Below are 53,979 nucleotides of genomic sequence, written 5' to 3'. Positions count from 1 at the left end.
GCGGCCAGTGCCAAGATCTTTGTCGCCTTCATCGCTTTGACGGGGGTCGCGCCAAAACTGGTCAGCTTTGTTTCTGATGCCGAGCTTTCGGTTTTCGCCCTTATGGCGGCAATTGCGGTCATTTACCTGCTGCTGGGCATGTTCCTTGATCCGATTGGCATCATGGTCCTGACCCTGCCGCTGATGGTGCCGCTGGTCGAAGGTTACGGGTTGGATCTGATCTGGTTTGGTGTTGTCATCATCAAATTGCTGGAGATCGGATTGATCACTCCGCCTGTCGGGCTCAATGTCTTTGTCATCGCGGGTGTGGTTGGCAAGGACGCACCGCTGGATCGCATTTTTGCCGGGATTGCGCGTTTTCTGTCCGTCGACTTGATCGTGCTTTTGCTCATCATGGCCTTCCCGGTTATCTCTTTGTTGATACCAACGAGTATGTGAGGAGGCCCCATGACCGATCGAAAATTTGCCAACACTCTGGCGCGGGGGCTTTCCGTTTTGCGGGCGTTTCGTATCAGCGATGATGGATTGAGCCATAGTCAGATTGTCGAGCGCACAGGTTTGTCGCCTGCGACCATCACCCGGCTGACCTATACCTTGAAGGAGTTGGGCTATCTCAGCCAAAACGGCAATCTGTTGCGGCTTGGGCCGGCGGCTTTGGCCTTGGCCAGTGTTGCGCAGATGTCGGCCAGTTTTCTGGATTTGGCCAATGGTCCGATGCAGGAATTGGCCAATACCAGTCAGACGCTTGTGTTGATGGCGGTGCGAGATGGGCATTCCATGACCCTTGTGCGCACCTGGCGGCCACGCAATGCCAGCTCGATCTGGCTTGAGACCGGGAACCGTGTGCCCATGTCGCGGTCATCGACCGGGCAGGCCTTTTTGGCGGCGCTGAATGCCGAGCGGTTTCAGGCGCTGGATCCGGATGCCGAATTGCACGCCCAACGCGAGGAAGCCCAACAGCAATTGGCGGCGCGTGGCTTTGTCTTTGTGCAGGGCGAGGCGCGTTACTCCAAAACGGTCAATGCCGTGTCGCGCCCGTTTTACGCTTCGGACCTTGGGGAACCGGTGGTGTTTGGCTGCGGGGCCACCCCCGAAGAGCTGACAGATAATCGCATTCTGACCGAGGTTGGGCCGATGCTGCGCAATGCGATGCAGGATTTGGAAAACAAAACCGGGGGCCCGCGGGCCTTGGATCAATTGAGAGCATAGAAAAGAGTGACATGACCATTCACTATGAAAGACAAGGGGATATCGCGGTTCTTAAGGCCGATAACCCGCCCGTGAATGCCCTGGGACAGACGGTGCGCCAAGGTCTGGTTGACGGGGTTGCCCGCGCAAACGAAGACGGTGCCAAAGCCATCGTGATCTATGGCGAGGGGCGCACATGGTTTGCTGGCGCCGATATCCGGGAATTCGGGAAAACGCCGCTCGAGCCTTACCTGCCAGACGTTTGCAATATTGTCGAAGCCAGCGCCGTTCCTGTCATCGCAGCCATGCACGGTACCGCCTTGGGGGGGGGATTGGAGGTCGCGCTGGGATGCCATTACCGCGTTGCGGTGCCGACGGCAAAAATGGGTCTGCCCGAAGTGCATTTGGGGCTGATCCCGGGGGCAGGGGCCACGCAGCGATTGCCGCGTTTGATTGGTCATGCGGCCGCTATTGACATGATGACCTCCGGCCGACCCATCGGGGCCGATAAGGCGCTGACCCTTGGCATTATCGACAAGATCGAAACCGGCGATCCGCTTGAGATCGGCTTGGCCTATGCGCAGGAATTGATCGGGCAAAACGCCCAAGTGCGCCCCGTAAGCGCGCTGCCCGTTCCCGATGCCATTGATTTTGACGCAGCACGTGACGCGGTTCGCAAGAAATCACGCGGGCAGATATCACCCGTTGTGGCGGTGGACGCGGTCGAGGCGGCAACCCGCATGGACTTCTCAGAGGGGCTGGCCGAAGAGCGTCGCCTGTTTATGGAGTTGATGAAAACCGATCAGCGCCAAGGCATGATCCACGCCTTTTTTGGCGAACGTCAAGTCAGCAAGCTGCCCGAGCTTCAGGGCGTCGCGCCGCGTGACGTTGCCGAAATTGGCGTCATTGGCGGGGGCACAATGGGCGCGGGCATTGCCACGGCGGCGCTGCTGTCAGGCCTGCATGTCGTCTTGATCGAAATGACAGCCGAGGCTGCCGAGGCCGCCAAGGGGCGCATTGCGGGCAATCTGTCTGGTGCGTTGAAACGCGGTAAGATTGAACAAGACAAACATGACCACATCCTCAACGACGCCCTGACCTGCGCAACCGACTACGTGGCATTGTCCAATGCGGATCTGATCATCGAGGCCGTGTTTGAAAACATGGACGTCAAGAAAGAGGTGTTTGGCAAGCTTGATACCGTCGCCAAAGCCGGGGCGATCCTGGCCTCTAACACGTCTTATCTGAACGTGGATGAAATCGCTGCCAGCACTTCGCGCCCGGCAGATGTGATCGGGCTGCACTTCTTTAGCCCCGCCCATGTGATGAAGCTGCTTGAGGTCGTGGTTGGCAAGGAAACCGCGCCGGATGTGGTGGCTACAGGCTTTGCGCTGGGCAAGCGGCTAGGCAAGATCTCGGTACGGTCCGGCGTCTGTGACGGCTTCATCGGCAACCGAATTCTCAACACCTATCGCAGTTGTGCAGACCACCTGATCCTGGACGGGGCCAGCCCCTATCAGATTGATAAGGTCATGGAGGGCTTTGGTTTTGCTATGGGGCCCTTTGCGGTTTCGGATTTGGCAGGGCTAGACATTGGCTGGGCCAACCGCAAACGCCTGGCCCCCACGCGTGACGCGCGCGAAAGGGTGCCGACCTATGCGGACAAGCTGTGTGAGGATGGGCATTTCGGCCAGAAAACCGGGCGGGGCTATTACGTCTATGACGGACGCGCCAAATCGCCCAACCCTGACGTGATGCCTCTGATCCAGGCCGAACGCGCCGAATTGGGCCTGACCGACAAAGGCTATAGCGACGACCAGATCTTGCGCCGTTATATGGCCGCCATGGTTAATGAGGCCGCCAAGATCCTGGGCGAAGGTATTGCCCGCCGCCCGCTGGATGTCGATATGGTTCTGCTCTTTGGCTATGGTTTTCCGCGCTATAATGGTGGCCCGCTGAAATGGGCAGACTTGCAAGGGCTTCCGGCGTTGCTGGAAGACATCAGAAGCTTTGCCCAAGAGGACGCCTATTTCTGGCAACCGGCCCCGTTGTTGGAACAACTGGTGGCCGAGGGACGTAATTTCGAAGATCTGAACAAGGAGGCCGCAGCATGAGAGAAGCGGTGATCGTCGCAGCTGGACGGACCGGATTGGCAAAATCCTTCCGCGGCTCATTCAACCAGACACATGGGGCCACGATGACGGCGCATGTGATCGAAAGCCTGATGGCGCGCACTGGCCTTGAGGCGGATGCCATCGAAGATGTGGTGATCGGTTGCGGCTACCCTGAATCCGAGACCGGCGGCAATGTCGCCCGTCAGGCAGGGTTGCTGGCCGGGCTCGACAAAAGCTCGGCCGGGCAAACGGTCAGCCGCTTTTGTGCCTCGGGGCTGCAGGCGGTGGCCACAGCGGCCAGCGCCATTCGCGAAGGCTCGGGCCCTCAGATCGCGGGCGGTGTCGAAAGCATCAGCCTGATCCAGGCCAAGATCCGCCGCGTGCCGGAACCGACCCTGATGCAGCGCATGCCCGAGACATATCACACCATGATCGAAACCGCTGATCTGGTTGGGGAACGTTACAGTGTCAGCCGCGAAGATCAGGATGCCTTTAGCCTTGTGTCGCAGCAACGCATTGCTGCCGCGCAAGAGGCCGGAAAATTCGCCGACGAAATCATTCCGATGCAGACGGTCATGGCAGTGAAAGATCGTGAAACCGGCGACGTTTCTCAGAAAGAGGTCACGGTTGATCGGGACGAATGCAACCGCCCCGGCACCACATTGGACGGTCTGGCTGGGCTGAACACAGTTCGCGAAGGCGGTTGTGTGACTGCCGGTAACGCATCGCAACTGTCGGATGGGGCGGCGGGTTTGATCCTGATGGAAGCCGGTGAAGCTGAACGTCGCGGGCTTGAACCACTGGGCGCGTTCAAAGGTTTTGCCGTGGCGGGCTGTGGCCCCGATGAAATGGGTATCGGCCCGGTCTTTGCTGTGCCGCGTCTGTTGGAGCGTCACGGGCTGTCTGTCGATGATATCGACCTTTGGGAAATCAACGAGGCCTTTGCCAGCCAAGCGCTGTACTGCCAGCGCAAGCTGGGCATTGACCCCGAGAAACTGAATGTGAACGGCGGGTCCATCGCGATTGGGCACCCCTTTGGCATGACAGGGGCCCGACTGGCCGGACATCTGTTGTTCGAAGGCAAGCGGCGTGGTGCCAAAACCGGGGTTGTCAGCATGTGCATTGCTGGCGGCATGGGCGCAGCCGGGCTGTTTGAGATCTACTAAGAGAGGCAAACATGGATCTGAGTTTTAACGAAGAAGACCTCGCCTTTCGGGCCGAGGTCCAGGATTTTATTGCCCAAAAACTGCCGGCTGAGCTGGCAGATAAGGTGCGGTTGAACAAAGGATTGAGCAAAGCCGACCATGATTTTTGGCACGCTCAGCTGAACGAAAAAGGCTGGCTTGCGCCCAATTGGCCCAAACGGTTTGGCGGCGCAGAATGGGGCGCGGTGCGCCGGCATATCTTTGAGGAAGAATGCGCCTTGGCCTTTGCGCCGCGCATTGTGCCCTTTGGTTTGGCCATGCTGGGGCCGGTTTTGCAGAAATTCGGCTCGCAAGAGCAACAGGATTACTGGCTGCCCCGCATCCTGAATGGTGATGATTGGTGGTGTCAGGGCTATTCCGAACCCGGCGCTGGTAGCGACCTTGCTGCATTGAAAACCCGCGCGGTGCGCGATGGCGATCACTATGTTGTCAACGGACAAAAGACGTGGACCACCCTGGGCCAGCACGCGAATATGATCTTTTGCCTCGTGCGCACCGACGTCGAAGCGAAAAAGCAGGAAGGCATTTCTTTTCTGTTGATCGACATGGACAGCCCTGGTGTCGAAGTGCGCCCAATCACCTTGATCGATGGCGGGGTCGAGGTGAATGAGGTCTGGCTGACCGATGTGCGCGTGCCGGTAGAAAACCTGGTGGGTGAGGAAAACAAAGGCTGGACCTATGCCAAATATCTGCTGACCCATGAGCGTACCAATATTGCCGGTGTCGGCTATAGCCGCGCCGGGCTGGACAATGTCAAACGCATTGCGGGGCGGGCCATGTCCGGCGGCCGCCCTCTGATCGAAAACCCGCATTTCGCGGCGCGGGTGGCACAGGTGGAAATTGACCTTATGGCCATGTCCACGACAAATCTGCGCATCATCTCCAAAGCGGCGGCAGGGCAGGCTCCGGGTATTGAAAGCTCGCTGCTCAAGATCAAGGGCACGCAGATCCGGCAGGAGATCACCGATCTTACCCGTCGAGCGGTCGGCCCGCAGGCCTTGCCCTTTGTGTCAGAAGAGGTGGAGAGCAACACACCTCTGCCGGATGCCTTTGATGCCGGGGCCGTGGCGGCCAGCTATTTCAACAATCGCAAATTGTCGATCTTTGGTGGATCCAATGAAATTCAGCGTGAAATCTACGCCAAGCAAATGATGAGGGATGCAAAATGAATTTTGAGCTGACCGAAGAGCGGCAAATGCTGCAAGACAGCCTGCGCCGCTATCTGGCCGGGGCCGAAGGCGACATTTGGGCAGGCTTGGCCGAGTTGGGCGTCATCGGTGCCTTGTTCTCAGAAGAGCAGGGCGGGTTCGGCGGCGCTGGCTTTGACATGGCCGTGGTGTTCGAAGAGCTGGGGCGCGCGGATCTGACCATCCCCTTGATTGACAATGCTTTGCTGCCTGGCTTGCTCATGGTTGCTGGTGGACAGGATGTCGAAGGCCTGATTGGCGGGGCGCAAAGATTGGCGCTGGCCCATGGTGAAACGGCGGCTCGCTATGATCTGAATTGGGTGGAAACCCGCGCCGAAGGCAACCGTCTGACCGGTGAGAAAACCGTTGTTGTCGGGGCCGAGGATGCGGATAGCCTGATCGTGTCTGCGCGCCATTCCGGGGTGGCATGTGATGAACAGGGCATCGGCCTGTGGTTGGTCGCAAAAGACGCGCCGGGGCTGCAAATTCGCGGCTATGACATAGCGCAAGGGGGACGTGCGGCTGAGGTGTCACTGACGGATGTCGAGGCGAAACCCTTGATCGCTGAGGCCGGTTCTGAATTGGCCAAAGCCTTTGCCGCGGCGACCTTGGCGGAAATGGCGCAATGCTTGGGTGCGATGGATATCTGCGTTGCCATGACCCAGGAATACCTGACCACGCGCAAGCAATTTGGTCGCCCGATTGGCACTTTCCAGGCTTTGACACACCGGCTGGTGGATGTGGTCGTCGCGGTGGAACAGGCCCGTTCCATGGTTATTCTGGCCGCTGGGCATCTGGAGGCAGATGCCAAGACGCGCGATTTGCATATTGCGGCTGCGAAGAACCTGTTTGGGCGTTCCGGGCGTTTGGTGTCTGAAGAATGCATTCAGATGCATGGCGGCATTGGCATGACCGAGGAATACGCCCTGGGGCGCTATGCCAAACGTATTACTATGTCCGATCATCGGTTCGGCGACACAGACCACCACCTTGAGCGGTTTATCGACCTGGGGGCGGCATGAATGTCCGTCTGGAACAGGTCGGTTCTTGTCTGATTCTGCATAACAGGTCGGAAAAGCGCGGTGCGATCTCGGTCGAGTTGTACCAAGCCATACAAGAGGCTTGTGCCCGTGCAGATGACGGTTCCGTCCGCTCGATTATCCTGGCGGGTGGCGCGTTTTTCTGCGCGGGGGGGGATCTTGATCTATTGGCCAAGCGCGCTGAGCTCCCCTTGGACGAGCGGCGCGCGCTGATTGAGCGCTTGCATGACACGATCCGCGCCATGATGGCCTGCCCTGTGCCGATCATCGCTGCCGTCGAAGGCGGGGCTGCGGGGGCAGGGCTGTCGATCACCCTCGCTTGCGATTTTGTTGTGGCTGCCGAACAGGCGCAATTCACCGCAGCCTATATCAAAGCGGGGCTGACTCCGGATGGTGGTTTAACGCATTTCCTGTCGCTGGCGCTGCCGCGTCAATTGGTGATGGAGCTTTGCCTGCTGGCGCAGCCGATATCGGCGGAAAGACTGGCCAATTTCGGTGTCGTGACCACGCTTGTGCCCAAGGGGCAGGCCTTTGATCAGGCTCAGGCCTTGGCTGCGGAACTGGCCCAAGGCCCGGCACAGGCGCAATCGCGTATTCGCAACTTGCTCAACGCCGCCCCCAATCAAACGCTGTCGCAGCAACTGGATTGCGAGGCTGATTTTATGGCCGAAGCCCAAGGCGGGGCTGAGGCGGCCTGTGGCATCCGTGCCTTTTTAGAAAAACGCCAACCGGAGTTCCCGACATGACCCTGATGCATACGGAATTGACGCAAAGATTTGGTCTGCGCCTGCCGGTTCTGGCGGGCGGTTTGATGTGGCTGGCCGACGCGGATTACGTTGCTGCCGCCGCTCATGCTGGCGCTTTGGGTTTCCTGACCGCCGCCAGCTTTCCCGAAGACGCGCAATTGCGCGCCGAGATTGCGCGGGCGCAAGAGCTGTGTCAGGGCAAACCCTTTGGTGTGAATGTCTCGATGTTGCCCAAGCTGGTTCCGGGCGAGCGCACCGAACAGGTGTTTCGCATCGCGGCCGAAATGGGCGTCGAAGTGGTTGAAACCTCTGGCCGCAACCCCGAGCCTTACCTGCCTTTGCTGCGCGAATTGGGGCTGGTGGTGATCCACAAGGTGCCCGCCGTCAGATATGCAATCAAGGCGCAACAGGTCGGTGTCGACATGGTCTCGATCGTCGGGGCAGAATGTGGTGGCCATCCGGGGATGGACATGATTGGCAGCTTTGTGAATGCCGCAATGGCGGGCCGCGATCTGGATATTCCATTTATGATTGGCGGCGGTGTCGGCCACGGCGCGCAAATCGTTTCGGCCTTGGCCATGGGGGCGGCTGGCGTGGTGATGGGAACCAGGCTTTTGGTGGCGCAAGAGCTGAACGCCCATCCCGATTACAAACGTGCCATAGCAGAGGCGAGCGAACGTGACACCGTGCTGACCATGTCCAGCGTGCGCAATACCGTGCGGACCTTGGCCAATGAAACGACAGAGGCTGTGACGCGGATGGAAACCGATAATCCGAATGTCACCATCGCGGATCTGATGCCTTTGGTCTCCGGGCAAATCGGGCGCAAAGCCTATGAGACCGGCGATGTCTCGCGCGGCTTGCTTTCGGCTGGGCATGCTCTGGGGCTGACCAGCGCAGTGCAACCGATGGCCGAAATTTTTGATCAGCTCGAACAAGAAGCGTGCCAGGCCCTGGCGCGCATAGATGCCCTTCGCGCCCCACTGACCGAGGTAGCCTGACCATGCGCATTCACGACATATTGGAGCAGAAAGTTGCGAAGCAGCCCGTTGCGCCGGCTTTGACAGACAGCCTCGGGTTTGACTGGTGCTACGAGATTTTGGGCCATGTGGTTGATGAGCTGGCCCAGAAACTGGTTGATCTGGGGGTGAAACCGACGGACCGGGTTTTGCTGGTCATGGAAAACTGCGCCCCTGCGGTCGCGACCTTGCTGGCGGTATCCAAGGTCGGCGCGGTGTTGATCCCCTTTAACGCGCGCCAAACCGACAAGGATCTGCAACGCGTTATCGACCACGCAACCCCGGCTGCAGTCTTGTTCACCGTGAGCGTGTCAAAAGAGGCCAAGGTACATGCCGAATGGGCCGGCGCGCAGGACATGTGTCTTGCTGGTTTGAACGGAGCGCTTTTCGCCACGTCGCGAGCGACGGATCCTGTGGAAGAGCTGAGCGATGTTGGTGCCATTCTTTACACCACTGGCACAACTGGCGTGCCCAAGGGCGTTATGCTGACCCATGACAACCTGATCTTTGGCGGTCGCGTCTCTTGCGATGTCCGCAAGATCACGGCTGAGGATGTGCTATACGGCGTGCTTCCGATGAGCCATGTTTTTGGGCTTGCCTCGGTCGTTGTGGCTGCGCTTTTGGGCGGTGCTTCTATCCGGATTGAACCCAGGTTTGCACCGGCCAATCTCTACAATGCTTTGTTGAAAGGGGTCACGCTGCTCTCCTCTGTGCCGCAGATGCTGGCGCAACTGATGCATTACACCCGCGAACAGGGGCATGAGCACCTGCCAATTGACAGCCTGCGCTATGTGTCATCCGGCGCGGCCCCGTTGGATATCGACTGGAAAAGCAAAGCCGAAGCCTTTTTCGGCCAGCCCTTGCAGAACGGTTATGGCATGACCGAAGCCAGTGCCGGGGTCTGCGTCACGCGCCATATGGGCAGCAATGATGACATCTCAGTTGGTCAACCTTTTCCCGGTGTGCAGCTGAAACTTGATGTGCAGGCCCCAGGCGGAGGTGGCGAAGTCGGGGAAATCCTGATCGCCGGTGGGGGCGTGATGAAAGGGTATTTCCGCAATCAAGAGGCGACAGCGGCGGCCTTTACCCCGGATGGCTGGTTGCGGTCAGGGGATCTGGGGCGGCTGGACGCGCAGGGCAATTTGCACATCATGGGACGGTCCAAGGAGTTGATTATTCACGGCGGCTTCAATGTCTACCCGCCCGAGGTCGAGGCGGCACTGAATGAGCATCCTCAGGTGATCCAATGCGCTGTAGTTGGCGTCACACGCGACGGGGATGAGAAGGTTTGCGCCTTTGTCGAAGCCTCGCCCAATGATTGGCCCAACGAAGAGGATTTGCACGCCTATGCGCAAACGCAATTGACTGGCTACAAACGCCCTTGGCGCATTGTGGTCATGGAAAAGCTTCCGGCGGCGGCGACGGGCAAGATCCTGAAAAAGGACCTGCCAGCTCTGATCAAGGAGTGATCCATCCTCAAAGGTTATGAGGCGAAAACGGCCTCCATGTCGGCAAACCCCTTGACTTCAATGGGGTTCCCGCTTGGGTCGTAAAAGAACATGGTCGCCTGTTCGCCCGGCTCTCCGGCAAACCGGATGGTTGGTTCGATGACAAATGCGATTTGCGCTTCGGTCAATCTCGCGGCCAGTGCTTTCCAATCTGGCATGTGCAAAACGACGCCGAGATGTGGCATGGGAACCATGTGGTCACCAACCTTGCCGGTTGCCTGGATTTTGAAAGGTTCACCCAGATGGAGTGAGATCTGGTGCCCGAAAAAACTGAAATCGACCCATGAGTCGGTTGAACGTCCTTCCTTGCAGCCCAGCGTTTCTCCGTAAAACTGCCGTGCCGCGTCGAGATCCGTGACATTATAGGCGAGGTGGAAAGGTGTCAGCATGTCAGCTCCGAGCTTTGGGTCTCTCCTGCAAATAGCGCGAGTTTGGACGGGAGAAAAGCATCACTGTTTGGCAACCAGTTGCCCCAGGTTAAGGACAGGGGAAAAGTCATCCAGGGGGCACCGCGACGTTACAGCCGGACGCAAATGGCCCGCCTCTGATGTCTCGACAGAAAGGGTGCGACTCTTAACTTGCCTCTTTCAACTCATGCTCTTGTTCAGGCGCGGTTTGCGGTGGCTCCACCTGAAATTTCTCACCTGTCCCCAAGAGGTCGCTGGTCAACTCATTCAATGATTGAATGGACGCGGCGGTTTGTTCAAACATCGACGCATTTTGCTGGGTCACCCCTTCAAGCTCGGAAATGGCTTTGTTGACCTGGTTCAGTCGCGTGGCCTGATCCCCGGTCGAGCTGGCCACCGCTTCGATGGCTTGGTCCAATTCCCGAACATAGCCTGAGATCCCCTTGATCGAATTCCCGGCTTCGGCGATGCGCCCGGCACCATCTTCGATTTCCAATTCACTGGAACTGATGAGATCGTTGATCTCTTGAACGGCGTCCGACGCGCGATGTGCCAAGGCTAGAACTTCGGAGGCGACAACGGCAAAGCCGCGACCACTTTCGCCAGCCCGAGCGGCCTCAACACCGGCATTCAAAGCCAAGAGATTGGTTTGAAATGCAATTTCTTCGATCAACTCAGTGACTTTGGAAATCTTTTTTGAGGTATCGACGATCTTGTCCATCGCGCTAATGGCTTCTTCGACCACGGTGGCCCCGTTCTGCGCGATCTCATTTGCGGCTTCAGCTGTACCGCGCGCGGCGGAGACGCGGGTACTGATTTCATCGACAGAGCTTGTGAGCTCTCCCAATGTAGCGGCACTTGTTTCGAGGTTGTAAGATTGGGTTTCAGTGCGACGGGCAAGGTCAGAGGCCGCCGATGAAATATTGGCGGTGTAGTCCGAAATCTCCGACGAACTGCCCAAGACGGCACGGATGGAATCTGACATGGAGGTCACCGCTTCGTTCATCGACAGTTGCAGCCGCGCGAAGGCACCGTCAAAGTCTCCGTCCATGCGTTGGGTCAAGTCTCCTCGCGCCAGCGCGTGGCTGACCTGAACCACGGCGTTAAGACCGCCTTCGATCTTGTCCAGCAACTGATCCAGATGCGACGCGACCTCGGCCAAGGTGTCGTCGCCATAATCGCGGTTGATACGTTTGCTGAAATCACCTGCACTTGCGGCAGCTGCCAGTTGTGACACCTGCATCTGAAAATCTTCACGTTCCTGTTGCAAGGTCGCAGCCATTTCGTCTGCCTTGTCTTGTTTGGAAACAACGCCGCGGCGCAGAATTTCACGTGCACCAAGCGCAGTGAGCAAAGAGAGGACTGCGATAATCCCACCGACAATTGTCACAAGTGTTTGCGTGGCCGCCAGATTGTCGTGAACAGTTTGCGAAATCTGCCGCCCTTCTGCAACGACAGCGGCATCGAGGACGCGCAGACCATCCAGAGCTGGGCCATCCGATATTTTGACAACGGAATCCATCTCTTCGGCAGATTTACCCGCGTCGATCATGGCCGAAACATCCGTCAAGGCAGCCGCATATTTCCCAATGGTTTGTTCAATATCAGCAATGGCTTGGCCCTCTTCAGGGGAATGCGACATTGCCCGGTACCTTGCCAAGGCAGCTTGGGCTGCAGCGGCGGCTGCTTCGACTTTAGCAATGCGCGGTTTGTCGCCGCGCAGCACCAGGTTCTTGAACTGGTGAATCATACCGCCATAGCCAATATGGCCACGTAACTCTGCCAAAATGCTGGCCTTGCTTTCGGTTTCGGTTTCCGCACGAGAAGCCGACAGGGATGTGATCGCATTCAGGGCCGGAGAATCATCGATTTTGACGACACTGTCTGTTTCTGCGGCGGATTTACCTGCGCCATACTGGTTTTCAACAGTCTCTAGCGCTGCGACATAGGATTGGATTGTTTGCCCCACGGCATCTAGTTCTTCCGCCTTTTCAGGATTGAGATTCTTGAGCTGCTCCAACGCGGCCATGGCGGCCCCGGCGTTTTGACCGGCAGCGTGGTAATATTTTTCATCCCCCCGCAGCACGTAGTTTTTGAATTGATGGATCATTCCACCATATCCAAGGGCTTGAACCAGTTCATTTTGCGCACGTTCGCTTGGATTGGCGCGCCGTTCATATTCGGACATAAGGTTGGCCGCGTCGCCGGTTCTGTTGAACGACCAAAACGACATGCCCGCAATCATGATGGCGGTGAACAGAATGGAGCCAACAATCGCTCTGCCAAGTGTGCGAACAGGTAGGGAAAAGATCGCTTGCATAAATGAGCCTCCACCGCTCTGCGAAGGCCAGAAGTCAGGCCAGTAAGTGAATCGCGCGCAAGCTTTGTGCCTGAAGGGCTCTTAAGACCGATTTTATAGCAGTGGATTTGAATGTGTTCTTTTAGCCAAAAAAGGTTCAATTTTATGGAACATGATCATGCGACGCTCGGGAAAAGCCGCTGCACATACAGTTTCGACAGAAACTGCGCACTATCTTCAGCTAGGCGGTTAAACAAGGTTGGAAGATGGTGCTGCTGGAGAGAATTGAACTCTCGACCTCTCCCTTACCAAGGGAGTGCTCTACCTCTGAGCTACAGCAGCAGCGTGAGCGGGCTTCTAGACCCGGTTTTGCGAGGGTGCAAGAGGGAAATTGAAAAAAGTGTGCCTTCGTTCGATTTTCTTCGCCAAGGCTGTTCGCCTGGGATCAGCGCCCCACTGGACCCGTGTCAAAGGCTGGGGTAAAGCAGGGCATGGAACAAAACAAACAACCCCGTAAAAAGCACAAGGATGCCGGACGCGAAAAGCGTCTGAAAGCTGCGCTCAAGGCCAATATGGGGCGGCGCAAGGCGCAGGCCCGGGCTCGCAGTGCGACGGCGCAGGATGTGCCGGAAAACGGGGATGAGGCGGTACAGGACAAGGACTGACAGGTATGGATTCGATTATTGTTAAGGGCAATGGCCCGCTGAATGGTGACATTCCGATTGCAGGTGCCAAGAATGCCTGCCTGACCCTGATGCCCGCCACCTTGCTCAGCGAAGAGCCGTTGACGCTGACCAACGCGCCGCGCCTGTCTGATATCCGCACGATGACGCAACTGCTTCAATCGCTCGGGGCAGAGGTCACCAGCCTGCAAGACGGGCAGGTTTTGGCCATGTCGAGCCACGATTTGACCAGCCAGCGCGCCGAATATGACATCGTGCGCAAGATGCGTGCCTCGATCCTGGTGTTGGGGCCGTTGCTGGCGCGTTATGGATATGCCGAAGTCTCGCTGCCCGGTGGTTGTGCAATTGGCGCACGTCCGGTTGATTTGCACCTCAAAGCCCTTGAGGCGATGGGGGCCGAACTGGACCTGCGCGACGGCTATGTGCACGCCAAAGCCCCGTCTGGCGGGTTGCGTGGCGGTGTGGTCGATTTTGCCTTTGCTTCGGTTGGGGCGACTGAGAACGCGTTGCTCGCGGCGACTCTGGCCAAGGGAACTACCGTTCTGAACAACGCCGCGCGCGAACCTGAGATTGTCGATCTGGCTGATTGCCTGCGCAAGATGGGCGCGCAAATCGACGGGGACGGCACCAGCACGATCACCATTCAAGGTGTCGATCGTCTTGGCGGTGCAACCCATCGCGTGGTGACGGACCGGATCGAGCTAGGCACTTATATGCTGGCCCCGGCGATTTGCGGCGGTGAAGTGACTTGCCTGGGCGGTCGCCTGTCCTTGGTCGAATCCTTTGTTGAAAAGCTGGAGCTGGCCGGTGTTTCGGTGACCGAAACCGACAAAGGTCTGACCGTGGCGCGCAAGAATGGCCGGATCAAGGCTGTGGACGTAACCACAGAGCCTTTCCCGGGCTTCCCAACCGATTTGCAGGCCCAGATGATGGCGCTGCTTTGCACCGCCGAAGGAACTTCGGTTCTCGAAGAGAAGATCTTTGAGAACCGCTTTATGCACGCGCCGGAATTGATGCGCATGGGGGCGCAGATTGATGTGAGCGGCGGGACCGCCAAAGTCACCGGCGTGGAAAAACTGCGCGGTGCACCGGTTATGGCGACTGACCTGCGTGCCTCGGTTTCCTTGATCCTGGCGGGGCTGGCTGCTGAGGGTGAAACCAAGGTCAGCCGTGTCTATCACCTGGATCGCGGTTACGAACATGTTGTGCGCAAGCTGCGCAATGTCGGTGCAGAGATCGAAAGGGTCAAAGGCGAATGAGCGAAGACGCACGTTTCGAAGATGGCGGTGAACGTCCCCTGAACCTGGGGGCGGTGGATGCTGAGGATTTGCAGGTCGTATCGGCTTTGGTGCAGGATTCTGTGCTGCCCGTCACCGAAATCGCTTTTCAGAAACGTCACCATCGTCTGTGCCTCTTGCTCAATCGCGTGCGCCGCGAGGATCTGGATGCTGCCGCCCAACGCGGGCGTCCTGTGGAACGGGTGCAGTCGCTCTTGACCATCGAAACCGCTTTGGGCGTTGGCGCACAAGGGATTGATAAATCTGACCAAGAGATGATCCTGTCGCTTTTATCTGTGTCCTTTGAACCGGGGGAAGAGGGCGGCGGGCATGTTTTGCTGACTTTCGCCGGTGACGGGGCCCTGCGCGCCGAGGTCGAGGCATTGGAAGTGACGCTCAAAGACGTAACGCGCCCTTATATTGCCCCATCGGGCAAAGCCCCCTCGCACCCCGAATGATCCGCGCACTGACTGGTGCTGACCTGTCGGCCTATCGCGCCATGTGGCTTGATGGGTTGCGCCGAACGCCCGACGCATTTCTCCTGACCGAAGCCGAAGCTGTGGGCATGACAGATGCGCAATTGATTGCGCGGTTGGAACAGGGCACGATTTTTGGCGCATTTGTACAAGACCAGCTGGTTGGCATGATTGCCTTGTCGCGTGGCGGGCCGGAACGGTTGCGCCATATGGGCGATCTTGGGCCGCTATACGTGCATCCCAGCGCGCAGGGCAGGGGGCTTGGCCGGGCTTTGATGCAAGTGGCCGAACAGGCGGCGCGCGACATGGGTCTGTTGCAGGTTGAGCTTTGCGTGGATGCGACAAATCACGGGGCGATTGGCCTCTATAAATCCTGTGGTTTTGTTCAAATCGGGCTGCGGCCGCGGTCGGTGATCGTCAATGGCACGCCGCGCGACGATTTGCTGATGCTAAAGCAGCTTGATCACGCTTGAGACCCGCTGCCACAAGGGCTATTCAGCCGGGGTAATTCCGGAGAAGCTCATGCCCGTCTTTCTTGACAGCACCGACACTGATTTCGAAGCCGCCTTTGGGGCCCTGTTGAACGCCAAGCGCGAAGACAGCCCGGATGTCGACGCTGTTGTCGCCGAAATCATCGCAGATGTGCGGGCGCGGGGCGATGCGGCTGTGCTGGAGCTGACTGAAAAATTTGACCGTCTGCCTTTGGACGCGGCAGGCATGCGGTTTAGCGCGGAAGAGATTGACGGCTATTGCGCGCAAGTCTCTGACGAGGAACGTCAGGCGCTGGAAACGGCCGCGGCGCGCATCCGCGCCTATCACGAAAAGCAATTGCCGCGGGATGAGCGGTGGACCGATGACAGCGGGGCCGAGCTGGGCTGGCGTTGGACGGCTGTTTCAGCGGCGGGGTTATATGTGCCGGGTGGGCTGGCATCATATCCCTCTTCTGTGCTGATGAACGCAATCCCCGCCAAGGTGGCTGGGGTCGAACGGCTGGCTATCACTGTGCCAACACCGGATGGCGTGGTGAACCCGTTGGTTATGCTGGCGGCGAAACTGTCAGGCGTGGATGAGGTCTACCGCATTGGTGGGGCTCAGGCGATTGCGGCCCTGGCTTATGGTACAGAAACCATTGCCCCTGTTGATAAAATCACCGGTCCCGGCAATGCCTTTGTTGCTGCGGCCAAACGGCGGGTATTTGGCAAGGTTGGCATCGACATGATTGCTGGCCCGTCTGAAATTCTGGTGATCGCCGATGGTGACAACGACCCGGATTGGATCGCCCTGGACCTGATGAGCCAGGCCGAACATGATGAAAGCGCGCAATCGCTGTTGATCACCACCGATGCAGGTTTTGGCCGCGCTGTTGCTGAAGCCGTTGAAAAACGTCTGGAAACGCTGGAGCGCAGCGCGATTGCAGGGGGCAGCTGGCGTGATTACGGCGCGGTGATCACCGTGCGTGATCTGGACGAAGCGGCGGCGCTGTCCAACCGCATTGCCCCGGAACACCTAGAGCTCTGCGTCGCGGATCCCGATGCATTGGCTGAAAAATGCACCCATGCGGGCGCGATTTTCCTTGGCCAATGGACGCCCGAAGCGATTGGCGATTATGTCGGTGGCCCAAACCACGTTTTGCCCACCGCCCGCTCGGCGCGTTTTAGCTCGGGTCTGTCGGTGATGGATTTTGTCAAACGCACAACACTTGCCCGCATGACACCGGCCGCGCTCAAAGCGATTGGTCCCGCAGCCGAAATCCTCGCGACGTCGGAAAGCCTTGAGGCACATGGCCTGTCGGTCACTGCACGGTTGAAGAAACTTAATGGCTGAGCGGTCGGCCGGGCGTCGTTGTAGACATGGCGACTACCCGGCCAGTTTGCGCATGACCGCTTCGATTGGACCACGTTTAAAGACGTGTTTCCATATCCAAGCATAGGTCATGGCGGCCAGAACAAAGAGTATCGCAGCGCTGAAAGCAGCCTCGATGCTTTGTCCGCCCAGCATGCCCAACGCCTCTAACGTGCCCATGCCAATCAGGATATGCGCGATATAGAGCGTTAGGGTTTGTCGCCCGGCGGGGGTGAATAATTGCATAAGCCGCCATTTTTGCAGGGTAGGGGCCAGTAGCAGGCTTGCGCCGACAACGAGACAGGCGGCGGAAATGCCCGCGACTGTGTAAAGCGGCATAGGTGGCACGGGGGCAGTGCCAAGCAAAACCGCAAGCTCGGGGTCGTTCGGGACCAAACTTATCATGAATCCGCTGACCAATTCGGTCGCGATCAGGCCAACGATCCCGCCCAAGAACAGCCGCCATTGTGTGCTGCGTTCTGCCAAAGTCAGACGGCTTAGAATAATCCCGACCACAAGGAAACCCAACCATGGGACTACCGGGTGCCAGCCATTGAAAAACAGGTTGCGAATGAACCCTTGGGGTGTCCAGAAGCCGCTATAGGTCAATGTGACCCAATCCCAGCCAGCGTCATAGTTGAACACCATCAACATCGCGACAAAGGCGAGGTTCAGCGCCACCACAATAGCGATCAAAACCCCGGTCCCAAACGGCAACAACAGCGCGCCAAAGGCAAAGTAAAAGGCGTAGTAGTGCAGGATATCAGCCTCAAAGATGAGCATATTGGCGAGGCCCAGTACCAAGAGAAACAGCGCGCGTTTCAGAGCTGTGACCAGCGTGTTTTGAAAAGCTCCGCGATAGGCCAAGCCCAAACCAATTCCTGCCAGGACCACAAAACTGGCAGCAGCCCGACCCTCCAGAGCGCCAGAGAGTTGTCCAAGGATTCCGGTTGCCTGTTCAACGCCCATGGCGATCTTGAAATTGACGATGACCATGCCGAACAGCGCCAGAAACCGGGCTAGATCCAGCCCTTCCAAACGGGGCCTGCTCTTCTCTGCCTTGTTTTTCATCACTTTTCCCAAATGCCTTTGTACAGACAGGTGGGGGCTTGGGGCAAAATGTCCAGCTTTGGAACTTATGAATAGGTCTCATTGCCCCTTTGTTATGGCCACGCTACACATTTGTGTAACAGGATAAGTGACTGACCCATGACTCGTATTGCACATATCGCGCTTGATGACGCCAATCTGCCACCGCCGACACCTGAAATCGAACAAGAGCGCCGCGTCGCCATGTTTGATTTGATGGAGGAAAACTCCTTTACTCTGCCGTCGCGTGATGATCGCGACGTGCCTGAGGGGCCGTATGATGTGGGCCTGTCGATCCGGGACAAACGGTTGGTCTTTGAGGTCAATACAGAAAGCGGCGACAAGGCCGGGGATTTCCATTTGTCTTTGTCGCCGTTTCGGCAGGTGGTGAAGGATTATTTCCAGATCTGCAAAAGCTATTTCGACGCGGTTAAAACCCTGCCACCCAGCCAGATCGAAACCATCGATATGGCCCGACGTGGCATCCATAACGAAGGCGCACGCATTTTGCAGGAACGTCTTGATGGCAAGGTCGAGATTGATGACGCCACCGCGCGCCGTCTCTTTACCTTGGTCTGCGTCTTGCATTTCGGAGGCTGATGCGTGGGGGGCTTGCCGCAATCAGTTCTTTTTTGCTGCGATCATAATGCCGTGCGTTCTCCCATGGCCGAAGGCATCATGAAAAAGCTTTTCGGGACAGAGACCTATGTTCAGTCGGTGGGCGTGGTCAATGATCTGGAAATTGACGGCTTTGCCATTTCGGTTTGTTCGGAAATAGACGTTGAATTGTCGCGTCACCGCTCGCGCTCCTTTGAGGAAATGGAAGAAAACGGAGAGGCCTTGTCAGGCTTTGATGTGATCGTGACCTTGTCCCCGGCCTCGCAACGCCGGGCGTTGGAATTGACCCGGTTCTACCATCTTACAGTGGAATATTGGCCCATCATGGACCCGACAGGCATTGGGGAAACCCGTGAACAGAAATTGAATGCCTATCGTCAGACCCGCGAACAATTGACGGATCGGATGCAGGGCAAATGGGGACAAGAATGAGCCGCGACACGATCCAGACCTATTTTGACGCTTTCAATGCGGGTGATACGCCTGCAATGCTGGATTGCCTGACCGAAGATGTCGCGCATCACGTCAACGAGGGGCAGGTGCGCATCGGCAAAGAAAAGTTTGGTGATTTTTGCGACCATATGAGCCGCTGCTATGCCGAAAATCTGACCGATATGGTGATTTTCCTGTCCGAGGACGGCACCCGTGCCGCCGCGGAATACACGGTCAACGGCACCTATAAAGCCACAGATGCGGGCCTACCCGAGGCCACGGGGCAAACCTATAAACTGCCCGCCGGATCGTTCTTTTCCTTGCAGGATGGCAAGATCTCCCGCGTGGTCACCTACTACAATCTGGCTGATTGGGTGCGTCAGGTCTCATGACCCTGACCGTAGAAGCCTTGACCGGAGACGCGTTTGACGCGGCTCTGGATGATTTGGCGCAGCTGCGTATCGAAGTGTTCCGCGCCTTTCCCTATCTCTATGATGGCGACATGGATTATGAGCGTCATTACCTGCGTTCGTACCGCAATAACCCGCACGCCATTCTTGTGGCCGCTCGCGATGGGGACAAGATTGTCGGTGCCGCCACAGGCATGCCCTTTGTCGATCATGCGGATGCGACCCAGATCATTGGGGCTTTGCCCCATGCAGAACAGACATTCTATTGCGCCGAATCCGTGCTTTTGCCGGGTTATCGCGGGCATGGCATTGGTCATCGATTCTTTGACCTGCGAGAGGAGCAGGCGCGAAAACTAGGGCTAACCCATTGCGCCTTCTGTGCCGTTATCCGACCCGAGGATCACGCGCTGCGCCACAAAGGTTACGCGTCCCTTGATCCGTTTTGGCGCAAACGTGGGTATGCGCCGGTTCCTGATGTGATGGCCGAGTTCACCTGGACGGATGTAGATCAGCATAGCGAGAGCAAGAAGCGCCTTCAGTTTTGGCAAAGACAGATTTGAAACGCTGAGGCAGATAATGGATTGGTTGACAACATGAAAATCGCAACTGCCGCCTATCCGATGGAGGTCTTGGCCGATTGGGAGGCCTATACCGAAAAACTCACGGCCTGGGTGCGTGAGGCAGCGGATAACGGGGCTGACTTGCTGGTCTTTCCTGAGTATGGAGCGATGGAATTGGCGACTTTGTCCGGGGCTGAGATTGCAGCGGATTTGGAGGCGTCTTTGAAGGCGGTCGCCGGGTACCTACCAGCCGCAGACCGTCTGCATGCCGCGTTGGCGCAGCGGTTCAAGGTGCATATCCTGGCGGCGTCCGCACCGGTCTTTGCCGATGATGAGGCACGTCCCGTCAACCGCGCCCGCCTCTTTGCGCCGTCCGGCGAGATGGTTGCGCAGGACAAACAAATCATGACCCGGTTTGAGCGCGAGATCTGGCATGTTGATGCCGGTGAGCAACTGCAGGTGTTCGACACGGCCCTGGGCAAGATCGGTATTCTCATCTGTTATGACAGCGAATTTCCCTTGCTGGGTCGCGCCTTGTCCGAGGCGGATATTCTGCTGGTTCCCAGTTGCACGGACACATTGGCTGGCTATTGGCGGGTGCGGATCGGGGCGATGGCGCGGGCTTTGGAAAACCAATGCGTTTGCGTGATGGCCTCGACGGTCGGTGATTGCGATTGGTCGCCCGCGGTCGATGAGAATGTCGGGGCGGGTGGTGTCTTTGGCCCACCTGATGCCGGTTTCCCGGATACCGGTATTCTGGCGCTTGGAGAGTTGAACACGCCCGGATGGACCTATGCTGAGGTTTCGTTAACCAATGTGCGTCAGGCGCGTGAAACCGGCGCTCAATTCAATCGGCGGCACTGGATTGACCAGGAAACCCGCTGCAAAGCAGCGCAAATAACGCAGTTGCGCTGATATGGTGGCTTGAAATACCAGCAAAAAAGGCTCATATCGCAGGGGTCCCGCGTCTGGCGGGATGGCAAATGATGGAGAAAACATGGCCAAGGAAGATACGCTCGAATTTCCTGGTGTCGTGAAGGAACTCCTGCCGAATGCGACATTCCGGGTCGAGCTTGAAAACGGCCATGAAATCATCGCACATACGGCAGGCAAGATGCGCAAGAACCGCATCCGTGTTCTGGCTGGCGACAAAGTCCAGGTTGAAATGACCCCCTATGACCTGACCAAGGGGCGCATCAACTACCGCTTCAAATAAGCGATGCGTTGAAGACCGCCGGGGACCACCCCGGCGTTTTTCGTCCAAGACCTCACTTCTATGCGCCAAAATTCCGTGCACGGAATTTGCAAAAGTTTTGAAAAACTTTTCAGCACCCGGCCTGACTGGCCAATCCCACTTCAAACCTATGCGGATGTTGTGATGACAGACAAAACCCGCCTCATTCTTGGGTCCGGCAGCCCGCGCCGCCGTGAGTTGCTGGCCCAGCTTGGTATTGTGGCCGATGACATTCGCCCGCCTGACATCAACGAAGATCCGTTGAAGGGCGAGGCAGCGCGCCCCTATTGTGTGCGTCTTGCGCGGGAAAAGGCGCTGGCCATCCCGGCAGAACCTTCCGAGATCGTTCTGTCTGCGGATACCACTGTGGCGCTGGGGCGTCGCATTCTTGGCAAACCGGCTGATGCGGCAGAAGCGGCAGAGTTTCTGACCATGCTGTCGGGGCGGCGCCACCGCGTCATCACAGCTGTGGCGGTTCGTAAGGGGGATCAGGTTTGGGAACGCGATGTGGTCACCCAGGTCAAGATGAAGAACCTTTCGAACGAAGAGCTGAACGCCTATCTCGCCAGCAATGACTGGCAGGGCAAGGCTGGCGGCTATGCCATTCAGGGCCCAGCAGGGGCCTTTGTCCCTTGGATCAACGGGTCATTTACAGCCGTCGTTGGCCTTCCGCTGGCGGAGACGGCGAATTTGCTTCTGTCTGCGGGCTATCCGCTTTACAAGCCTGCCTCATGAAGGGAACTCTTATCGCATTGGACCATTGGCAAGGGCGCGAGGCCGCGGCTTTGATCAAGGATGGTCAGTTGGATGATTTGCTGATCGACACCGATCTGCCGCGTCCGGGAACGATTTACCGCGCCATTGCCGACCGGCCCGTGAAAGGGCAGGGGGGCATGTTTCTGCGCACGCCTGACGGCATGGCGTTTCTGCGTCAGGTCAAAGGGTTAAAGCCCGGTCAGCCATTGATGGTGCAAGTGACGGGTTATGCCGATCCGGGCAAAGCCATTCCAGTCACCCAGCGCCTGCTGTTCAAATCCCGCTACGCCATTGTCACGCCGGATGCACCGGGCATCAATGTCTCGCGCGCGATCAAGGATGATGAGTTGCGAGAGGCCGCGTTGGAAGCTGCGCATGAGGCCTTGGCCGACTGCGCCTTGCCAGAAAATGCCGGTTTGATCCTGCGGTCGTCTTGTGCCGATGCAGATCCGGAAGACATCAGCGATGATGTACTGGCCATGGCGGAATTGGCGACGGCCGTTCTGGGCGACACAGGCACCGAGGCGGAATTGCTATCCGAGGGCGACGGCCCCCATGCGATGGCCTGGCGCGAATGGACGGACCCGGCTCAGATTGCCAATGAGCCGGGCAGTTTTGAACATCACGATGTGCTGGACCAAATCGATCGCGCCCTAGAGCCGCATGTGGCTTTGCCCGGCGGGTATTCCATGATCATCGAGCCGACCTCGGCTTTGGTGGCTGTTGATATCAATACGGGCGGTGACACGTCGTTCTCGGCAGGGCTCAAGGCCAACTTGGCGGCGCTCAAGGACCTTCCACGCCAGCTGCGCCTGCGTGGCCTTGGCGGGCAGATCATTGTCGACCCGGCCCCGTGCCCCAAGAAAGAGCGTAAGCAGCTTGAGGGCGTTTTGCGGGCGTCCTTGAAACGTGAAGCGACCGAAACCATTCTGGCCGGGTGGACGCAGCTTGGGTTGATGGAAATTCAGCGCAAACGCGACCGACTGGCCTTGAAAAGCCTGAGGGCCAAATCATGAGCTGCCCGATTTGCGCAAAAGACACCGATGTCAAATACCGCCCGTTTTGCTCCAAACGCTGCGCGGATATTGATTTGGCCAAGTGGCTTTCGGGGTCCTATTCGACCCCATCGCAAGATCCGGAAGATATGGAAGAAGCGGCGATTGCCGCCGCTGAGGCGCAGCGCAAGCCACATTAGAAAACGTGCGTAACCGTTTTCTTTGCGCGTGAAACGCCGGTTCAAAAAAGAAAACCCCGCCTTGATCACCAAGGCGGGGTTTCGATTTCTATACGTAGCGGCGCAGTTATTCTGCCACACAATCCGCAATGCGTTGCGCCGTGTCTTCGATCAAGGCCGGGTAGAGGCCTGCACCAAGTTCAAGATACCGACCTTGTGGGTCGAGGCGGGCAATTGGCTCTTTACCGCTGTCATTGTTGAGCAGTTCCGCCCAGCCGACAGACAAGATCAGACGCGCGTTTGCGCCAGGTTCCATGAAAAAGCACTTGGGCTGAAGCTCGGCAAACTCGTCGCGCAATGTGCCGATCCGCTTGGCACCGGGGGCAACATCGTCACTATCGGTAATCGCGCCCAGAACGTTCAGATCAAACGCTTCTTCGTAATACTGATACGCGTCGTGATAGGCCGCTAGTGGGGCATCTTTGACCGGTTCCAGGATCGCCTTTGCGCGGGTCTCTGCCGCTTTGATTTCTTCGATCGCTTTGGTCGCGTTGTAGAAATAGGTGTCACGATTGTCCTGATCGACTTTGCCAAGCTCTTCGGCAATCACGCCCAGCCAGAAGATGGCGTTGTCCGGTGACAGCCAGACATGCGGGTCGTTTTCGCCATGGTGGTGATCATGGTGCCCAGCCTCTTCATGACCGTCTTCCTTGTGATCATCATGGGCGTGGTCGTCATGATCATCGTGATGCTCTTCGCCTTCATGGGCGTGATCATGTTGGTCACCATGGTCGTGACCGTCATCATGTTCTTCTTTGTGATCATGCTCGGCATGGTCATCTTCATGCGCATGTTCTGCATGATCATCGTGATCTGCATGGTCGTCATGCCCGTGATCATGATCGTCGTGATCGTGTTCAGCGTGCTCCTCATGAGCGTCATGATCATCATGCCCGCCAAAAATCGCGTTTTCGCGGAACGGCAAGATGTGTGTGCCTTCGACTTCCATCAACTCAATATGCAACGCATTGGGGGCCAGTGTCTCGATATGGTTCCCGGCGGCCGGATTCAACTCGGGGCCAACCCAGATCACAACATTCGCATCGCTCAGCATTTGCGCCTGGCTCGGCTTCAACACGAGATCATGGGCGGATGTGCCCGGTTCAATCAGCATGTCCGGTTCGCCCGTTTGACCCATCACCATGGAGACTAGGCTGTGGATTGGGGCGATATCTGTGACAACATTTGGGGCTTCGGCCAAAACGGCGCTTGAGGTCATCATCAGAGCAAAGGCAGAATATTGCAGTTTCATTGGGTCTCTCTTCAGGCAGGGCGGATGTTATGATATAACAGTCACAGCTTGTAGAAGGTTAGAACATAACATATCAACCCCAAAACGATCCCCTCAAAGGACAAGTTCGCATGACCGCCAATGGTTTTGAGTCTCACGATCACACGCAATGTATCTCGAACACGTTGCAGGTGGCCGAAGAGACCTGTCGTGAGAAAGGCCTGCAATTGACGCCGGTTCGGCGGCGCGTGTTGGAAATTCTTGCTCAAAAACATACCGCTATGGGGGCCTATGAGGTCTTGGATTTTTTGCGCGAAGAGGGGCTCGGCTCGCAACCGCCGGTCGCTTACCGCGCTTTGGATTTTCTGGTCAGCAACGGATTCGTCCATCGGATCGAACGCCTGAACGCGTTTATCGCCTGTGTCCATCCGGGCGAACACCATGCGCCAAGCTTTCTGATCTGCCGCGAATGTTCGACCGTCGCGGAATTGCCGGGCAAACCTGTGTCCGATGTTGTGGCCAAAGCCGGGACGGATTTGGGCTTTACCGTTGAAAAAGTCTCAATCGAAGCAGAGGGAGTTTGCCCGGACTGCCAGGACAAAACCGCATGACGGCGCTGATTGAAACGCGGGGCATGCATGTCAAACGGGGCAATGTCACCGTGTTGCGTAACGTTGATTTTGCGATTCATGCCGGTGAGATCGTCACGATTGTCGGGCCGAATGGCTCGGGCAAATCGAGCTTGATGAAGGCTTTGATCGGCGCTGTGACCCCGTTCCAAGGGCAAGTGACTCGTAAGAAAGGCTTGCGTTTAGGCTATGTTCCCCAAAGCCTGAGCGTCGATCCCTCGATGCCGATGACTGTGTCGCGCTTTCTGGATCTGCCGCGGCGCAGCCCGCGTGAAGCCCGGCAGGCGGCTTTGGCTGATGCCGGGGCGAGCGAAATCGCCGATCGCCAGCTGACCGATCTGTCCGGCGGGCAGTTTCAAAGGGCGATGCTGGCGCGGGCCCTGTTGAACAAGCCAGAGATCCTGCTACTGGATGAACCAACCACCGGGTTGGATCAGCCGGGGCAGGCGGCCTTTTACAAACGTATCGAAGAGGTGCGCGACAATCTCGGCTGCGCCGTGCTGATGGTCAGCCATGATTTGCACGTAGTGATGAGCGCCTCTGACCGGGTTCTTTGCGTGAACGGCCATATTTGCTGCGAAGGCCGCCCCGAAGTCGTCGCGCAGGCCGAAGAATATCGCGCCCTGTTTGGCAGTGGCACGGGCGGCGCACTGGCGCTTTACCGGCACCAACACAATCACAGCCATGATGATGGCGCATCTTGTGACCATGATCATCAGGAGACGGCATAATGTTGGACCATTTCCTGACCCGCGCCGTGCTGGGCGCGGTGGGTGTTGCCGTGGCCGCCGCGCCACTGGGCGTATTCGTCGTCTGGCGACGCATGGCCTATTTTGGCGATGCAACCGCACATGCGGCGGTTTTGGGCGTGGCTTTGGCCTTGGCCTTTTCAGCGCCTGTCTTTGCCGGCACCTTGCTGATCAGCCTTGGCATGGCTTTTACGGTTGCGGCCCTGACCGGGCGCGGATTTGGCCCGGATATGATCCTGGGCGTTGCCAGCCATTCGGCCTTGGCCTTTGGCCTTGTGGCGGTGTCCTTGGTCGATGGGCCGCGCATCAGCCTTGAGGCATATCTGTTTGGCGACATCCTGGCGGTGGCCAAGAGCGATCTCTTGATGATCTGGTGCGGGGCGGCGGCGGTTTGGGCGCTGATCCTTTGGCGCTGGAATGGGCTGTTGCTGGCGACCTTGTCGCCTGACCTGTCCTATGCGTCCGACAATGACCCGGAGCGGGAAAAATATGTCTTGATGCTGGCCTTGGCCTTGGTGGTTGCCGTGGCCATCAAGATCGTTGGGGCGTTGTTGATCGGCGCGATGCTGATCATCCCGGCAGCCTCGGCGCGCCCTTTTGCCCGCACCCCGGAACAGATGGTTGTTGGGGCTGCGGGTCTGGGCATTTGCGCCTCTCTCTTGGGCTTGTGGGCCGCTTGGGAAATAGACACACCCGCCGGGCCAAGCATCGTTTGCGCCGCCGCCGGGTTGTTTCTTGTCTCGAGCCTGTTTGGACGCCGTTAGGGTCAGAGCCGCTTGGTCATAAAGGTGCTCAGAGGGTCCTCGACATATTCCCCGAAGGGTGGGCAAATCTCGAACCCTGCCGAATGATACAGAGACCGCGCCGGTGCAAACGCCTCCTGAGAGCCGGTTTCCAACCAGGCGCTTTGCGCGCCCTGATCTTTAGCCGCCTGCAAAAGATGCGCCAGCATCTTGCGACCATAACCCAGGCCTCGGGCCTCGCGCGCGGTATGCATGCTTTTCAGTTCTACCGCTTGCCCAAAGGGTTTCAACGCCCCAATCGATTGCACTTGCCCATCGCCATCACGCAAGGCAAAGACCTGCGCACCGGCCGCGCGCAATTCGTCACCGGTCATGACGTGGCAGCTTTCCTCGGGTGATCCGGCGCGCATATCGGCATGGTGACGCGCCAATAGGGCATTAACCCCGTCGTCGGATTCCGTGATTTGTGAAATGAAATAAGTTTGCTGGTTCATGACGCGACCCTAGGCCGAGCCTCTGACCACGCCAAGAGAAACCAATCGGGTTTAGCAAATCTTTTCCCCGCGTGCTGCAGATTTCATCACGACGTTTGGGCCGTTCTGGCCTCCCTTAATGCTGTGCCTGCGGAAATCGGCAAATGTGGCTTCTGATCGGCAATCTTGTCACTTAGATGTAACGTCACGCTACTATCTGAAATTCATTCGAATGATTCTGACATGACACGGACCAATTGGACAATGATCCGCGACGCGCTCGCACATGATATCTCTTCCGGCCGTCTGCGCCCCGGGGACAAGCTGCCGACCGAACCGCAGCTTGCCGCGCGATTTGAGGCTGGGCGCCATTCTGTGCGCCGTGCGGTCGATGCGTTGGCCAAAGCCGGTAAGGTCAGCATTGAGCAAGGGCGCGGCACCTTTGTCGAAGAGGCGCCGCGTCTTTCTTACGCCATTGGCAAACGCACCCGCCTGCGCCGTAATCTGTTGCCGCAGGGATGCGAGGTGACTGGTGCGTTGCTAGGGGCCAATATGATCATTGCCCCCGAACCGGTGCGCGAAGCGTTGAACTTGCCCAAAGGGGTAAAGGTTGTTGAAAGCCGCCGCATCACGCTTGCCGACGGAATGCCGGTGGCCTTTGGCACGGCTTGGTATCCGGCGGATCGCTTTGCGGATTTTGTTGAACGGCGGGATGTGTTGGGTTCGGTAACCGAGACCTTCAAATCTTATGGCATCGATGATTATCACCGCGCCGAAACCGATTTCTACGCACGTCCCGCCAAGCCTGACGAGGCCAAAACGCTGAAACAACACAGCGACTTACCGGTCATCGTCGTTTTGGCCCTGGATGCGGATCAGGACGGTGCTCCGATTTCTTTTAGCCGGGTGATCTGGGCATCCGGGCGGGTGAAATTCACAATATCAGGGCAGGATGATGGCTGACACAGACCCCCAACTCGACGTTTTGGCACGGGCCGCACCCGACAAGTTAAAACATTTTGCAGAAACGTTGATTGGGGATCTGGGAGAGATCGACGTGCTGAAAAGCCGGACAGGTCTTATCATGCTGCCCATGCGCGATACGGCGCAAGGCACCGTATTTCACCTAGGCGAGGTTCTGGTCAGCGAAGCACATATTCGCGCTGGCGACCAGCAAGGTTACGGCATGCGACGCGGCCATGATCTTGAGGCGGCGATGGCCATGGCTCTGGTCGATTTGGCGCTGCAAAACGATGTGCAGTCAGAGGCCTGCGCTGCCTTTTGCGACCAAGCCGCCAATGACCAAGCCGCCGAAGATCGCGAAACCCTGCGCCGGGTAGAAGCGACGCGTGTGAACATGGAGACGTTTTGATGTCCCAATCCGCCCCCCCCCTCCGCAGTGCCGAAGAAATTGAGGCCAATGCCAGCTTTGATGCTTTGCTTTGGGCGCTTAGCCGCCCGGGGCAGATCCGGCACTTGCCCAAACCGGGCGAGGCTGCCTTGATCGATGCGCTGATTGATCGTGAATGCCGGGTGTATTCAGCGGATCCCTTGCTGATACCGCAGGTCATGCGCTCTGGCGCTGAGATCGCCGATATGGCCAGCGCTGACCATGTATTCCTAGCCACCGTTCAAGACAGCGAAGTTTTGAAATCGCTTCAACTGGGCAGTGACCTCTATCCTGATGAGGGCGCGACGGTGATCCTTCGCTGCAAATTGGGCGCAGGTGCACATCTGCGTCTCAGTGGCCCTGGGGTCAACGGAACCTGCGATTTGCAAGTTGCGGGCTTGCCTGATGGGTTCTGGCAGACGCGCGCGCAGGTCATGCGCTACCCAACCGGGTTTGAACTGATCCTACTGGATGGCGATCGTCTGGCCGCTCTTCCCCGCTCCACAATTGTCGAGGTTTTGTAATGGCTTATGTAGCAACCCGCGGCGGCGAACGGGCGATTGAGCAGTCCGAACGCCTGTTTCGTGAAGAGATCGGCAGCTTTGATGCGCAGCGTGTCAACGATATTCGCCAAAGCCTGCCTTATCTCGTAGATCGGGTCATGGGCGAAGCCTCGCTTTATGACGAAGATCTGGCGGCTCTGGCTTTGGCGCAAACAGGCGGCGAGATTTATGAGGCGGTTTTGCTGCTTCGGGCCTGGCGCACGACGCAACCTCGCCTCACCGTCGCCGAGCCAGTTGAGCAGGGCGACCTTTTCACTCATCGCCGCATTTCTGCTGCGTTCAAGGACATTCCCGGCGGGCAGGTGTTAGGGCCAACTTTGGATTATGCCCACCGTATTCTGGCAACAGATGTGCTGCGCGGTGATCGGTTTACCCCGTCCTCAGTCGAACCCGCCGATCAGCCGGCCCCGGCGCAACAACCGTCTGTCAGTGCTTGGCAGGCGGAGAACGATCTGGTGGATTTGCCAGAGCCGGATCAAACCGCAGGCGGTGACATTCCCGATCTGACTCGCGAACCCCTGCTTTTCCCGTCCAAACGTGCCCATACCCTGCAAAGCCTTGCCCGGGCGGATACAGGCGGTGTTCTAGCGCTGGGCTATGCCGCGATGCGCGGCTATGGGCAGGCACACCCAACGGTCAATGAATTGCGATTGGCCGAGGCGGACATCACTGTCTCGCATCCCGACGGGCGCAAATTCTCGGCGGGGCGTGTCAAAGTCAGCCAGGCCGAGGTCGTCAGCAAGAAATCCGAAAAGCTCAACCTTGGCTTTGCGGCGACCTTTGGCTGGAACGAAGTCAAATGTATCTCGGCCGCCACTTTGGACTTGAACAGCGGTGGCGCGCCAAAAGGGTCAGCGACCGAAGAAGAGTTCTTTCTCTATCACACCGAAGGGGTCGAAAGCTCGGGCTTTTGTATCCATTTCAAACTGCCACACTACGTCACCTTTCAATCCTCTTTGGATGCCATGCGCGATGCCAAGGCCAAGAACGCTGCCAAAACTGAGTCAGCTACCAGTGACCCGGCCCCGACAAAAAGCGAGCCTGCGGAATGAGCCTTTCTGAATTGACCAAACCTTGGGAGGCCATGAGCTATGGCTTTTTGGATGCCTCGGCCAAGCGTGAGTTGCGGCGCAAGATGATCAAAGCTGTGGCGGTGCCGGGTTGCCAGATGCCCTATGCCAGCCGCGAAGTGCCAATGGCGCGGGGCTGGGGGACCGGAGGTTTGCAGGTTTCGCTGACCTTGGTGAACCCAGAAACCACTGTAAAAGTGATTGATCAGGGGGCGGATGACAGTGTCAATGCCGCCTCGATCCGCCGCTTTATTGCGCGGGTGGCCGGGGCTCCTGTCACGATGGATACCTTGCAGGCTGATTTGATCCAGTCACGTCACCGCATCCCCGAAGAGATCCTGAGCGAGGATCAGATCCTGGTGCTGCAAGTTCCAAACCCCGAGCCGTTGCGCCCGGTTCAGCCCAATATGTCCATCGCTCGTCAGATGCATGCGGATGCCGACTACGGGCGTATGTGGCTGCAGCTCTATGAACAGATCGTGCGTTCGGGGCGGGTGATGCAGGGGGCCAGCTATCCTTCGCTGGTGCATGGCCGCCACATCATGACCCCGTCGCCAATCCCTCGCTGGGACGTGCCCAAGCTGCATATGGCTAAACATCTGACCATCCTGTCTGCCGGACGCGAGAAACGCATCTATGCCGTGCCGCCCTATACCCGGGTTGAGCCACTGGTCTTTTCAGATGTGCCCTACAGGGTCGAAGATCATGGCGGCCTGACATGCCATCGTTCCGGGACCAAGGGCTTTTTCATGAATGAAATTCCGCAAGATGGCGGAACATCGACCTACGAGGTGTCGGACAGTGAATGGGGTGTCAAGGCCATTCGACAGCGCGATGGAGAGGGCGTCATCAAAGGCGAAACCTGGTACAAAAACGGGGAGATGGCGCAATGACACTGGCATTGGAAGCTCCCCGTTTCGTGAAAACCCTGCCGCTCTTGCGGGTGGATCACGTGTCAAAAACCTATGGGGATGTTCAAGCACTGCGCGACGTCTCGGCCTATGCCTATCCCGGTGAAGTGTTGGGGATTGTCGGCGAAAGCGGATCGGGGAAATCGACGCTGTTGCGCATGATGAACCTTGAGGAAACGCCGGATCAGGGCAGCTACAGCCTTAATCTCCCCGAAACCGAGGGCAACCTGTTCGACCTTGACCGGTTTGCCCGCCGGATGCTTTGCGCCACCAAGATCGGCATTGTCTATCAAAACCCACATCTGGGCTTGCTGATGAAACATTCCTCGTCGGGCAACGTTGCCGAACGCCTCTTGGTGGCGGGCGAGCGTAGTTTTGCGACCCTGCGCGCCAAGGCGACAACGGCGCTTGAAGCCTCGGAATTCCCGCTGGAACGCCTTGACGCGCCGCCGATTGAGCTTTCGGGGGGTATGCAGCAGCGCGTGCAACTGGCCAAAGCCATCGCGCTAGAGCCCGCTTTGCTGTTGTTGGATGAACCAACCACCGGTTTGGATGTCTCGGTGCAGGCGCTAGTGCTGGATACGCTAAAACGTCTGCAACAGGATCGTCAGATTACGATGGTCATCGTCAGCCATGATCTGGGTGTTATCCGCACATTGGCGGATCGCGTTATGGTCATGCGGCGCGGGCAGGTGGTGGAAACCGGCCTTGCGGACCAAATCTTTCAAGACCCGCAACACGCCTATACGCAACAATTGGTGCATGCAAAACTATGACAGCTGTTCTGGAAATCGACGGGCTGAGCAAAGCCTTTGACCTGCACCATCTGGGCAATCGGATTGCGGCCTTTTCGAAAATCTCTTTTGCCGTGGATGCAGGGGAGTTTGTGCTTCTCAAAGGGGCGAATGGTGCGGGTAAATCCACGCTATTGCGCACCTTGTACCGCTCTTACCTGCCACAAGCCGGACAAATCCGGTTTCAATCGTCACATGGAGAAATTGATCTTGCGCGGGCCGCAGAAGTTGACATCGCCTACCTGCGCCGCAGTGAGATTGGCTTTGTCACACAATTCCTTACGGCGCGCCCTCGGGTCAGTGCCGAGGCGATTGTCGCCGAACCGCTGCGCCTGGCGGGAGTGGCAGCCGACGACGCGCTGGAGCAGGCCCGCCATGCCTTAGATATTTTCGGCGTAAAGCCAGACCTCTGGCCAGCTTATCCAACGACCTTTTCCGGAGGAGAGCAGCAAAAAGTCAATCTGGCCCGCGCTCTGATCCTACCGCAACGGCTGCTTTTGCTGGATGAACCGACGGCGTCTTTGGACGCCAAGGCCCGCGCTGCTTTGGTTGCGCGCCTGGCCGAGCTGAAGTCGCAAGGCACGGCCATGATTGGCGTGTTCCATCACCCCGATGATGTGGAGCACCTGATAGATCGTATCGTTGACTTGACCCCCGATCATTATAACGAAGAGGACCGTGCAGATGTGGCTGTCTGATCTGACCCTTGTTCTGCCTGACCGCGTTGTGCCTGCCGGTGCCTTGCGGATTGAAAATGGCGTGATCGTCGAGATTTCGGAAACCCCGGTCGCAGGTCACGGCCTGGGGGCGGGACTGACGGCGTTCCCTGGTTTCATTGACATGCATGGCGATATGATCGAACAAGAGATCGAGCCGCGCGTGCAGGTCGATTTCCCCATGAATGTGGCGCTGAATGCTTTGGATGTGCGGCTGGCTGCGGCAGGTGTCACCACCGCCTATGCGGCCGTGTCCTTTTCCAAAGGTGCCCGGAATGGCGAACGTCGCTCTTTTGACCATACCAGTGAGGTGATCCGCGCGCTGAAGGCCGCCAAATCTCATGCCCGGGTTGATCACCGTATTCATGCCCGGTTTGACATTACCTTTACCGCAGCGATTGACGCGCTCGAAGGGCTGTTGCGTGACGGCATGGTCGATCTGGTCTCGGTCATGGATCACACGCCTGGGCAGGGGCAATATCGTAATCTGGAACGACATATTGAACTGCGCGCGGCCCATCACAACATCTCGCTCGAAGAGGCGCGGGCCAAGGTTCAGGAGCGGATCGACGCGGCCACGCCGGGCGAAGAGGTCCTGCACAATCTGCAAACCGTGTCGCGTTTGTGTCGCGAAGCTGGGGTTGCTCTGGCCAGTCATGATGATGATACCGCCGACAAGGGGCAGTTGATGGCAGATCTGGGCGCAGTGATCAGTGAGTTCCCGGTGACGCTTGAGGCTGCGCAAGCGGTCAGCGCGCGTGGCATGATGACAGCCATGGGCGCGCCCAATGCCATGCGCGGGCAAAGCTATTCCGGAAACCTGTCGGCCCGTGATGCCCAAGCGGCTGGGCTGTTGCACATCCTCGCGGCAGACTATCACCCAGCTGCAATCCTGCCCGCCATTCGCAATCTGACCAAGTCTGACCCGAATGGTTTGGCAGGCGCGGCGCGTTTGGCATCGGCCAATCCGGCGCAGGCGCTGGGCTTTTCTGATCGCGGTGAAATTGCTCTGGGCAAACGTGCTGACCTTGCTTTGGTGGATCAAAGCGACCGGGTTGTGGCAACCCTGCGCGAAGGCCGGGTCATCTATTCCAACGGGATTGTGCAACCTTCGCTGCACCAGGGCTTTGCCGCTGCCTGATCTTTCAGAAACTGTTACCTAAAGGTTAACTCACAGTCACACTCACAGCGGAATGTAACCTAGAAAATTCATTCGGATGAATCATCATGGCTGCAACGCTTACACTTACCAAGGTCTCCAAGGTCTTTGCTGAAACAAAGGCCGTGGACACAGTTTCACTGGATATCGAACCGGGTCAGTTTGTCGGCGTGATTGGCCGCTCTGGTGCCGGCAAATCCACAATGCTCCGTCTTATCAACCGTTTGATCGACCCCACTACGGGGTCGATTTCGTTTGACGGTGTGGAAATCACCAGCCTGCGCGGCAAAGCATTGCGCGACTGGCGACGCGATTGCGCGATGATTTTCCAGCAGTTCAACCTTGTGGACCGTCTGGATGTTCTGACCAATGTGCTGATCGGGCGTTTGGCGGAACATGGCTTTCTCAGCTCAATGGCCATGCAATTCTCGGATGAGGAACGCACCATGGCGCTGCAAGCGCTGGATCGCCTCGATCTTGTTCCACAGGCCTTGCAGCGCGCCGGGACCCTGTCCGGCGGGCAACAACAACGCGCAGCCATTGCCAAGGCGCTGGTTCAACAACCCAAGATCATGCTGGCGGATGAACCCATTGCCTCGCTTGACCCGGCCAATGCCACCCTGGTCATGGACGGGCTAAAGCAGATTAACAAAGAAGACGGGCTGACCGTGCTGGTCAACCTCCACACGCTGGATACTGCACGCGCCTATTGCGACCGCATCATCGCCATGCGAGCCGGGCGTGTGTTTTTCGACGGCACTGCCGCTCAGCTGACCGATGATGTTGTGCGCGACATCTATGGCACGCAAGGGCTGCGCGAATTCAACGAAGCCGTCACCTCCACTCAATCCATTGCGGTGCCTGCCTAAGCGCAGGCTATCGCGGATCACCTCGACTTACCACCAAGCCAAACCAACCTGGGGGACACCACCATGAAACTATTGGCTACTACCGCTCTGGTCGCATTGACCGCATCGGCTGCTGTCGCGGCTGACTGGAAAGAAGACTATGCCGTTATCAAATTCGGCATCCTGTCGGGCGAAAACGAAAAAGACCGCATCGCGCGTTACACCCCGTTCGAGCTGTATCTCGAAAAAGAGTTGGGTGTTGAGGTCGAAATCTTCACCGCTGGCAACTATGACGGCGTGATCCAAGCCATTGGCGCGGATCAGATCGAATTCGCCTTCTTTGGCTCCTCTTCCTACGCCGCAGCCTATACCGGCACCGACGGCAAGGTTGAGCCACTTGTTTCGCGCCAGCGTAAAGACGGGTCCACCGGTTACTATTCGGTCGTCGTAACCCGCTGCGCCGACGGTTACAAAGACATCAAGGATCTCGAAGGCAAGGTTTTGGCCTTTGCCGACCCGGACAGCACATCGGGCTATGCGGTTCCATATTTCAACATCGCCAAAGAGGTGGACCCAAAGACGTTCTTCTCGGCGATCCCCTTCTCTGGCTCGCACGAAGCCGGTGTTGCTGGCGTGGTTCAGGGCACCTTTGATGCGGCAGCCACTTGGCAGAACAACGCTGTTGATGGCCGTTGGCAGCGCATGATCGACAAGGGCATGATCGAAGAGGGCGTTGTCTGCCCGATCTGGGAAAGCCCGGAAATCACCTCTGGCCCCTTCACCGCGCGCGCGAACCTGCCACAAGAGCTGAAAGATGCGGTGAAAGAGGCAGTGATGACCGTTCAGGACAAAGACCTGGAAGCGTTCCGCGCCATGACCGGCTGGAAAGAAGAAGATCCGAACCCGCAAACCGGCTGGATCGAAGTCAACCACGAACGCTATCAGTGGATTGTTGACATGCGTGCTTGGCTGAAGCGCCAGCGTCGCTCTTCCTAAACTCCACCATCGCCCCCGGCCAATCTGGCCGGGGGCTTTCTTTTTGGGACGTCGCGCCATGACCGCCTTTGCCGATACGCCTGATCTGTCGCCTATGCAGCAGTTCGAGGTTGATTACAGCGCTTTGCGCCGCAGAACCCAGATGGGTTGGCTCGTGGCCAGCGTGATCTTTCTGGCCATGTTCACATTTTCCGCCTGGCTTGGGGATTTCTTCAAGGTGACACAAGTCACGATGCCAGATGGCGCGCGTGAATGGCGCTGGATCATTCCCGCCGGTATTCCGCGGCTCGGAGAATTCATCGCCAAGACATTGCCGGAACTCAGCTGGGAGACGCTTAGCGCGGATTTGGCCAATTGGTTCTGGCGGTGGAAGATCTGGTTGAACTTGCTGGTGGAAACCATCCTGATTGCGTTCATGGCCACCACTCTGGGTGTTATAGGTGGCTTTCTTCTCTCATTTCCGGCTGCGCGTAACTTGGCCCCGAACAAGACTGTGCTTTGGGTCAGCCGCCGTTATCTTGAGATTGCCCGCACCGTCCCCGAACTCGTCTGGGCGTTGATCTTTGTCTTTTGCTTTTCTGTCGGCCCTATGGCCGGGGTGCTGGCGATTGGCCTGCACGCCACCGGCGCGCTGGGCAAGCTGTATTCCGAGGTGAACGAAAACATCGACATGCGCCCGCTCGAAGGGGTCAAAGCCGCTGGTGGCACTTGGTTTGACCAGATACGCTATGGTGCGGTGCCGCAGGTTTTGCCCAATATCATCAGCTATACCTTGCTGCGTTTCGAGATCAATGTGCGTGCCAGTTCCATCATTGGCTATGTCGGCGCGGGCGGCCTGGGGCAAGAGTTCCGCGAAGCGCTGTCTTTGCAGGAATACACGGACCTCTCAGCGCTATTCATCATCATCTTCGTTACCGTGATTGTCATTGACTACGGTTCAGAAAAACTCCGCCACCGTGTGATCGGATTAGAAAAAGGGCCAAGCGCATGATTCCGACACAAGAAGACATTCGCACCGCAATGGAAGCCCATCCCCGTGTTTTTCGTGACACGGCCGCGATGCGCGCGCGCAAGATCGCGCTTTGGGTTGGCTTTATTGGTTTGTTTTGCTGGTGCCTTTACGATTTCAACTTTGCGCCAGAGCGCATCTGGACCGGCCTCGGGCGGCTGGGACGCGTGCTGAGCTTTATGTTCCCGCCCTATTTTTGGTCAACTTGGGCGGAATGGCTCGAAATCCTGACCGCGCTTGGTGAAACCATCGCCATGGCGTTTCTGGGCACGGTTCTCGGCGCTGTCGTCGCCTTTCCGCTCTCCTTTCTCGGGGCCAAGAATATCAACCGCATTTTCTGGCTGCGTCAGGGCACGCGCCGGGGATATGATATCATCCGCGCCTTCGAAACGCTGATCCTGGCGCTGATCTTTATTCGTGCGTTTGGGCTTGGGCCTTTGCCAGGCATTCTGGCCATCGCCGTCAGCGAAATCGGCACCTTTTCCAAGCTCTTTTCTGAAGCATTGGAAAACACGTCCAGGAAACCTGTTGAGGGCGTTGTCGCCTCGGGTGGGTCGCGATTGCAGGCCATCCGCTATGCGATCATGCCACAGGTGTTGCCCGTGCATCTCTCGGTTCTGCTCTACAATTTTGAATCCAATGTACGCTCGGGCACGATACTGGGGATCGTCGGCGCGGGGGGCATCGGTTTTCTGCTCAGCGACCGGATCAGCACCTATCACTGGGATCAGGCCTGGACCATGATTTTTATGATCATCGCCATGGTCTATCTAATCGACTACCTCTCGGGTCTGATCCGCACCCGGATCATCGGCAAATCGGAGCTTGCGAAATGAGCGGAGCAGGGTCCAAAACCCATCTCAGCGAAGCCCCAACCATTCACCCAGAGGCAAGCGTTAGCGACTGCGAATTGGGCGTTTGGACCGAGGTCGGGCGCGGTACGATGATGAAATCCTCTAAATTGGGGGATTATTCCTATATCACAAAGGATTGCCATGTCGTTTGGACGACGATTGGAAAATTCTGTTCGATTGCCAATGCGACGCGGATCAACCCGGGAAATCACCCAACCTGGCGCGCGGTTCAGCACCATTCAGTGTATCGCGCCGAAGCCTATGGGCTGGGCGAGGATGATCACGATTTCTTTGACTGGCGGCGCGAGAATTGGGTGACGATCGGGCATGATGTCTGGATCGGCCACGGCGTGACAGTGACTGCAGGTGTTAAGATTGGCACAGGGGCGGTGATCGGGGCCGGGGCAGTCGTGACGCGCGACGTCGCGCCTTATACGGTTGTCGGAGGCGTGCCCGCACGTGTGATCAAGCGCCGCTTTAGCGAGGCCCAGGCCGAGGCCTTGATGGACATCGCCGTCTGGGACTGGCCGCGCGACAAATACCAGGCCGCTTTGCCTGATATTCGTGCGCTGAACATCGATGCTTTCATTGAAAAATACCGCAAAACCTGACCTTTATGGCGGGTAGGGTTTCCCAACCTTCCACAGGGTGCATTAACGCTCTCAAGAAGGAGAGCAGCCGTGAGTGTTCAGTCAGAGCAAACAACCACAAAGGAGGCTTCACCTCTGGGGCGTCAGCGTGCCTTTGACACGTCCTTTGTTATTCTGCTGGTGATCGCGATGGCTGCGGCGACAGGAGTCGCATGGTTGCATGGGCCAGGGCGCGTGGTTGAGATCATGGCGCGCTATCTCGGGTTTTTATTGGTGTTAAGCCCTAAGATTCTCTGCGGTTTCTTTGTTGCTGCCGCCGTTCCGATCCTGATCCCACGAGAGGTGATCACCCGTTGGGTCGGGCAGGGCAGCGGCACGCGCGGGCTGGCCATGGCAAGCCTTGCGGGCGCTCTGGTACCGGGCGGGCCGATGATGATCTTCCCGTTGGCAGCTGGGTTTCGCGCTGCTGGCGCGTCCACCGCAGTGCTCATCAGCTTTGTCACTGCCTGGAGCCTTTACGGTTTAAACCGCACTGTGATCTGGGAAATGTCCTTTCTCCCGATCGATTTTGTGTTGGCGCGCGTGGCCATTTGCCTGCCAGTTCCGTTTCTGTTGGGCTGGCTGGCGCAAAAGGTGATGCGATGAATATTGTCATCGGCACGCTGGTTTTGATGGCTTTGGCAGGCTGGGTGTGGCGCAAACTTGAAACGGGCACCGCGCGAGACCAGGCCTTGCAGGGCGTACGTTCCATGGTGATTACCAATCTGCCGCGGGTGATGCTGGCGCTGATTTCGGCCGGGCTGTTTGCGGAACTGCTGCCAGAAACGCTTGTCCGACATTATATCGGTGATGCGTCAGGTTTTGCCGGGGTTGTGATTGGTATGGGCCTGGGGATTTTCACACCCGGGGGCGGTTTCGTCAGCTTTGCCTTGGCCGCAGGCGCGCTTCAGGCCGGTGCCACTGCTCCGGCTATCGTTGCCTATATCACCGCCTGGGGACTCTTTGCGCTGACCAAGATCATTGCCGAAGAGTTGGCTTTTCTCGGACCTCACTTCCTTTTCACCCGAGTGATACTCAGCTGTCCGATCCCTCTGCTGACCGGCGGCGTGGCGCTGATCTTTTTGGGTTAGATCACTGAACCAATCCCAACCCCTTGAGATAGGCAAAGCCCGCAGGAATATCGGATTTGCGCCGTAGCTCAAGCAGCAGGTGCGGTTTGCAAGGGCAGTCCGAAAGCGCGCGGAACACTTCGGGCCAATGGATTTCACCTTCGCCCGGAGCCCAGTGCCGATCTGCGTGGCCGTCCAGATCTTGTAGATGCACATGGGACAGTTGTTCTCCAGCATCGCGGATAAAGTAGTCAACCGGGGCGGCGCCCGACATGCGCCGTGCCAAATGTGCATGGCCGGTATCAACCGACAGCTTGACATACTGGGATCCAAAACTGTCGACCATCATGCGTCGGCTGGACGGGTCAACGTCGAGAATGTTTTCGATCACGAGGGTGATGCCGAGGTCTTCGGCACTCTTCACGATCGGGACCATAACGTCATGGATGCGGTTCAGCTTGGTATCATCATAATTAGGTTTCGCCAGCCGGTTCCACTGATACCAACGAGAATATGGTGAATGCAGGACCATTTGGCGCGCTCCAACCCGTTCGGCTGCCTCCAAACCCTTGATAAAACGCGCGGTGATCAGCGGGCGCAGCTCTGGATCTTTGTTGTCCATGTCCAGACCTTCATAGGGGCCGTGGATGCCGCGTCGCCCCCAATGCCCATCCAGTGCCGCATTTGCGGCGGCGATGCGATCCTCGAACTCCGAGGTCAAGGCAAGATGGCTGCCGAAATCCTGCAGTTCGATGTCGCGTTGATCTTCGAACAGCCAATCGCGATGATCGCCGATTTCACTGGCCTTCAGGCAGGCTCCGATTTTGGGCGGGGTCTGGTGAAAGGGCATGGGTGGAACTCCTCGGGTCGGGGATCAGGGTGTAGCTGGCCAGCGCGCAGGCCAGAATTGCGGTCATCGTGGCAAAGCTTCACCAGCCGCCATATGTCTGGGTGACCCAGGCAAAGGCGAACGGCCCAGAGGCATTGACACTCATCTGGACAAAGGAAATCCATCCCAGCCGCGCGCCATAACCTTTGGCCCCAAACAGGGCGAGGGGCAGAGTGCCTCGGGCAATGGTTTTGATCCCGTCACCCATGCCATAAAGTGCGGCGGCAATGAGAACTCCGGCCAGGGTGACGCCCAAGAGCAAGAGCGTCAGAAAGCCCGCCATCATCAGGCCGAGAGCCAAGACATAGGTCGCCAGGGGGTAGAGATTGCGGCTGACCAACATCTCAAAGAAGCGGCCAACGGTCTTGAATGGCCCGATCAGCGCCCCAGCCAGCGCGGCCATGGCGGCGCTATGGCCCAGATCTTGTACATTGGTCACCCAAAGCGTCATGACTGCGCCCATCAGATAGCCTGAAAAGACAAAGGAAATGATCATCCAGAGCAAACCGCGCTTGCGTTCAGTGCCGCTCAACTCGGGCCAATCTGTTTCGTTGCTTTGGGCAGCGTGCGGTTGCTCAAGGTCGCGCATGGGGTGGGCCAGCGAAAGGTGTATCAGCGGCAGGCAGATGACGAGATAGGCCAAGCCCAGATATATCCATGTCATTTTCCACCCGACCGTGTTGAAAAGGGTCAGGGTTAGCGGCCAGAAAATGGTCGAGGCGACGCCGCCAAATAGCGTGATCACCGAGATCGAGCGTTGCGGGGCAACCGCTAAATCCAGCTGCGTCACACTGGCAAAGGCGATGTTATACAGCACAAACATGCCCGCCGCCTCGGCCAGAAGTATCGCCGAGAACAATCCGGATGTGTCTGCGACCAGGCTCATCGCCATCAAAGCCAACCCGGCCACGACCGCACCCAGCATCATGACCCAATACCCGCCATGCCGATCCACCAACCGCCCCGCAAGCGGTGAGATCAACCCACCAAAAAACAGACCCAAAGACAGGATGCCAAAGATCTCGGACAGGCTCAGGTCAAGATCTGTTGCCATATGCGGCAGCAAAACGGCATAGGCATACATCAGGCAGCCATAGCCCATGATCTGGGTAATGCCGAGGCCGATGGCAGGCAGGTAATCGCGGCTGATCATCATTTGGCTTAGCCCGCGGGCATGCCGCGATATGCGGCGCGCCCGGCGACCCAGGTGCCTTGGATCGCGGGTGCGTGCCCGTCTGGCCAATCAACCAAAACAAGGTCAGCGCGTTTGCCGACGGCGATCTCGCCTCGATCCGATAAGCCCATGGCCCGGGCCGGGCCGCCCGACACGAGCGACCAAAGCGCCAGCCGATCTGCGCGCTTTTCGCGATCCAGGCGATCCATCGCCGCCAGCATGGCCGGGTAATAGTAGTCTGAGGCCAGCACATCACAGAGCCCATCTTCAACCATATCCGCTGCCGCGAGCGACCCGATATGGCTGCCGCCGCGCACCGCATTGGGTGCGCCAAAGATGATCATATCGCCGTTATCCCGCGCCGAAGCCACTGGCCCCATTGTCATCGGAAATTCCGCCACCGATGCGCCCAAACCTCGATAGAAATCGCGGGTTTCAGCCTGAGTATCATCATGGCTGAGCATCGGTATGCCTCGGGCTTTGGCCTTTGCTGCGACCTCTTGCATTTTGGGTAACACCTGAGGGCGACGATCCCAGACTTCGCTCAGATGTGCCATATAACTGTCCAGATCCTTACCCGAGCGTTCCGCCTGTTTGGCGTGACGCCTGGTAAGGCGTTCATCATGCACGCTGACCGTGTCGAAATCTGGGCTGTGTTCAAACGGGCGGTCCTGTACGGCCATGTCAAAGGGGCGCATGCTCATTGACAGATGGTCATTGAATGCCAAGGAGGGTTTCAGCGGCGCGTCCAAAGCCCAGTCCAGCACGTCAAGCGCTTCAAAGGCAAAGGTCTCCCACCGCAGCTGGATGCGGTTTTCCACCAGCAGGCGCGGGGCGAGGGCACGAATGGTCTTCATCAACTCATGCCCGCGCGCGACGCTGCGCAACCCTGATTCAAAGCTCAGCGTAACCGAATGATAGGTCGTCGCGATGCCATTGACTGCTAATTGCCGGTCGGTTTCCAGTACGGCGGTCTCGATGGGGAAGAACACGCCGGGGCGAGGCATGAGCTGGCGTTCAAACGCGTCCCCATGCACGTCAATCAGCGCCGGAGCCAAAATGTGCCCGCGCGCGTTAATGACTTCGCCCTGCGCTGGACCTCCGATCTCAATAATCACCCCGTCCGCGACCGTGACTGTCGTTTCGACAATGTCATCAGCCAGAAAAACGCTGGCCCCTTCGAATGTGAACATCACCTTACAGCCTTTCCATGACCAAGTGCCAATGCCAGGAGCCGGGCTTTTCATGCTCTCGATCATGCAACCAGGTGATTTCAAAGCCTTTGAACAGCGCCAAGAGATCCTGCGCATTACAAAAGTAATGCGGATGGATCTTATCGGTTCCCGGAGCGTCGAACACCCATGTGTTGCGGCTGATTTCCTGCCCCGGATAGCGTGCCTGTTCAAAAGGCAAACGCCGGTTGGACAACATGGTACCCAGAAAGCTCCCACCCGGTTTGGTGATCCGCTGAATTTCAGAAATGCTGCGGCTCAGCACTTCTTCATTGCCATGATAGATGACGTTCCAGCTCAGAACGTGGTCAAAGCTTTGATCTTCAAACGGCAACGCATCCATGCGCGCCAGAACGGTCTCAACACCGCCTGCCTTGTCTATTTCGGTCAACCCTTCGGGGGCCGCGTCGAGTGCGACCACGTCAAAGCCATGGCTGGCCAGCCATAATGCGTGGCGACCGACGCCAGCACCCAGATCAAGGATACGCGCGCCGGGCTGCAAACCCTTGGCCCAAGTGATCACTTCGGCCTCGGGTGTCAGCCACTTGCTGTCTGCTTCGATATTGGCCCATTGATCGTTCCAATGGCTGTCTGCTGTGTCCGACTTCATCTTTGTTCTCCGATAATGCGGCTTCGGGCCTTACTGCTGATTTGTTCGATCCCGATGACAACGACCGCGATCATCAAAATAACCGTCATAGCGGTGGGATAATCAAAAAGATCGAACCCGACCTTGAGCTCAATCCCGATGCCGCCAGCCCCCACAAGACCCAGAATGGTGGAGGAGCGCACCGCTTTTTCTAGCGCGAAAAGCGAGGTTGAGATGAAGGCGGGAAGGGCGGCGGGGACTGTGGCGCAGGCCACAACATCCAGCCTGCGCGCACCTGTTGCGGTCAAGCTTTCAGATGGGCCTTTCTCGACCGCCTCCATATCGTCGGCAAAGAAACGGCCACAGAACCCGATTGTATCAATCGCAATGGCCAGCATTCCAGCAAAGGGGCCAAGGCCAACGGCCACCACAAAGACCAGCGCCCAGGCGATATCTGGCACGGCGCGGATGAAACCCAGGCTGGTACGAGTGATCTGGTTGATCCATGGTCCGGCGATCAATCCGCGCGCCGCCAGCAAGGCGACCGGCAAGGACAGAATAACGCCGATCACCGCCCCGGCCAAAGCGATCTGCAAGGTTTCGACCATCTTCCAACCAAGCCTACTCAGAACTTTGGGTTCAAGATTGGGCGGGAAGGCGCGATCAAGAAAATCGGCAAAGCGCGGCGGCGATGAGATGACCTTGTCGAGTGAAAAACCCGCACCGGCAAACGACCAAAAGATGATAACAAGCCCAACAGCGTAGCCAAGAAAGGCCAGCGCCGAAGGGCGTTCAAAGCGGGCAGGGTGAGAAATGTCAGTCATATAGCTCTCGCAACTCGGCCTCGTTCAAATGATCGGCGCGCGTGTCCAGTCGCAGTTTTTTACCCGCCAGCCCAAGCACGCGGTCGCCATAAGTCAGCGCATGGCTCATATGGTGGGAGATGAAGACAACGGTGACACCTTGTTTGCGGGCCAGAGAAAAGAACAGGTCCATCACGTCCTCGCCAGCGGCTGGATCCAGCGAAGCGGTGGGTTCATCGGCGAACAGGATTTTGGGCTGACCAACCAAGGCGCGGGCAATGGCGACGCGTTGGGATTGTCCGCCTGACAAGCGGTCTGCGCGACGATTGGCCAGATCGGCCAGGCCAACTTTGCCCAAGGCCTCCATCGCGGCTTCGCGCGAACCTGTCGGGGCCAATGCCTGGCTCCAATGACGCAGGCCTGGGTGCTGCCCTAGCAGTCCATGGACCACGTTGGACAGGACGCTAAGCCGCGGGACCAGGTTGTGTTTCTGCGACACCAGCCCAACCTGTGCTCGCAATTTGCGCAACTCGGCGGGACGCGCGGCGCTCACATTTGTGCCCAGCATCTCAACCTGACCGCTATCTGCCGCAATCAACCCCATGATGCAGCGCAGCAGTGTGGATTTTCCGGTTCCGTTTGACCCCACAATGGCCACGGCCTCACCACGAGACAGTCCAAAGGACACATCCGAGAAAATCAGGGTATCACCAAAGCTCTTGCTCAAAGCGCAGGCGCGAATATCAACGGGCAAAACCGGGGCAAAACCTGCCCCGGTTCCGGTCGACCGCTCTTGTGCGGTCTGCTTGTCGAGAAGATCAGTCACCGATGAACTTGTCGAATTGCGGGAAACCCGCGTTGGAATACATCGAGCGCACATAGTCATAGGCGCTGTCTTCGATGGCGACGAGATCCATGCCGACATATTTATCGTTCTCTTCGTGGGCCGTAATGCCCGCGATGATCTCTGCCTTGTTTTCAAGAATGGCGGTCTTGACCATCTCAGCCTTGTCGGCGGGGACGTGCGCGCCAACCATGATCATGTCATTTGGCAAGTCGCCGGACCGTGCGATCATCTTGAAGAAACCATAGGGCAGTTCGGTTTCCTTGGCGCGCACATTCAGCCAGCTGCCTGCGTTCGAGCCAATAGCATCCACGTCGCCTGCCTTTAGCGCCTCATGGGCGATGTTGCGCGATGTGTGGGTTTTTTCCAGATCATTGACCGGATCAACACCATGATCCGCCAGAACCTGCATCGGGCAGAGCATGTTCGATGTGGAGCCGATATCGCCAAAGGCAACCTTCTTGCCCTTCAGATCGGCAGGCACGTTGATGCCGCTATCGGCGCGCACGATGATGGCGCAGTGATAGTCAGGGCGACCCAGGCCGATCAGAGGCGTGGCCTTGGTCAGCTTGTTGATCACCACATATTCCGCCGGACCGGAAACAACAAAATCCACGGTTTCGCCACGCAAGGCTTCGGCGGCTGCGGTGCGCGAATTGACCGCAAAGAACTCAAAGCTCTCGCCGGTGGCAGCTTCGATGGCGTCCTTGAACGGTCCCCATTCCAGCTGCAGGCGTTCCATGCCTTCAACATCGGTGACAGCCAGTTTCCAGGTTTCCGCCTGAGCGGCAAAGGCAGCGGATGCGGCCAGAACAGCCCCGGCCAGAATCGAACGAAGTTTCATTTGAATGCACTCCCAAGGTGAAATTCATTCGAATGATTTGATCCGTTCTGTAACGGGGGGATGTCAGCCAGCCCAAAGTTTTATGTCCTTTTGGGGCGAGCCAAGTGTCGGAAACAGGTGGAAATGAACCTGAAAACCACGACAAATGCGCCGCATATCGCGGTTCAAGTTGTTCATTTCTTTGAAGATTGAATGGTGGGCGACCCTGGAATCGAACCAGGCGTGAGTCGCCTCGAGGGAGTTACAGTCCCCTGCCACACCTTGCGGCCTGTCGCCCACCGTTGCGCTGCCAATGTCAGCGTGAGGGGCGGAATACAGCCCACCCAAAGCGGCGTCAACAGGAAAATCTCTTGGCTTTCATCTTTGTTGGGTGCAAGGAGACACATCAGATAGCAAGGGCGCATGAGATGGCACAAAAACCGAAATGGGTGATCGAAAAAGAACAGGCAAAACGGGCGGCTGCGGCGGAAACCGTCTGGCTTTTTGGTCTGCATGCGGTGCGCGATGCCTTGGTCAATCCGCGCCGGGAAAAGCTGCGTTTGATTCTGACTCCAAACGCGGCGGACAAGCTGGCAGATGCGGTCAAGGAATCGGGGATCGAACCGGAAGTCCAGGACCCGCGCAAATTCAAAGCACCGCTTGATCCGCAATCGGTACATCAGGGGGCCGCGCTTGAGGTGAAACCGCTGAATTGGGGTGCATTGCAAGAGGTGGCCATCACGGCAGATGATCGCCCTTTGCGTCTGGTCCTGCTGGATCGTGTCTCGGACCCCCATAATGTCGGGGCGATTCTGCGTTCGGCCGAGGTGTTCGGCGCTCAGGCTGTGATCGGTACCCGCCATCACGCGGCGCCGGAAACCGGGGCTTTGGCCAAAACCGCTTCGGGCGCTTTGGAACGCCAGCCCTATCTGCGCATGCGCAACCTGTCTGATACGATCGTTGAATTGCAGAATATGGGCTATCTGGTTCTGGGCCTGGATGGCGAAGGCGAGCAGACCATCGAACAGGCGGTCGAGGGGCGGCGGGATGCGCCGATTGCCATGGTTCTCGGGGCAGAAGGGCCGGGGCTGCGCCCCAAGACCAAAGAAACCGTGGACCAATTGGTGCGGATTGATTTTGCTGGCGAATTTGGCTCTTTGAACGTTTCCAACGCAGCGGCTGTCGCTCTATACGCCGCGCGTGCATGAACATGGGACCGAGGGGCTGACATTTCCCTCAGGCATCCCCATATTGACCCAAAGTCAAAAGGATAGAGGGTTCATGGACGCCAAGATTGCCACCTGTTGTTACTGCGGAACCCGCGCGGCTTTGGTTCTGGACAAGGCCCGTCATGAGCTGGTCTGCAGCTCCTGCGGGGCACCGCTGCATGACCTGAAGCGGATCAAATCCAGCGTGGCGGGTGTCGCCCATATCGACGGGGCAGGCCCGGCCCGGCCTATCGGAAAGAAATCCAAGGGCAAGGATCATCGCAAACCGCCAAAAGGCAGCTATGTTGAAAAGCGCAAAAAGCAGAAGAAGCGCAAAGGCTTTGGGGCCAAGCTCTTTGATGAGGCGTTTGATTTCATCGAGGACATTTTTGACTAGGGCCAGGATGCATTGATTTGACGCCACTGGTTTACCTGATCTTGTTCCTGACAAAGCAAATCGGCACAGAAATACTGGTTGTATTTCAAGGTGATGTAACGCAGATCAGGGGCAAGATCAGGTAAATCTGTCGCACCAGAGGTGCGCCATTACAATTGGCTCCCCTTTGGGGAGACAGACGCAGGAAGCGCTGCAAAGCAGCGGCTTTGACCGCTTGCAATTGACCCCGCCAGTTCCTGCGCGTCCAAAACCTCTGCTTTATTGCTCTTCCTGCGCCAGTGGTGCCAAATCAATGCATCCTGACCCTAACCCCTGCGCGCCTTTGGCGTGACGTTTCCTCTGGTCAAAAAGCCTGCGCTGGCGTATCTGCCACTATGAACTTCAGGAGGCGATATGGTGGACTACGAGACCCCCGGTCCGGTTGAGGAAAACTGGAAAGATGCCATCTCTTCGGTGGAAGAGATCATTGAGGATGCGCGCAACGGGCGCATGTTCATTCTTGTGGACCATGAAGATCGGGAAAACGAAGGCGACCTGATCATTCCGGCGCAATGGGCGACCCCGGATGCTATCAATTTTATGGCGCTTTATGGGCGGGGTCTGATCTGTCTGGCCATGACCGGTGATCGTATCGAAGAGCTGGGCCTGTCGCTGATGTCGACCAACAACTCGTCGCGCCATGAAACCGCCTTTACGACCTCGATCGAAGCGCGCGAAGGGGTGACCACCGGGATTTCTGCGGCGGACCGTGCGCGGACTGTTGCCGTGGCCATTGACGCCTCCAAAGGGGAAGCGGATATCGCCACGCCCGGCCATGTCTTTCCGCTGCGCGCCAAGGCCGGCGGTGTGTTGGTGCGTGCGGGCCATACTGAAGCGGCGGTTGATGTGAGCCGCCTGGCAGGTTTGAACCCGGCCGGTGTGATTTGCGAGATCATGAACGAAGACGGCACCATGGCGCATTTGCCGGAACTGGTGGCCTTTGCACAGCGTCACGGGCTCAAGATCGGGACAATTTCCGACCTGATTTCCTATCGTCGCCGCAATGACAATCTGGTCAAAGTCTCAAAAACCGAAACCATCACCAGCGAGTTTGGCGGTGAGTGGGAGATGAAGATCTATACCGACGAAACCCATGGGGATGAGCATATCGTCTTGATCAAAGGCGATATTTCCGGGGAAGAGCCGGTTATGGTGCGTATGCATGCCATGGATCCGATGCTGGATGTGATCGGTGTCGGCCCGAAAGGTCGGGCGCATGAATTTGAAAATGCCATGACGGCTGTTGCCGAGGAAGGGCGCGGGGTCGTGGTGCTGCTGCGTGACACCTCGATGAAGCTGGATGTCGGCGATGGGGTCTCGCCCAAGACGCTGCGCCAATATGGGTTGGGTGCGCAGATCCTGTCCTCATTGGGGCTGTCGGATCTGATCCTGTTGACCAATTCACCAACCCCCAAAGTGGTCGGGCTTGAGGCCTATGGCCTTGAAATCGTTGGCACTCGTAAAATCTCGGAGCTGGGATAATGGCGGCATCGATCAATCACTATGTTCTGCCGCGTGCAGAATTCGACAAGCCGGTGAAGATTCTGATCGTGGTGTCGCCGTACTACAAGGATATCGCTGATGAATTGGTCGCCGGTGCCAAGGCCGAGATCGAGGCCGCGGGGGGGACCTGGGACCTTGTCGAAGTGCCCGGTGCCTTGGAGGTCCCAACCGCCATCGGCATCGCCGAACGGATGAGCAACTTTGACGGCTACGTAGCCTTGGGCTGCGTTATCCGTGGAGAAACAACGCATTACGAGACTGTCTGCAATGACAGCTCACGCGGGATCACCCTTTTGGGCCTGCAAGGTCTGTGCATCGGCAACGGCATTTTGACCGTCGAAAATTACGAGCAGGCGCGGGTGCGGGCTTTGGTTTCTGAGCAAAATAAAGGTGGTGGGGCGGCGGCGGCGGCCTTGCATTTGGTGGCGTTGGCGCGTAAGTGGGGCGGTCCGCGCAAGGGGGTGGGGTTTCAGCCCGCCACCGATGAGATCCAGATCGCGGGCGACGCAAAGGGACCTGACCTCGCATGACACAACCTGGGGATAACCTGTCTGGCAATCAGAAACGCAAGATGAAATCCGCCTCGCGGATGTTCGCGGTGCAGGCGCTGTTTCAGATGGAACAGTCAAGCCAGCCGCTGGACAAGGTGCGTCAGGAGTTTCTGGACTACCGTTTTGGGGCCGAGCTTGAGGCCGGGGTTGAGATGTTGGATGGCGATATCTCGTTGTTTTCCAAACTCTTGGAGAATGCGGTGAGCTATCAGGCCAAGATCGACCAGATGACCGACCGCGCCCTTGTGGTCAAATGGCCAATTGATCGCATCGACACCACCTTGCGGGCTTTGTTCCGAGCGGCGGGGGCGGAATTGGTGGCGCTGGAAACTCCCCCTAAAGTTGTGATTGTCGAATTTGTCAGCGTGGCCGAAGCGTTCTTTCCAGACGGGAAAGAGACCAAATTTGTCAACGCTGTGCTGGATCATATGGCGCGTGAAGCGCAGCCTGAGGCGTTCTGAAAACCCTGACATGCGGGCGGTGGGGTGAAACCCCACCCTACATCTTAACCAACCGCTCGGTGCCCGGTAACGGGGCGGGCGGTTTTTGTGCAACGGGGCAATCAGTCCAAAACCGCCCGCGTTTGGGGGAGATTGCCCCCCATGCTTTGCCCCCTGATCCGGGGCCCCGGATCAAGCCCGCCAAGGCAATCTGTCCGATTCTAGCCGAGTTTAGGGGGGATTGCCCGGGACGGGCGGGGTTTGAAGCCCTTGCTAGGCATGTTTTTGGTTAAAATGGGTTAGGGGAGGTTAATCTTGGTTATTGGCGAGGTTTTCGCGGATCCATGCGAGGGTGTTTGCGACGGCTTGGTTGTTTGGGTGATCGGCTGGCAACACGTTTAGAAAAATATTTAAAGCTTGGGCGACAAATGGCTCTGCCTGTGCCCATTTACTCTGGTTTCCGAATAATACACCTAGGTTGTTCAGGCGCATGGCATAATCTGGGTGGTTTTCCCCCAAAGTTTCCTTGTTAATCTGTAAGGCCTGTCGAAATAGCGGTTCTGCCTCGTCATAGCGTCCTGTGGTTCTGAGCAATTCGGCAAGGTTGTTCAAGTGAATGGCGTAGCCTGGATGGTTTTTGCCCAGCGTTTCTTTGTCAATTTGCAATGCCTGTAGATAGAGTGGTTCTGCCTCTTCATATCGGCCCGTGCTTCCGAGCAATCCGGCGAGATTGTTTAGTGCAATGGCATAGTTTGGATGGTTTTCACCCAGCGTTTCCTTGGCAATCTGCAATGCCTGTCGATAGAGCGGTTCTGCCTCGTCATAGCGGCCCGCGTTTCTGAGCAACTCTGCGAGGTTGTTCAAGCGAATGGCATAGTTTGGATGGCTTTTACCAAGCGTTTCTTTGCCGATCTGCAAGGCCTGTCGATAGAGAGGTTCTGCCTCGTCATAGCGGCCCATGGTTTCGAGCAACCCGGCGTGATTGTTTAGGGCGATGGCAAATTCGGCTTCAGAGTCTTGTTCCGCCAGGGCGAGGTATTTCTGAGAAATGGGGAGTGCGGCGTTGTAGTCTCCGGCGCGTTGCGTAAAGGCTTTGGCCCTGTTCAGGTTTTCCAAGGTTGGGTTCAACTCCGCCGCGCGGCGGTAATGCGCAGCGGCGCTGTGCCAGTCGATGCGGGCTTCGGCGATTTCGCCTTGGCCGAATTCGGCGCGGGCGACTTGTTCGACGGCGAGTTGGTTGAGGGCTTTGACCTCTTCAAACAGGGCATCTGCGGCGGAGTAGTCGAAGCGGGCGAGGGCCTGCTTGGCGGCGGTGATTTTCTCTTCGCCGAGATGATTGGCCTCGCGGTCGAGGCGGTCAGCGATGTCGTTGATGCGGGCGATGTCTGTGGCGTAGGAGGCCTCGGGGTCGGCCAGTTTGCGTTGCAGCTCGGCGATTTGGGCGTTGAGCATGTCGACCTGCATGTTGAGCATTTTCAGCTCGGCCCGGTCGGCGCGGCTGGCCTCGGCGTGTTTCGCCTCAAGATCCTTGCGCAGGTCGGCGAGGGCGGTTTCCAGCATTTCCCGATGCAGGTCGGGCGAGATGCCGGTGATGTTGCCGCCCGCCTGTTGCACATGGCTGGAGCCGGTGACGGAATTGTCTGTCTTATCCCCCAACATCAGCCGGATTGATCCACGTCTGAGGAGTCATAGGCGGTGTTGGTGGTGTCGCGGTCCGGGCTGCCGGATTGGCGGATGCGTTGGCTGGAGGTGGCGGTGTTCACGGTCTTGGCGGTGGGTTTGCGCAATCCGCGCCAAGCGAGGTAGAGGCCGATAAGGGCGATGGGGAGGCCTAGGATGGTGGCCCATTGAGCAAGGGAGTTTGGGTCAAATGAGGCAAGCACTGCTTTGTCTTTCACGAAACGCAACTGTGGGTAGTAGAAAGCAGAGCGCATCGGGTGGCAAGGGGCGCGACGGAGGGGCGCGCCCGGGCCCGAGGGTGGGCTGGGGAGGCTGGGTGATTGGGTGAATTGGTACTGAACGAATTCTCTTGCGTGGCGGTTATTTTAATTCGCGCCCGCCCTGGGGGGCGGGGTCGGGCGCGAACCGGATTGCTGGGCAATCCGGGGGATTTGACGTGAGGGGCGGGGTCATGCTGAAAGCATGCATTTGTTGTGAGCGCGACCCGGATCGCAAGCGATCCGGGTGTTTAACGTGAGGGGTATCTTTTGTTTTGCGGGTGCGCATAGGGGGGCGGGTAATCTCAGCCTAATCTTCCTCCGCCAGGTCCTGTTCGGCGAGTTCGATGGCTTCTTTCAGGTAGTCATCGGCGAAGTCGGTTTTCAGGGCGACCCAGAGCGGCATGTGGTCGGACATTTGCCAGGTGCGCCATTTGCGCCAGTAATAGGCGCGCTTTTCGACCTCGGTGAAATTTTCGATCTTATCGGGGGGCAGGTTGTCCAGGTAATGGGCGAAATCCGAGGTCTCGGCGGTGAGATGGTCAAAACTCTCGCCCTGCGGCACGCCATCATCGTGATTGGCGCGAAAGACGTTTTCAAAGCAGTTGAACACGCCCGCATTGGGGTGATTGGCGAAATCGGGGATTTCGAGCTCTTTCTCTTTCACGCGAAAGGCGATCTGGTCATAGATGGCGTTGCGCATCATGTTGGTGGCCAGGCCCCACAGCTCTTGTGGGACGGAGAAACCGTTGTCGAGCAGGGCTTTCATCGTGTCATCTTCGGTGGAGACGACGTTGAAGTCGCCCAGGATGATGTAGTTTTCGTCGTTACCGGCGCTGCGATCCTTGAAGAAGCGGGCCAGGGCGGCGAGCTCTTTGACGCGGCGGTCGTATTTTGCGCCGCGGGCCTTGCCGAAATAGATATGGGCCGAGCAGAGGGTGAATTTGAACCAGCCCGCCTGGAAGGCGACGAGAAAGGGCGTGCGGGCGAATTGTTTGCGGTCGACGACCTTTTGGCCTTCGGGGAGGTGGAGCAGGTCGCCCTTGTCGAGGTCCAGCACACCGTCTTCGGTTTCCAGCTGGGCGCCGGCGGGGAGTTTGACGGTGGTGGCGTCGCCGCCGATCTCGCGGGCCTCGGTCAGGACAACCTCGCCGACGACATTGCGGGTGAAGACGCGGTTGGTGTCAAAGACAAAGGCGATGCGTTCGCCATTGCCCGAGGCACCTTCGGTCATGTCGGAGATGATGTAATCCCAGTTCTTGCCCATGAGCTTCATCAGTTGGTCGAACTGGTCGAGATCGCCGATTTCCTGCACGGCGATGATGTCAAAGGCTGAGAGGATTTCGGCGATATAGTAGGAGGTTTCGGGCAGGCGGGGGCTGGGATTGAAGGTGGATTTGCCAAAATCGCGGATGTTCCAGCTGGCGATCAGCAGGGTGTCGCGGGCGGATTTGGGCGGGATGTCGCGGGCGATCTGGGCACGCAGGGCGAGCAAACGCTCGGACGTCCATTTGGCCCATTCGGCCCCGGCAGAAAAATAGCCGTAGCGCCGTTTGAGGCGAACGTAATTGACCATGGGAAATATCCTTGGGTTGAAATCAATACTGGCAGATTACCATAGTTTGCGCGCAATGGGGGTAACATTCTGGTGCCGAACTCTGATGGGCTGGCGGCGCAACGCTGCAAACCTCAAGTTTTCTTCATATTGCCCGTAGATTTCCGTGCCCCGCTTGCGGGGGACGCAAGGCTTTTTTCACAGAGCTGACCTAATCATGAACGGTGGTGGGAAGGGCCTTGGTCGGCCTTTCAAAATTGTGGGAACTGCCAGGAATACGAGAGATCGCCGTGCCTCAAGGTTTTGCCGGGGCGGGCTAAGGCTCTGTTATGTCTGGTCGCTGTCCCACAGGTGGATGTGGGGCTGATGCAATGACCTCGTGGACGAAGAATAGCATTTTGCGCAGGGGGCTGGCATGAGCACGGTCACCCATTACGGCTGGTATCTGGGCAATTTTGCCGCGCTGGATGGCAATCTGAACGCGGTGCTGGGCACCTATGGCAGCGGTGGCAGCCCGATCAATGATCAGGCCATGAGCTTTACCACCACGTCCAATGATTTCAACGCGGATATTGCTGAAAACAATCTGCTCGACACGATGAGTTTCGACACCGGGTCAGGCCCGGTGACCACGCAGATGGAAGAGCTTGCGCTCTATAATGTCACCGCGACGCTGGATGATGGATCGGTCATCACTATCCAGATGTGGGCGATGCAGTCCACCAATGGCGATGTCATCCTGCTGCATGATGCAGAAGCTGAAAAAGATCCGATGGAAACCAACACTGTGGTTTCGTTCCAGATCACCAGCTCGGTTGCCGGGAATTACAGCCTGAC

Annotated in this window: 62 protein-coding genes and 2 tRNA genes (2 of these 64 only partly in view); 47 read left to right on the top strand and 17 right to left on the bottom strand. The window is 57.7% G+C overall.

What is annotated here, in order from left to right:
* The 9 genes in view from CLV87_RS01710 to CLV87_RS01670 are tightly spaced (at most 11 nt apart) and all read left to right on the top strand, a layout consistent with a single transcriptional unit that may run on beyond the window.
* Positions 1-438, top strand: the end of a protein-coding gene (locus CLV87_RS01710) for a TRAP transporter large permease (protein ID WP_099243917.1). The gene continues 900 nt to the left of window position 1, outside the view; 438 of the gene's 1,338 nt are visible here — the last part of the coding sequence; its start codon lies off the left edge, out of view; its stop codon occupies positions 436-438.
* Positions 439-447: 9 nt separating this feature from the next.
* On the top strand, positions 448-1,209 hold the full coding sequence (locus CLV87_RS01705; RefSeq protein WP_099243919.1) for an IclR family transcriptional regulator: 762 nt from the start codon (positions 448-450) through the stop codon (positions 1,207-1,209).
* 11 nt (positions 1,210-1,220) lie between these two features.
* Complete coding sequence (locus CLV87_RS01700) at positions 1,221-3,302, top strand: 3-hydroxyacyl-CoA dehydrogenase NAD-binding domain-containing protein (RefSeq protein ID WP_099243921.1); 2,082 nt, start codon at positions 1,221-1,223, stop codon at positions 3,300-3,302.
* Positions 3,299-4,468: an acetyl-CoA C-acyltransferase gene (locus tag CLV87_RS01695; RefSeq protein ID WP_099243923.1), complete on the top strand. Its 1,170-nt coding sequence runs from the start codon at positions 3,299-3,301 to the stop codon at positions 4,466-4,468. Before CLV87_RS01700 ends, CLV87_RS01695 begins: the two co-directional genes overlap by 4 nt.
* An 11-nt stretch (positions 4,469-4,479) precedes the next feature.
* Positions 4,480-5,676, top strand: coding sequence for an acyl-CoA dehydrogenase family protein (locus CLV87_RS01690; protein ID WP_099243925.1), 1,197 nt, complete (start codon positions 4,480-4,482; stop codon positions 5,674-5,676).
* The gene (locus CLV87_RS01685; RefSeq protein WP_099243927.1) at positions 5,673-6,716 is read left to right on the top strand and encodes an acyl-CoA dehydrogenase family protein; all 1,044 of its coding nucleotides are present in this window, start codon (positions 5,673-5,675) and stop codon (positions 6,714-6,716) included. Before CLV87_RS01690 ends, CLV87_RS01685 begins: the two co-directional genes overlap by 4 nt.
* Positions 6,713-7,480: an oxepin-CoA hydrolase, alternative type gene (locus tag CLV87_RS01680; protein ID WP_099243929.1), complete on the top strand. Its 768-nt coding sequence runs from the start codon at positions 6,713-6,715 to the stop codon at positions 7,478-7,480. The genes CLV87_RS01685 and CLV87_RS01680 overlap by 4 nt, the downstream gene beginning before the upstream one ends.
* Positions 7,477-8,481: an NAD(P)H-dependent flavin oxidoreductase gene (locus CLV87_RS01675; RefSeq protein WP_099243931.1), complete on the top strand. Its 1,005-nt coding sequence runs from the start codon at positions 7,477-7,479 to the stop codon at positions 8,479-8,481. Before CLV87_RS01680 ends, CLV87_RS01675 begins: the two co-directional genes overlap by 4 nt.
* A 2-nt stretch (positions 8,482-8,483) precedes the next feature.
* Positions 8,484-9,968, top strand: coding sequence for a class I adenylate-forming enzyme family protein (locus CLV87_RS01670; RefSeq protein WP_099243933.1), 1,485 nt, complete (start codon positions 8,484-8,486; stop codon positions 9,966-9,968).
* 14 nt (positions 9,969-9,982) lie between these two features.
* On the opposite strand, the gene CLV87_RS01665 is transcribed toward CLV87_RS01670, so the two are convergent.
* From CLV87_RS01665 to CLV87_RS01655, 3 genes are all read right to left on the bottom strand, one after another.
* The gene (locus CLV87_RS01665) at positions 9,983-10,396 is read right to left on the bottom strand and encodes a VOC family protein (protein ID WP_099243935.1); all 414 of its coding nucleotides are present in this window, start codon (positions 10,394-10,396) and stop codon (positions 9,983-9,985) included.
* A 184-nt stretch (positions 10,397-10,580) separates the two neighbouring features.
* Positions 10,581-12,734: a methyl-accepting chemotaxis protein gene (locus CLV87_RS01660; RefSeq protein ID WP_099243937.1), complete on the bottom strand. Its 2,154-nt coding sequence runs from the start codon at positions 12,732-12,734 to the stop codon at positions 10,581-10,583.
* Between the two features lie 246 nt (positions 12,735-12,980).
* Positions 12,981-13,055, bottom strand: a tRNA-Thr gene (locus CLV87_RS01655).
* Between the two features lie 149 nt (positions 13,056-13,204).
* On the opposite strand from CLV87_RS01655, the gene CLV87_RS23755 reads away from it, so the two are divergent.
* The 5 genes from CLV87_RS23755 to hisD are packed head-to-tail and all read left to right on the top strand — an operon-like array spanning position 13,205 to position 16,973.
* Positions 13,205-13,378, top strand: coding sequence for a hypothetical protein (locus CLV87_RS23755; RefSeq protein ID WP_166652643.1), 174 nt, complete (start codon positions 13,205-13,207; stop codon positions 13,376-13,378).
* Between the two features lie 5 nt (positions 13,379-13,383).
* A complete protein-coding gene (gene murA, locus CLV87_RS01650; RefSeq protein ID WP_099243938.1) occupies positions 13,384-14,655 on the top strand; it encodes a UDP-N-acetylglucosamine 1-carboxyvinyltransferase in 1,272 nt (423 codons plus the stop codon).
* Entirely contained in the window at positions 14,652-15,131 is a 480-nt protein-coding gene (locus tag CLV87_RS01645) for a DUF2948 family protein (protein ID WP_099243940.1), read from the top strand. The genes murA and CLV87_RS01645 overlap by 4 nt, the downstream gene beginning before the upstream one ends.
* Positions 15,128-15,622 (top strand): GNAT family N-acetyltransferase, encoded by a 495-nt coding sequence (locus tag CLV87_RS01640; RefSeq protein WP_099243942.1) that lies wholly within the window; start codon positions 15,128-15,130, stop codon positions 15,620-15,622. The genes CLV87_RS01645 and CLV87_RS01640 overlap by 4 nt, the downstream gene beginning before the upstream one ends.
* A 49-nt stretch (positions 15,623-15,671) precedes the next feature.
* On the top strand, positions 15,672-16,973 hold the full coding sequence (gene hisD / locus CLV87_RS01635; RefSeq protein WP_099244903.1) for a histidinol dehydrogenase: 1,302 nt from the start codon (positions 15,672-15,674) through the stop codon (positions 16,971-16,973).
* A gap of 33 nt (positions 16,974-17,006) precedes the next feature.
* On the opposite strand, the gene CLV87_RS01630 is transcribed toward hisD, so the two are convergent.
* The gene (locus CLV87_RS01630) at positions 17,007-18,062 is read right to left on the bottom strand and encodes a DUF418 domain-containing protein (protein WP_099243944.1); all 1,056 of its coding nucleotides are present in this window, start codon (positions 18,060-18,062) and stop codon (positions 17,007-17,009) included.
* Between the two features lie 138 nt (positions 18,063-18,200).
* Here CLV87_RS01630 and CLV87_RS01625 point away from each other — a divergent pair, with 138 nt between their 5' ends.
* The 9 genes from CLV87_RS01625 to CLV87_RS01585 all read left to right on the top strand — a co-directional run bounded on the left by CLV87_RS01625 (position 18,201) and on the right by CLV87_RS01585 (position 23,285).
* On the top strand, positions 18,201-18,680 hold the full coding sequence (locus tag CLV87_RS01625; RefSeq protein WP_099243946.1) for a UPF0262 family protein: 480 nt from the start codon (positions 18,201-18,203) through the stop codon (positions 18,678-18,680).
* Positions 18,681-18,683: 3 nt separating this feature from the next.
* Positions 18,684-19,130 (top strand): arsenate-mycothiol transferase ArsC, encoded by a 447-nt coding sequence (locus CLV87_RS01620; protein ID WP_099243948.1) that lies wholly within the window; start codon positions 18,684-18,686, stop codon positions 19,128-19,130.
* Complete coding sequence (locus CLV87_RS01615) at positions 19,127-19,522, top strand: ketosteroid isomerase-related protein (protein ID WP_099243950.1); 396 nt, start codon at positions 19,127-19,129, stop codon at positions 19,520-19,522. The genes CLV87_RS01620 and CLV87_RS01615 overlap by 4 nt, the downstream gene beginning before the upstream one ends.
* Positions 19,519-20,100, top strand: a complete 582-nt coding sequence (locus tag CLV87_RS01610) for a GNAT family N-acetyltransferase (RefSeq protein ID WP_099243952.1) — start codon at positions 19,519-19,521, stop codon at positions 20,098-20,100. Before CLV87_RS01615 ends, CLV87_RS01610 begins: the two co-directional genes overlap by 4 nt.
* Positions 20,101-20,133: 33 nt before the next feature.
* Complete coding sequence (locus CLV87_RS01605) at positions 20,134-21,015, top strand: carbon-nitrogen hydrolase family protein (RefSeq protein ID WP_099243953.1); 882 nt, start codon at positions 20,134-20,136, stop codon at positions 21,013-21,015.
* An 82-nt stretch (positions 21,016-21,097) separates the two neighbouring features.
* The gene (gene infA, locus CLV87_RS01600) at positions 21,098-21,316 is read left to right on the top strand and encodes a translation initiation factor IF-1 (RefSeq protein WP_005978431.1); all 219 of its coding nucleotides are present in this window, start codon (positions 21,098-21,100) and stop codon (positions 21,314-21,316) included.
* Positions 21,317-21,478: 162 nt separating this feature from the next.
* Positions 21,479-22,069 carry a Maf family protein gene (locus CLV87_RS01595; protein WP_099244905.1) on the top strand — a complete coding sequence of 197 codons (591 nt, stop codon included), beginning with the start codon at positions 21,479-21,481 and terminating at the stop codon, positions 22,067-22,069.
* Entirely contained in the window at positions 22,066-23,106 is a 1,041-nt protein-coding gene (locus CLV87_RS01590; protein ID WP_099243955.1) for a ribonuclease E/G, read from the top strand. The genes CLV87_RS01595 and CLV87_RS01590 overlap by 4 nt, the downstream gene beginning before the upstream one ends.
* Entirely contained in the window at positions 23,103-23,285 is a 183-nt protein-coding gene (locus CLV87_RS01585) for a DNA gyrase inhibitor YacG (RefSeq protein ID WP_099243957.1), read from the top strand. The genes CLV87_RS01590 and CLV87_RS01585 overlap by 4 nt, the downstream gene beginning before the upstream one ends.
* A gap of 106 nt (positions 23,286-23,391) precedes the next feature.
* On the opposite strand, the gene CLV87_RS01580 is transcribed toward CLV87_RS01585, so the two are convergent.
* On the bottom strand, positions 23,392-24,576 hold the full coding sequence (locus CLV87_RS01580; protein WP_099243959.1) for a zinc ABC transporter substrate-binding protein: 1,185 nt from the start codon (positions 24,574-24,576) through the stop codon (positions 23,392-23,394).
* 110 nt (positions 24,577-24,686) lie between these two features.
* On the opposite strand from CLV87_RS01580, the gene CLV87_RS01575 reads away from it, so the two are divergent.
* The 3 genes from CLV87_RS01575 to CLV87_RS01565 are packed head-to-tail and all read left to right on the top strand — an operon-like array spanning position 24,687 to position 26,697.
* Positions 24,687-25,166 (top strand): Fur family transcriptional regulator, encoded by a 480-nt coding sequence (locus tag CLV87_RS01575; RefSeq protein WP_099243961.1) that lies wholly within the window; start codon positions 24,687-24,689, stop codon positions 25,164-25,166.
* Positions 25,163-25,915, top strand: coding sequence for a metal ABC transporter ATP-binding protein (locus tag CLV87_RS01570; protein WP_099243963.1), 753 nt, complete (start codon positions 25,163-25,165; stop codon positions 25,913-25,915). Before CLV87_RS01575 ends, CLV87_RS01570 begins: the two co-directional genes overlap by 4 nt.
* Positions 25,915-26,697 carry a metal ABC transporter permease gene (locus CLV87_RS01565; protein WP_099243965.1) on the top strand — a complete coding sequence of 261 codons (783 nt, stop codon included), beginning with the start codon at positions 25,915-25,917 and terminating at the stop codon, positions 26,695-26,697. The genes CLV87_RS01570 and CLV87_RS01565 overlap by 1 nt, the downstream gene beginning before the upstream one ends.
* A gap of 2 nt (positions 26,698-26,699) precedes the next feature.
* Here CLV87_RS01565 and CLV87_RS01560 read toward each other — a convergent pair whose 3' ends face one another.
* A complete protein-coding gene (locus tag CLV87_RS01560; RefSeq protein WP_099243967.1) occupies positions 26,700-27,170 on the bottom strand; it encodes a GNAT family N-acetyltransferase in 471 nt (156 codons plus the stop codon).
* A gap of 222 nt (positions 27,171-27,392) precedes the next feature.
* Between CLV87_RS01560 and phnF the strand changes: the two genes are divergently transcribed.
* From phnF to CLV87_RS01485, 15 genes are all read left to right on the top strand, one after another.
* Positions 27,393-28,112 (top strand): phosphonate metabolism transcriptional regulator PhnF, encoded by a 720-nt coding sequence (phnF, locus tag CLV87_RS01555; RefSeq protein WP_099243969.1) that lies wholly within the window; start codon positions 27,393-27,395, stop codon positions 28,110-28,112.
* Positions 28,105-28,521 carry a phosphonate C-P lyase system protein PhnG gene (locus tag CLV87_RS01550; RefSeq protein WP_235871808.1) on the top strand — a complete coding sequence of 139 codons (417 nt, stop codon included), beginning with the start codon at positions 28,105-28,107 and terminating at the stop codon, positions 28,519-28,521. The genes phnF and CLV87_RS01550 overlap by 8 nt, the downstream gene beginning before the upstream one ends.
* Entirely contained in the window at positions 28,521-29,063 is a 543-nt protein-coding gene (gene phnH, locus CLV87_RS01545) for a phosphonate C-P lyase system protein PhnH (protein ID WP_099243973.1), read from the top strand. Before CLV87_RS01550 ends, phnH begins: the two co-directional genes overlap by 1 nt.
* Positions 29,063-30,154 (top strand): carbon-phosphorus lyase complex subunit PhnI, encoded by a 1,092-nt coding sequence (locus tag CLV87_RS01540; protein WP_099243975.1) that lies wholly within the window; start codon positions 29,063-29,065, stop codon positions 30,152-30,154. The genes phnH and CLV87_RS01540 overlap by 1 nt, the downstream gene beginning before the upstream one ends.
* The gene (locus tag CLV87_RS01535; RefSeq protein ID WP_099243977.1) at positions 30,151-31,065 is read left to right on the top strand and encodes an alpha-D-ribose 1-methylphosphonate 5-phosphate C-P-lyase PhnJ; all 915 of its coding nucleotides are present in this window, start codon (positions 30,151-30,153) and stop codon (positions 31,063-31,065) included. The genes CLV87_RS01540 and CLV87_RS01535 overlap by 4 nt, the downstream gene beginning before the upstream one ends.
* Complete coding sequence (locus CLV87_RS01530; RefSeq protein WP_099243979.1) at positions 31,062-31,859, top strand: ATP-binding cassette domain-containing protein; 798 nt, start codon at positions 31,062-31,064, stop codon at positions 31,857-31,859. Before CLV87_RS01535 ends, CLV87_RS01530 begins: the two co-directional genes overlap by 4 nt.
* A complete protein-coding gene (locus tag CLV87_RS01525; protein ID WP_099243981.1) occupies positions 31,856-32,575 on the top strand; it encodes a phosphonate C-P lyase system protein PhnL in 720 nt (239 codons plus the stop codon). The genes CLV87_RS01530 and CLV87_RS01525 overlap by 4 nt, the downstream gene beginning before the upstream one ends.
* The gene (locus tag CLV87_RS01520) at positions 32,562-33,734 is read left to right on the top strand and encodes an alpha-D-ribose 1-methylphosphonate 5-triphosphate diphosphatase (protein ID WP_099243983.1); all 1,173 of its coding nucleotides are present in this window, start codon (positions 32,562-32,564) and stop codon (positions 33,732-33,734) included. The genes CLV87_RS01525 and CLV87_RS01520 overlap by 14 nt, the downstream gene beginning before the upstream one ends.
* Before the next feature lie 86 nt (positions 33,735-33,820).
* Positions 33,821-34,621, top strand: coding sequence for a phosphonate ABC transporter ATP-binding protein (phnC, locus tag CLV87_RS01515; protein WP_099243985.1), 801 nt, complete (start codon positions 33,821-33,823; stop codon positions 34,619-34,621).
* A gap of 63 nt (positions 34,622-34,684) precedes the next feature.
* A complete protein-coding gene (gene phnD, locus CLV87_RS01510; RefSeq protein WP_099243987.1) occupies positions 34,685-35,596 on the top strand; it encodes a phosphonate ABC transporter substrate-binding protein in 912 nt (303 codons plus the stop codon).
* A gap of 58 nt (positions 35,597-35,654) precedes the next feature.
* Positions 35,655-36,587, top strand: a complete 933-nt coding sequence (gene phnE, locus CLV87_RS01505) for a phosphonate ABC transporter, permease protein PhnE (RefSeq protein WP_099243989.1) — start codon at positions 35,655-35,657, stop codon at positions 36,585-36,587.
* The gene (gene phnE / locus CLV87_RS01500) at positions 36,584-37,441 is read left to right on the top strand and encodes a phosphonate ABC transporter, permease protein PhnE (protein ID WP_099243991.1); all 858 of its coding nucleotides are present in this window, start codon (positions 36,584-36,586) and stop codon (positions 37,439-37,441) included. Before phnE (CLV87_RS01505) ends, phnE (CLV87_RS01500) begins: the two co-directional genes overlap by 4 nt.
* Complete coding sequence (locus CLV87_RS01495) at positions 37,438-38,070, top strand: DapH/DapD/GlmU-related protein (protein WP_099243993.1); 633 nt, start codon at positions 37,438-37,440, stop codon at positions 38,068-38,070. The genes phnE (CLV87_RS01500) and CLV87_RS01495 overlap by 4 nt, the downstream gene beginning before the upstream one ends.
* A gap of 69 nt (positions 38,071-38,139) precedes the next feature.
* Complete coding sequence (locus CLV87_RS01490; RefSeq protein WP_099243995.1) at positions 38,140-38,694, top strand: hypothetical protein; 555 nt, start codon at positions 38,140-38,142, stop codon at positions 38,692-38,694.
* Entirely contained in the window at positions 38,691-39,179 is a 489-nt protein-coding gene (locus tag CLV87_RS01485; protein WP_099243997.1) for a hypothetical protein, read from the top strand. The genes CLV87_RS01490 and CLV87_RS01485 overlap by 4 nt, the downstream gene beginning before the upstream one ends.
* A 1-nt stretch (position 39,180) precedes the next feature.
* Here CLV87_RS01485 and CLV87_RS01480 read toward each other — a convergent pair whose 3' ends face one another.
* The 8 genes from CLV87_RS01480 to CLV87_RS23750 form a co-directional block, all read right to left on the bottom strand.
* Positions 39,181-40,008 carry a sugar phosphate isomerase/epimerase family protein gene (locus CLV87_RS01480; protein WP_099243999.1) on the bottom strand — a complete coding sequence of 276 codons (828 nt, stop codon included), beginning with the start codon at positions 40,006-40,008 and terminating at the stop codon, positions 39,181-39,183.
* Between the two features lie 79 nt (positions 40,009-40,087).
* Positions 40,088-41,203, bottom strand: a complete 1,116-nt coding sequence (locus tag CLV87_RS01475) for an MFS transporter (protein WP_099244001.1) — start codon at positions 41,201-41,203, stop codon at positions 40,088-40,090.
* Between the two features lie 5 nt (positions 41,204-41,208).
* Positions 41,209-42,414 (bottom strand): alpha-D-ribose 1-methylphosphonate 5-triphosphate diphosphatase, encoded by a 1,206-nt coding sequence (locus CLV87_RS01470; protein WP_099244002.1) that lies wholly within the window; start codon positions 42,412-42,414, stop codon positions 41,209-41,211.
* Positions 42,415-42,418: 4 nt separating this feature from the next.
* Complete coding sequence (locus tag CLV87_RS01465) at positions 42,419-43,063, bottom strand: class I SAM-dependent methyltransferase (protein WP_099244004.1); 645 nt, start codon at positions 43,061-43,063, stop codon at positions 42,419-42,421.
* Positions 43,060-43,866, bottom strand: a complete 807-nt coding sequence (phnE, locus tag CLV87_RS01460) for a phosphonate ABC transporter, permease protein PhnE (protein ID WP_099244005.1) — start codon at positions 43,864-43,866, stop codon at positions 43,060-43,062. The genes CLV87_RS01465 and phnE (CLV87_RS01460) overlap by 4 nt, the downstream gene beginning before the upstream one ends.
* Complete coding sequence (locus CLV87_RS01455; RefSeq protein WP_235871807.1) at positions 43,859-44,671, bottom strand: phosphonate ABC transporter ATP-binding protein; 813 nt, start codon at positions 44,669-44,671, stop codon at positions 43,859-43,861. The genes phnE (CLV87_RS01460) and CLV87_RS01455 overlap by 8 nt, the downstream gene beginning before the upstream one ends.
* Positions 44,664-45,533 (bottom strand): PhnD/SsuA/transferrin family substrate-binding protein, encoded by an 870-nt coding sequence (locus CLV87_RS01450; RefSeq protein ID WP_099244009.1) that lies wholly within the window; start codon positions 45,531-45,533, stop codon positions 44,664-44,666. The genes CLV87_RS01455 and CLV87_RS01450 overlap by 8 nt, the downstream gene beginning before the upstream one ends.
* A 193-nt stretch (positions 45,534-45,726) precedes the next feature.
* Positions 45,727-45,810, bottom strand: a tRNA-Tyr gene (locus CLV87_RS23750).
* Positions 45,811-45,940: 130 nt separating this feature from the next.
* On the opposite strand from CLV87_RS23750, the gene rlmB reads away from it, so the two are divergent.
* The 5 genes from rlmB (at position 45,941) to nusB (ending at position 49,671) form a co-directional block, all read left to right on the top strand.
* Positions 45,941-46,720, top strand: a complete 780-nt coding sequence (gene rlmB, locus CLV87_RS01445; protein WP_099244011.1) for a 23S rRNA (guanosine(2251)-2'-O)-methyltransferase RlmB — start codon at positions 45,941-45,943, stop codon at positions 46,718-46,720.
* Positions 46,721-46,793: 73 nt separating this feature from the next.
* Positions 46,794-47,117, top strand: coding sequence for a hypothetical protein (locus CLV87_RS01440; protein WP_099244013.1), 324 nt, complete (start codon positions 46,794-46,796; stop codon positions 47,115-47,117).
* A 393-nt stretch (positions 47,118-47,510) separates the two neighbouring features.
* Positions 47,511-48,638: a 3,4-dihydroxy-2-butanone-4-phosphate synthase gene (gene ribB, locus CLV87_RS01435; protein WP_099244015.1), complete on the top strand. Its 1,128-nt coding sequence runs from the start codon at positions 47,511-47,513 to the stop codon at positions 48,636-48,638.
* Positions 48,638-49,189, top strand: coding sequence for a 6,7-dimethyl-8-ribityllumazine synthase (locus CLV87_RS01430; RefSeq protein ID WP_099244017.1), 552 nt, complete (start codon positions 48,638-48,640; stop codon positions 49,187-49,189). The genes ribB and CLV87_RS01430 overlap by 1 nt, the downstream gene beginning before the upstream one ends.
* Positions 49,186-49,671, top strand: coding sequence for a transcription antitermination factor NusB (nusB, locus tag CLV87_RS01425; RefSeq protein ID WP_099244019.1), 486 nt, complete (start codon positions 49,186-49,188; stop codon positions 49,669-49,671). Before CLV87_RS01430 ends, nusB begins: the two co-directional genes overlap by 4 nt.
* A 288-nt stretch (positions 49,672-49,959) precedes the next feature.
* Here the strand turns inward: nusB and CLV87_RS01420 are convergent, their stop codons facing one another.
* The 3 genes from CLV87_RS01420 to CLV87_RS01410 all read right to left on the bottom strand — a co-directional run bounded on the left by CLV87_RS01420 (position 49,960) and on the right by CLV87_RS01410 (position 53,163).
* Entirely contained in the window at positions 49,960-51,309 is a 1,350-nt protein-coding gene (locus CLV87_RS01420) for a tetratricopeptide repeat protein (RefSeq protein WP_099244021.1), read from the bottom strand.
* Positions 51,309-51,533: a hypothetical protein gene (locus CLV87_RS01415; RefSeq protein ID WP_133840661.1), complete on the bottom strand. Its 225-nt coding sequence runs from the start codon at positions 51,531-51,533 to the stop codon at positions 51,309-51,311. Before CLV87_RS01415 ends, CLV87_RS01420 begins: the two co-directional genes overlap by 1 nt.
* A gap of 364 nt (positions 51,534-51,897) precedes the next feature.
* The gene (locus tag CLV87_RS01410) at positions 51,898-53,163 is read right to left on the bottom strand and encodes an endonuclease/exonuclease/phosphatase family protein (protein ID WP_099244025.1); all 1,266 of its coding nucleotides are present in this window, start codon (positions 53,161-53,163) and stop codon (positions 51,898-51,900) included.
* A 394-nt stretch (positions 53,164-53,557) separates the two neighbouring features.
* On the opposite strand from CLV87_RS01410, the gene CLV87_RS01405 reads away from it, so the two are divergent.
* On the top strand, positions 53,558-53,979 hold the 5' end (the start) of the coding sequence (locus CLV87_RS01405) for a Hint domain-containing protein (RefSeq protein ID WP_099244027.1). Its footprint extends 2,662 nt past the window's final position; only the first 422 of its 3,084 coding nucleotides appear in the window; it begins with the start codon at positions 53,558-53,560; its stop codon lies off the right edge, out of view.

This window comes from Pelagimonas phthalicica, assembly GCF_004364805.1.
Taxonomy (GTDB): domain Bacteria; phylum Pseudomonadota; class Alphaproteobacteria; order Rhodobacterales; family Rhodobacteraceae; genus Pelagimonas; species Pelagimonas phthalicica.
This window is presented reverse-complemented; position numbering and strand designations above follow the sequence as displayed.

Excerpts from the sequence above, each read along its gene's own strand:
- CLV87_RS01705 (WP_099243919.1), top strand. The coding sequence starts at position 448 with ATGACCGATCGAAAATTTGCCAACACTCTGGCGCGGGGGCTTTCCGTT.
- CLV87_RS01700 (WP_099243921.1), top strand. The coding sequence starts at position 1,221 with ATGACCATTCACTATGAAAGACAAGGGGATATCGCGGTTCTTAAGGCC.
- CLV87_RS01695 (WP_099243923.1), top strand. The coding sequence starts at position 3,299 with ATGAGAGAAGCGGTGATCGTCGCAGCTGGACGGACCGGATTGGCAAAA.
- CLV87_RS01690 (WP_099243925.1), top strand. The coding sequence starts at position 4,480 with ATGGATCTGAGTTTTAACGAAGAAGACCTCGCCTTTCGGGCCGAGGTC.
- CLV87_RS01685 (WP_099243927.1), top strand. The coding sequence starts at position 5,673 with ATGAATTTTGAGCTGACCGAAGAGCGGCAAATGCTGCAAGACAGCCTG.
- CLV87_RS01680 (WP_099243929.1), top strand. The coding sequence starts at position 6,713 with ATGAATGTCCGTCTGGAACAGGTCGGTTCTTGTCTGATTCTGCATAAC.
- CLV87_RS01675 (WP_099243931.1), top strand. The coding sequence starts at position 7,477 with ATGACCCTGATGCATACGGAATTGACGCAAAGATTTGGTCTGCGCCTG.
- CLV87_RS01670 (WP_099243933.1), top strand. The coding sequence starts at position 8,484 with ATGCGCATTCACGACATATTGGAGCAGAAAGTTGCGAAGCAGCCCGTT.
- CLV87_RS01665 (WP_099243935.1), bottom strand. The coding sequence starts at position 10,396 with ATGCTGACACCTTTCCACCTCGCCTATAATGTCACGGATCTCGACGCG.
- CLV87_RS01660 (WP_099243937.1), bottom strand. The coding sequence starts at position 12,734 with ATGCAAGCGATCTTTTCCCTACCTGTTCGCACACTTGGCAGAGCGATT.
- CLV87_RS23755 (WP_166652643.1), top strand. The coding sequence starts at position 13,205 with ATGGAACAAAACAAACAACCCCGTAAAAAGCACAAGGATGCCGGACGC.
- murA (WP_099243938.1), top strand. The coding sequence starts at position 13,384 with ATGGATTCGATTATTGTTAAGGGCAATGGCCCGCTGAATGGTGACATT.
- CLV87_RS01645 (WP_099243940.1), top strand. The coding sequence starts at position 14,652 with ATGAGCGAAGACGCACGTTTCGAAGATGGCGGTGAACGTCCCCTGAAC.
- CLV87_RS01640 (WP_099243942.1), top strand. The coding sequence starts at position 15,128 with ATGATCCGCGCACTGACTGGTGCTGACCTGTCGGCCTATCGCGCCATG.
- hisD (WP_099244903.1), top strand. The coding sequence starts at position 15,672 with ATGCCCGTCTTTCTTGACAGCACCGACACTGATTTCGAAGCCGCCTTT.
- CLV87_RS01630 (WP_099243944.1), bottom strand. The coding sequence starts at position 18,062 with ATGAAAAACAAGGCAGAGAAGAGCAGGCCCCGTTTGGAAGGGCTGGAT.
- CLV87_RS01625 (WP_099243946.1), top strand. The coding sequence starts at position 18,201 with ATGACTCGTATTGCACATATCGCGCTTGATGACGCCAATCTGCCACCG.
- CLV87_RS01615 (WP_099243950.1), top strand. The coding sequence starts at position 19,127 with ATGAGCCGCGACACGATCCAGACCTATTTTGACGCTTTCAATGCGGGT.
- CLV87_RS01610 (WP_099243952.1), top strand. The coding sequence starts at position 19,519 with ATGACCCTGACCGTAGAAGCCTTGACCGGAGACGCGTTTGACGCGGCT.
- CLV87_RS01605 (WP_099243953.1), top strand. The coding sequence starts at position 20,134 with ATGAAAATCGCAACTGCCGCCTATCCGATGGAGGTCTTGGCCGATTGG.
- infA (WP_005978431.1), top strand. The coding sequence starts at position 21,098 with ATGGCCAAGGAAGATACGCTCGAATTTCCTGGTGTCGTGAAGGAACTC.
- CLV87_RS01595 (WP_099244905.1), top strand. The coding sequence starts at position 21,479 with ATGACAGACAAAACCCGCCTCATTCTTGGGTCCGGCAGCCCGCGCCGC.
- CLV87_RS01590 (WP_099243955.1), top strand. The coding sequence starts at position 22,066 with ATGAAGGGAACTCTTATCGCATTGGACCATTGGCAAGGGCGCGAGGCC.
- CLV87_RS01585 (WP_099243957.1), top strand. The coding sequence starts at position 23,103 with ATGAGCTGCCCGATTTGCGCAAAAGACACCGATGTCAAATACCGCCCG.
- CLV87_RS01580 (WP_099243959.1), bottom strand. The coding sequence starts at position 24,576 with ATGAAACTGCAATATTCTGCCTTTGCTCTGATGATGACCTCAAGCGCC.
- CLV87_RS01575 (WP_099243961.1), top strand. The coding sequence starts at position 24,687 with ATGACCGCCAATGGTTTTGAGTCTCACGATCACACGCAATGTATCTCG.
- CLV87_RS01570 (WP_099243963.1), top strand. The coding sequence starts at position 25,163 with ATGACGGCGCTGATTGAAACGCGGGGCATGCATGTCAAACGGGGCAAT.
- CLV87_RS01565 (WP_099243965.1), top strand. The coding sequence starts at position 25,915 with ATGTTGGACCATTTCCTGACCCGCGCCGTGCTGGGCGCGGTGGGTGTT.
- CLV87_RS01560 (WP_099243967.1), bottom strand. The coding sequence starts at position 27,170 with ATGAACCAGCAAACTTATTTCATTTCACAAATCACGGAATCCGACGAC.
- phnF (WP_099243969.1), top strand. The coding sequence starts at position 27,393 with ATGACACGGACCAATTGGACAATGATCCGCGACGCGCTCGCACATGAT.
- CLV87_RS01550 (WP_235871808.1), top strand. The coding sequence starts at position 28,105 with ATGGCTGACACAGACCCCCAACTCGACGTTTTGGCACGGGCCGCACCC.
- phnH (WP_099243973.1), top strand. The coding sequence starts at position 28,521 with ATGTCCCAATCCGCCCCCCCCCTCCGCAGTGCCGAAGAAATTGAGGCC.
- CLV87_RS01540 (WP_099243975.1), top strand. The coding sequence starts at position 29,063 with ATGGCTTATGTAGCAACCCGCGGCGGCGAACGGGCGATTGAGCAGTCC.
- CLV87_RS01535 (WP_099243977.1), top strand. The coding sequence starts at position 30,151 with ATGAGCCTTTCTGAATTGACCAAACCTTGGGAGGCCATGAGCTATGGC.
- CLV87_RS01530 (WP_099243979.1), top strand. The coding sequence starts at position 31,062 with ATGACACTGGCATTGGAAGCTCCCCGTTTCGTGAAAACCCTGCCGCTC.
- CLV87_RS01525 (WP_099243981.1), top strand. The coding sequence starts at position 31,856 with ATGACAGCTGTTCTGGAAATCGACGGGCTGAGCAAAGCCTTTGACCTG.
- CLV87_RS01520 (WP_099243983.1), top strand. The coding sequence starts at position 32,562 with ATGTGGCTGTCTGATCTGACCCTTGTTCTGCCTGACCGCGTTGTGCCT.
- phnC (WP_099243985.1), top strand. The coding sequence starts at position 33,821 with ATGGCTGCAACGCTTACACTTACCAAGGTCTCCAAGGTCTTTGCTGAA.
- phnD (WP_099243987.1), top strand. The coding sequence starts at position 34,685 with ATGAAACTATTGGCTACTACCGCTCTGGTCGCATTGACCGCATCGGCT.
- phnE (WP_099243989.1), top strand. The coding sequence starts at position 35,655 with ATGACCGCCTTTGCCGATACGCCTGATCTGTCGCCTATGCAGCAGTTC.
- phnE (WP_099243991.1), top strand. The coding sequence starts at position 36,584 with ATGATTCCGACACAAGAAGACATTCGCACCGCAATGGAAGCCCATCCC.
- CLV87_RS01495 (WP_099243993.1), top strand. The coding sequence starts at position 37,438 with ATGAGCGGAGCAGGGTCCAAAACCCATCTCAGCGAAGCCCCAACCATT.
- CLV87_RS01485 (WP_099243997.1), top strand. The coding sequence starts at position 38,691 with ATGAATATTGTCATCGGCACGCTGGTTTTGATGGCTTTGGCAGGCTGG.
- CLV87_RS01480 (WP_099243999.1), bottom strand. The coding sequence starts at position 40,008 with ATGCCCTTTCACCAGACCCCGCCCAAAATCGGAGCCTGCCTGAAGGCC.
- CLV87_RS01475 (WP_099244001.1), bottom strand. The coding sequence starts at position 41,203 with ATGATGATCAGCCGCGATTACCTGCCTGCCATCGGCCTCGGCATTACC.
- CLV87_RS01470 (WP_099244002.1), bottom strand. The coding sequence starts at position 42,414 with ATGTTCACATTCGAAGGGGCCAGCGTTTTTCTGGCTGATGACATTGTC.
- CLV87_RS01465 (WP_099244004.1), bottom strand. The coding sequence starts at position 43,063 with ATGAAGTCGGACACAGCAGACAGCCATTGGAACGATCAATGGGCCAAT.
- phnE (WP_099244005.1), bottom strand. The coding sequence starts at position 43,866 with ATGACTGACATTTCTCACCCTGCCCGCTTTGAACGCCCTTCGGCGCTG.
- CLV87_RS01450 (WP_099244009.1), bottom strand. The coding sequence starts at position 45,533 with ATGAAACTTCGTTCGATTCTGGCCGGGGCTGTTCTGGCCGCATCCGCT.
- rlmB (WP_099244011.1), top strand. The coding sequence starts at position 45,941 with ATGGCACAAAAACCGAAATGGGTGATCGAAAAAGAACAGGCAAAACGG.
- CLV87_RS01440 (WP_099244013.1), top strand. The coding sequence starts at position 46,794 with ATGGACGCCAAGATTGCCACCTGTTGTTACTGCGGAACCCGCGCGGCT.
- ribB (WP_099244015.1), top strand. The coding sequence starts at position 47,511 with ATGGTGGACTACGAGACCCCCGGTCCGGTTGAGGAAAACTGGAAAGAT.
- CLV87_RS01430 (WP_099244017.1), top strand. The coding sequence starts at position 48,638 with ATGGCGGCATCGATCAATCACTATGTTCTGCCGCGTGCAGAATTCGAC.
- nusB (WP_099244019.1), top strand. The coding sequence starts at position 49,186 with ATGACACAACCTGGGGATAACCTGTCTGGCAATCAGAAACGCAAGATG.
- CLV87_RS01420 (WP_099244021.1), bottom strand. The coding sequence starts at position 51,309 with ATGTTGGGGGATAAGACAGACAATTCCGTCACCGGCTCCAGCCATGTG.
- CLV87_RS01410 (WP_099244025.1), bottom strand. The coding sequence starts at position 53,163 with ATGGTCAATTACGTTCGCCTCAAACGGCGCTACGGCTATTTTTCTGCC.